Origin of the sequence: Labilibaculum antarcticum (genome assembly GCF_002356295.1) — a bacterium.
Lineage (GTDB): Bacteria > Bacteroidota > Bacteroidia > Bacteroidales > Marinifilaceae > Labilibaculum > Labilibaculum antarcticum.
Genome location: NZ_AP018042.1, coordinates 2,595,217 through 2,652,887, shown reverse-complemented (window position 1 = coordinate 2,652,887; position 57,671 = coordinate 2,595,217). Strand labels below are relative to the sequence as shown.

Genomic DNA, 57,671 nt, shown 5'->3' with positions numbered 1-57,671 from the left:
TTCCATGGCTTGACGGGCGGTGTGTACAAGGCCCGGGAACGTATTCACCGTAGCGTTGCTGATCTACGATTACTAGCGAATCCAACTTCACGGAGTCGAGTTGCAGACTCCGATCCGAACTGAGACCAGCTTTAGAGATTAGCATCCAGTCACCTGGTAGCAGCCCTTTGTACTGGCCATTGTAACACGTGTGTAGCCCTGGACGTAAGGGCCGTGCTGATTTGACGTCATCCCCACCTTCCTCTCACCTTACGGTGGCAGTCTCGCTAGAGTCCTCAGCTTAACCTGTTAGCAACTAACGATAGGGGTTGCGCTCGTTATGGGACTTAACCCGACACCTCACGGCACGAGCTGACGACAACCATGCAGCACCTTGTAAATTGCTCCGAAGAGAAGACCTATTTCTAAGCCGGTCAATCTACATTTAAGTCCAGGTAAGGTTCCTCGCGTATCATCGAATTAAACCACATGTTCCTCCGCTTGTGCGGGCCCCCGTCAATTCCTTTGAGTTTCATTCTTGCGAACGTACTCCCCAGGTGGATTACTTAATGCTTTCGCTCAGTCACGCACGGTGTATTGTGCACAACGAGTAATCATCGTTTACGGCGTGGACTACCAGGGTATCTAATCCTGTTCGCTCCCCACGCTTTCGTCCATCAGCGTCAATGTTAGTTTAGTGAGCTGCCTTCGCAATCGGTGTTCTACGTTATATCTATGCATTTCACCGCTACATAACGTATTCCGCCCACCTCAACTAAATTCAAGACTTTCAGTATCAATGGCAGTTCCAGAGTTGAGCTCTGGGATTTCACCACTGACTTAAAAGCCCGCCTACGGACCCTTTAAACCCAATAAATCCGGATAACGCTTGGATCCTCCGTATTACCGCGGCTGCTGGCACGGAGTTAGCCGATCCTTATTCTTACAGTACCTTCAGTTCACTACACGTAGCAAAGTTTATTCCTGTAAAAAAGCAGTTTACAACCCATAGGGCCGTCATCCTGCACGCGACATGGCTGGTTCAGGCTTGCGCCCATTGACCAATATTCCTCACTGCTGCCTCCCGTAGGAGTCTGGTCCGTGTCTCAGTACCAGTGTGGGGGACTATCCTCTCAGACCCCCTAAGCATCATAGTCTTGGTGAGCCGTTACCTCACCAACAAACTAATGCTACGCATGCCCATCTTTTACCTCCGAAGATTTAATATTTAAACCATGCGATTCAAATATATTATGCGGTATTAATCCAAATTTCTTTGGGCTATTCCCCAGTAAAAGGTAGGTTGCATACGCGTTACTCACCCGTGCGCCGGTCTCTAAGTAGCAAGCTACTTATACCCCTCGACTTGCATGTGTTAGGCCTGTCGCTAGCGTTCATCCTGAGCCAGGATCAAACTCTTCGTTGTAAAAAAACTTTTATTATAATTCTGCTCATGGATGTATTGAAGTTATCGTAATTTTTATTGACAAGGTTTTATTCTTGTATTTACCTAACTTGTTGTTTTCAATATTTTCAAAGAACTTGTGTCGAAAGTTTCAGCCGAAGCTGTCCGTCTCTGTTCTAAAATTTCATTTCTAAAAAGACAGTCGTTACTGTCTCTAAAAGCGAGTGCAAATATAAGGAATTAAATCCTACAACTGCAAATCTTTTTTCACTTTTATTTTCAAGCTAATTTCACTCTCAAACCCTTTGTTTCCTAGTGGCTCAGTGAGTTCGTTAACTCTTAAAGCGGGTGCAAAGATAATCGATTTAAATCAACATATCCTAATCCCAAAGCAAAAAAATTTCAAAAAAAATAAACTCCGGTTTTTGTGAACTAAAAATCACTCTTCAAAACACCTAAACCGTTGCACACCTTCCGTTGAAAGCGGTGCAAAGATAAACGATTATTTTCCCCACTTCCAAATGCTTTTTGAAACTATTTTCACAAAAAGGAATAGCTGCCTGATAATCAGACGCTATTTTATTCTGAAAGGGAGAAACAAATTACAAAATCTAAACGAGAATGTCCAGACTAAAGGTGCAGATTTTTTAATAAAAGTGACTTTTCTTTATCGAAGACAATATTGGGATATTGATTCTCCAATTTCTCGATATCACTTAAAGTGCTAGTAATAAACTGCTGATGACTTACTGTGTCAGGATTAAAAGGTCTGTGACTAGCTGCAGAAACAATTTTAGCAACCCGTTTCATAACTACAAGCGTATCTTTCTCTATATATGTTTCTACAAAACGACTCCAAATGTAATTTATCGAAGTTGAATTCATATGTAGCATGTCTTCGCCATAAAATCGGTAATCCCTTAACTCATCCATTACTATTTCATAGGAAGGAAAGTAAGATACCTGATCGAAAAGATCTACTAACTGCTCAACAGCCAAGAGTAAAGTTGCCTTACTAAGCTGATTTCCATGAGCACCATCCTTCCAATGTCGAATTGGGCTTACTGTAAATACGATTTTCAAGTTTGGATTAAAAATTGATAATGAAACAATCAATTCTTTATAAAACTTTACAATTTCATCAACATCTAATCGGTATCGATTAAATTCTTGAGCTGGTAATTTGTGGCAATTGGAAACAATAACGCCGGAATCGATCAATTCAAAAACCCAGGAAGTTCCGAATGTAATGTATAGAACGTCAGAATTTGCCAGATCTAATGATGATTTTTTAATTTCGGTATTGATAGCATCTAAACATTCGTTCACATCGACATTTGAAAATCGTCCGTGATGAGAAAAGCTAAACCACATATCATTTGCGAAATTTAGATCTTCTTCGGAGAATTTCTTATTATCGATTAGTATTTTTAAACTATTACCAACACTTATAGGATTATATATTACGCCAAACGGATTAATATTAACATCAAATTTATATTTGGCTAATTGCTCACCAATATTTTCAGTAAAACAAGAACCCAGCACGATTGCTTTTGAATTGTAGGTAAACTTATCTTTCGATTCGGGAATCTTTACCTCAGTTCTGAAATTTTCCATATCCTAAAAAATTATTTATTCTCAGCTAATTGAGTTTCTATCCAATTAATAATATCAACAAAAACATCCAGACGACAGAATTCATTGTGCAATTCATGATAAGCTTTATTGTATTGAATATAGGTACACCTATTTACAACACCCTCAGAAAAAGTCTTACTTGCATTGGGATCTGTAATCTGATCATCCGTCCCATGAAGCAATAATAATGGTTTTTTTACTTTATCCGGATTCTTCAAAACTCTGTAACCGGCATCATATGCATCAATAAATAATCGAAAAGAAACCATATGATGAATTAATTCATCTTCATTATATTTGATACAAACCTGCTCGATATGTGATAGCCGTTTAGCATCGAAACTAGTTTTAATACTAATGTACGGAAATAAATTTGACAGCGTTCGAAGAAAAGGAATTACAATTTTAGGTGGTGCCTCTTGCGTAACAATCCATGGTGAAGTGGAAATAACGCCCAAATAATTTGACTTTCGGGTAATTAAATGATTTAAAACCTCTCCTCCGCCCATGCTATGACCGTATAGAAAGCATGGGGTATCTTCAAAATGCTTTTTCACTTCCTTAAGAGCGAAATCAATATCATCCATTAGTATTTCGTAAGATGGAATGACTCCTCTTTTTCCATCGGACAAACCATGACCTCGCTGATCGTAACTTACAACTGCAATGTTCTTTTCAACAAATAATTCAGCCCACTCGTGATACCTGGAAGAATGCTCGCCAATACCATGCACCAAACAAATTACGGCTTTGGGTTTAGCAGATGGTTGCCAGAGCTGAAAAAACAACTTGCTTTCCTTATCGGGATTTACATGATAAATATAATGCTCCATTGAGAGATTTGTTTTCGTTATTTTATCAAAGTAATAAATGTAACAAAATTATAAGGCTAATTCAACGTTCTCTTGCTGCTTGATTGTTCCCATGGATTCCTTAAGCGTCCTCACCCATTCCTTTCATGTTCCCCTCTATTCCTTAAGCGTTCTCATCCGTTCCTTTCACGTTCCCTTCCGTGTATTAAGGGTTCTCTTCTCTTCCTTACAGGTGATCGTGCATTCCTTGGCATTGCTTACCAGTTTCGTAACAGTTCTCTTGCTCGGATTAAAGGGTATCAGTGATTCCTTAGGTATTTTCATCATTATTTTCGGTGATAAAATCGAGATTGCGTTTTAAGCCTTTGAACTTTGTGCGCTTGACAGCCGAATTTTTGAAGATCTCACCAAATTTATGAGCCTCCATTTGTTCCCATTCTGCTTTTGACAAGGAAAGCAGATCTGGATTCGGTTCAAATTCTGGAACGGAATGAGCTTTTGCCATACGGTTCCAGGGACAAACATCCTGACAAATATCACAACCAAATGCACGATTTTCGAATTTACCCTTCATTTCTTCGGGGATTTCACCTTTGAGCTCGATGGTGAAATAGGAAATGCATTTGCTGCCATTTACGACATAAGGTTCGGTAATTGCTCCAGTTGGACAGGCCCGAATGCATTTACTGCATCCTCCGCAAAAATCCTGATATTTTTCTTCCTCATATTCCAATTCCATATCGATGAGCAATTCGCCCAGGAAAAGAAATGATCCTATTTTACGATTGAGAAGTAGTGAATTTTTCCCGATCCAGCCTAAACCGGCTTTTTTTGCCCAGGCATGTTCCAGGATTGGAGCCGAATCGACAAATGCGCGGCCAGAAACTTCACCAATTTCAGTATTGATGTATTCTAAAAGTTGATTCAATCGATCCTTTAGTACGAAGTGATAATCTTTTCCGTAGGCATATTTCGCAATTACGGGTGCTTCGGGATCTTCTTGCTGCTGCTTTGGAAAATAGTTTAGACCCACAACAACAATGGACTTTGTATTTTCAACCAATAAACGAGGATCTAATCGTTTTTCGATATTATTGGCCATATACGCCATTTCTCCATGATACTCCTTATCTAACCAGGATTGAAAATTCTCCTTTTCATCTTCCAAAAAATCAGCCTTTGCGATTCCACAAAGATCCAGACCAAGTTCGAGAGCCTTGGATTTTATGAGATTTGATTTTGCTGTGAGGGTGAGATTCATAGTGCTAAATTAAGATTGTTACCGAAATTCACGATAAACGTATGATAATCATTTTGCATTTTCTAATAATACCAAATTAATCCCGATACTCCTCTTATAAAGTTGTTGTTTGAGATTAAGAATCATATCATGATATTCTTAAAATTGTCTATTTCTCTAAAATTTGAACATTGTAACCTTTCAATTTCTTTGTCCTTAAGCCGGACGGCTCTTACTTTGATTCATAAACAATTTCAAATTAAGGCATTCATGATTTTCAATACTCCTTAAATGAGAAAAGTAAGCAAAAGAATCAAGCCTCTCGGATGCTGTTTGGCTTTTCATGGCTACTATGTCACCCGAATCGCACCCGATCGGCAACACTCGCATGAAAATTTCAACTAATTCTAGTACAAAAAAAAACTCATCTCATAAAACATCTCTTTTAGAGTTTGAATCAAATATGAGTCTGGCATGGAAGAATTGATTATTGCCGAAGCATAACATTCTTAAAATTATATGTTTCTCTATAATTTGAACATTGTATCTTTTCAATTTCTTTGTCCTTAAGCCGGACGGCTCTTACTTTTCTCCTTAGATGAGAAAAGTAAGCAAAAGAATCAAGCCTCTCGAATGCTGTATGGCTTTTCATGGCAACTAAATTTTCCCGAATCGCGCCGATCGGCAATGCCCGCATTAAAGTTCCAGACCATTGTCAGGCTAAAATGTAAAAAAACTCTTCACACAAAACATACTATAAATCCGCAAAGACTTTCACCAAATAACAGACAATGCGAAAACACGAATTATTTTGCATTAGGGATTGAAGTGATTACCCCACAGCGAAGAATGAGCGAGGAGTAAAAACGGAAAGCCCGACCTGAGGAACGAGGGAAATGCCCTAAACAAAATTTGAATAACTAATGGATTACTCCTTACTATTATATCAATTGCATAAAGAGGTGCCTTGCCAAAAGTTAATTTAATTTAAACCCAAGTTAGAGTATAAGCGCAGGGGCACAAAAAAAAGGACTGCAAAAACAGTCCTTATATTCTTTAAAGAAAACCCAATTCGAGTTTTGCTTCTTCGGTCATCATTTCTTTATCCCAAGGTGGATCGAAGGTTAACACAACGGTTACATCTTCGATTTGCGGTAAGGATTTTGTTCTTTCATTCACTTCTTCCAAAATTTGGTCGGCCATTGGACAGTTTGGAGCTGTAAGAGTCATCGTGATTTTCACCTCATCTTCCTCATACATATCCACTTCATATATCAATCCCAGATCGTAAATATTCACTGGAATTTCGGGATCGTAAATGGTTTTTAAAACCTCGATGATTATTGCTTCTGTTTCCTTTTTTCCCATTTTATTTTGTTTGTTTGCTTACATGATCGAAAGCAATTCCATACATTTTTATTTGTTTAACCATGGAAACTAATCCATTTGAGCGAGTAGGAGATAAATGTTGCTTTAAACCGATTTCGTCAATAAATTTTAAATCGGCATTCATTATATCCTCAGGGGTTTGATTGTTGAAAACACGAATCAATAGTGCTGCAATTCCTTTTACGATAATGGCATCGCTATCGGCTTGTAATTTCACAATTCCGTTCTCGAGTGAAGCATTGAACCACACTTTTGACTGACAACCTTTTATGAGATTTGAATCTGTTTGATGTTCTGCATCTAAACCGGAAAGATCTGTTCCTAATTCAATTAGATAGGCGTATTTATCCATCCAATCTTCAAATCCTGCAAATTCTTCAATTATATCTTCCTGAATTTCGTTTATTGTCATATTACTTAGAAATGAAATATGAGTTATTAGCTGTAAGACTAAAAACTCTCTAAATCTTATTATTAAAATTTTTCAGCCGAAAGTTACAATAATTTTCTATCTGTGAAAATCTACTAAGCGGCCTATTTTACTGCAAACATTTTGCAAACTTTCAGAATGCCGTTATAGAGTACATCAATTTCTTCTTTGGTATTGTAAAAGGAAAATGATGCCCGTACAGTTCCGTCGATGCCAAAATGCTGCATTACTGGCTCGGTGCAATGTGTACCTGTTCTTACGGCGATTCCCATTTGATCGAGAAGCATTCCCATATCGTAGAAATGAATTCCTTTGACCAAAAATGAAATTACTGATGTTTTCAGCTCAGCAGTTCCGTATATTTTCAAACCTTCGATTGACAAAAGTTTTTCGGTTGCGTATTCGAGCAATTCGTGTTCGTAGGCATCAATTTTTTCGATTCCTATGTTTTGAACATACTCAATTGCCGCTCCTAAACCAATGGCATCGATATAATTTGGGGTTCCTGCTTCAAATTTATAGGGCAGTTCGTTATAGGTTGTTTTCTTGAAAGTAACTTCCTGTATCATTTCACCTCCGCCTTTCCAGGGTGGCATTTCATTAAGCAATTCTTCTTTGCCATACAAAACACCAATTCCTGTTGGTCCGTAAATTTTGTGTCCGGAAAACACGAGAAAATCCACATCCAATTCCTGAACGTCGATTGTTTTGTGCTGAACAGATTGAGCGGCATCGACTAAAACGCGAACGTTTTTAGCATGCGCAATCTCAATTATTTTACGAATAGGATTTACAGTACCTAATGAATTGGAGATGTGATTAACGGCAATGATTTTTGTTCGATCGGTAATTAAATCATCCAGTTGATCAATCATCAATTCTCCTTGATCGTTAAAAGGCAATACTTTTAAGACTGCCTTTTTTCTTTCGCAGATTAATTGCCAGGGAACGATATTGGAGTGATGCTCCAATTCGGATACAATCACCTCATCGCCTTCGGCAATGTATCGATCGCCAAACGAATTGGCAACCAGATTTACAGATTCGGTTGCTCCACTGGTGAAAATTATTTCATGCGAATGCTTTGCATTGATGAAATTCTGTACAATTATTCTTGCATTCTCGTTTCCATCGGTGGATTTGTTGCTCAGATAATGAACTCCACGGTGAATATTTGAATTGTACTTGTAATAATACTCTATCAACTTATCAATTACCTGACGAGGTTTTTGCGTAGTTGCAGCATTATCGAAGTAAACAAGAGGTTTACCGTGAATCAATTCCTTCAGAATGGGAAAATCATTACGTATTTTATTAATATCCAAGGTCATTATTCTTTTTGTCTCAGGTCGCTGTTAATGCCATTTCAATTTTCGGATCAAAATCCGACGCATTTAATTTTTGCAGGCAATGGCGCAAGTATTGCATTTTGATATTTCACCTCTTAATCTTGTATCAACCAAAGCATCAATTCGATCTTTAAGTGGCTCCACTCTAATTTTTTCAATTATTTCGTGAGCAAAAGCAAACATCAACATCTGACGAGCTTCTTTTTCATCAATTCCTCTTGCACGCAGGTAAAACAATGCATCTTCATCCATCTGCCCCACTGTGGCTCCGTGACTGCACTTCACATCGTCGGCATCGATAATCAACTGAGGCTTTGTGTAGATTTGAGCGTCATCGCTCAATAACAAATTATTATTTGATTGGTAAGCCAAAGTTTTTTGCGCATCACGGCGAACATTAATTCGTCCTGCAAATGCTCCGGTTGCTTCACCATCCATTACTCCTTTGAAATGCTCGTTGCTTAAACAATTCGGTTTTGCATGATCAATTGATGTGAAATTATCAACATGCTGTTTGTTGTCCAGCAAATACATTCCATATGTATTGTTTTCGCAATGCTCGCCATCCAACAATACGTGATGATTGTTGCGAATGGTTCCTCCGTAAAGAGAAATGGTATTGGTCAATACATTTGAATTTGTATCCTGACGGATAAATATAGAATTCAGGATTACCGAATTTAAATGCTGATTTTGTAAAGTATACAGATCGAACACTGCATTTGGTGCTACATTTACTTCGGTAACTGAATTACTCAAGTATTTATGATGTGTTAAGGTATGATCACAAACAATAATTTTAGCCTGTGCATTTTCCTCAATTATAAATAAATTTCGTTGTGTTGCCATTAAATCACGATCGGAACGCAAAAGGTTCACCACCTGAATTGGCCTTTCGATCACCACACCTTTTGGCACATAAATGAATAAACCATCTTTTGCCAAAGCGGTATTTAATGCAACGATGCCATCCTCATCGGGCTTGGCATATTTACCGTAATGTGCATTAAATATATCGGGGTATTTTACCGCAGCTTCCTGAACACCACAAACGATAACTCCTTTGGGCAATTCGGTAAGTTCTTTATTTTCTCCGTAATACCAACCATTCGTTAGCAATACCATATTGGTATCCAACTCAGGTACATCGCACTGAAAAATATCATTCAGATCAACATCCACTTCCATATAACGAAGATTCACATTGTATGGATGATCGAAAGCGGGTATCAGGTTGGTATATTTGTAATTCTCGTTGACACGAGTAGGCACGCCTAATTCCTGAAACTGAACGAAGGCTTTTTCACGAGTCTCATTCATATGATCAGAAGAACCATTCACAAGCAATTCTTTGCCTTGCTCGAACAGATCAGCGAAATCCTTATTAATTGTATTTATATCGGCCATGTTTTTTTAGATATTAGTCCCGATAATTATCGGGATGAGATTTAAATTAGAGATCATCTCTCTTTTATCTCGACACTATCGACTATTTTCCGTTTTCTTCCTTAATCCAGTCGTATCCTTTTGCTTCCAGTTCAAGAGCAAGCTCTTTACCAGCAGTTTTTACGATTCGACCGTCAAACAAAACATGAACAACATCAGGAATGATGTAATCTAATAAACGTTGGTAGTGAGTAATCACGATTGTTGAGTTGTCGGCAGTTTTCAATTTATTCACCCCATTCGCTACAACACGAAGAGCATCAATATCCAAGCCTGAATCGGTTTCGTCTAAAACAGCCAATTTAGGTTCCAACATAGCCATTTGAAAAATCTCATTCTTCTTCTTTTCTCCACCTGAAAATCCTTCGTTTACGGAACGATTTGTCAATTTTGAATCGATTTCAACTAAGTTTTTTTTATCGCGCATCAGCTTTAAAAAATCCGAAGCCGTTAATGGATCCAAACCTTTGTGCTTACGATGTTCGTTAACAGCAGTCTTCATGAAATTAACGGTTGAAACTCCAGGAATTTCTATCGGATACTGAAAACCTAAGAAGATGCCTTCTTTAGCACGATCTTCCGGTGTCATTTCCAAAATGTTTTTTCCTTGAAAGGTAATTTCACCTTCGGTTACTTCATACAAATCTCTTCCTGCTAATACTGCCGCTAAAGTACTTTTACCAGCACCATTAGGTCCCATGATAGCATGAACTTCTCCTGGTTTAACCTCCAGATTAATTCCTTTTAAGATTTCCTTTCCATCAATGGAAACGTGTAAATTTTTAATGCTTAACATCTATATCTAGCTTTTTGCCATTAACCAATTGATTAAGGCTATTTACATTTAATTTAATTCCGTCAGTTTTTAAACCTGACTGGTCTTTCTAATTTTTATTACCCTACAGATCCTTCTAAACTAATTGCCAAGAGCTTTTGAGCTTCAACAGCAAATTCCATAGGCATTTTATTGATTACCTCTTTGGCATAACCGTTTACAATTAAACCAATGGCATCCTCGGTAGAAATACCTCGCTGATTGCAATAGAAAATTTGATCTTCACCAATTTTAGAGGTGGTAGCTTCGTGCTCAACTTTAGCCGATTTATTGCCAATTTCGAGATAAGGGAATGTGTGTGCTCCACATTTGTCTCCTAAGAGTAACGAATCGCATTGAGAAAAGTTACGAGCTCCTTCACAGTTCTTGGTTACCTTAACCATTCCCCGGTAAGAGTTGCTGCTTTTTCCTGCTGATATTCCTTTTGATATGATCGTACTTTTGGTATTGTTACCAATGTGAATCATTTTTGATCCGGTATCCGCTTGCTGATGATGATTAGTTACAGCTACCGAATAAAATTCGCTTGACGAGCCATCCCCTTTTAATATTGTAGATGGGTATTTCCAGGTTACTGCCGATCCGGTCTCCACCTGAGCCCACATCAACTTTGCATTTTTACCTTCGCAAATACCACGTTTGGTTACAAAATTGTAAATACCGCCTACTCCATCTTTATTGCCCGGATACCAGTTTTGAACCGTAGAGTATTTCACCTCTGCATTATCCTTCACAATAATTTCGACAATAGCTGCATGCAACTGATTTTCATCACGCATTGGTGCGGTACATCCTTCCAGATAACTCACGTAACTATCATCTTCACATACAATTAATGTACGCTCGAACTGACCGGTATTTTCGGCATTGATACGGAAATAGGTTGACAGCTCCATTGGACAACGTACTCCTTTAGGAATGTATACAAATGATCCATCAGAAAACACTGCAGAGTTAAGAGCGGCAAAAAAGTTATCCTGAATAGGAACTACCGTTCCCATGTATTCCTGAATTAAATCGGGATGTTCCTGAACTGCATCGCTAAATGAGCAGAAAATAACTCCTTTTTCGGCCAAAGCTTGCTTAAATGTAGTTTTTACTGATGATGAGTCCATCACCACATCTACTGCAACATTCGACAAAAGTTTTTGTTCATCCAAAGGAATCCCCAACTTATCGAAAGTGGCGCGAATTTCCGGATCCACATCATCCATACTTTCCAATTTCGCCTTTTGTACTGGCGCAGAATAGTAGATAATATCCTGATAATCAATTGGTGGAATCTTTAAATAGGCCCATTCGGGCATCTTCATAGTTAACCAATGACGATATGCTTTCAATCTATACTCAAGCATAAATTCAGGCTCATTCTTTTTCGACGAAATCAAACGAATTACATCTTCGCTAAGACCTTTGCCTATATCATCATTTTCAATATCGGTAACAAAGCCATATTTGTAATCGCTTTGCGTTACCTCATCTAATATCTTATCTTGTTCTTCTTTTGCCATGTTATTTAAGTATCAGGTAGAAAGCCTTACTAATCGTTTCAGATCAGGAAAACCCTCCTAAAAGAATTCAATATTATAAATTAATGGGAAGAGTACAGACCTTAAATCTCGCAAGAAATTTTAAATCATTCAGCTTACTCACAATTGCATGCCCCAATGAAATTAAATGCAAATATAATAAAGTATTTAGATATCTTTTTACTTGAAACGAATAAAATACCTCGAAGTCCTTTTATTTATTAACCTAATCTTAAAGGAAAGGATACGTTTGCTTCTACTTGTTTTTTAAAGAATTCTTAAAAACCTCAAATGATCTTTGTTTTAGCTACCAAATTTACAAAAATGCTTTTCGTTACAAGAAAAAAAAAGGATTAAAATATTGAGGAATGCTTTACCAATTTAAATTTTATTGCTCTTTACCTGAATCCAATAGATTCTATAATAAATCAACAAAGTACATAACATCACAAAAAAATAGCCATCAACTTGACGGCTATTCCTTTTCACTTTGCAATATCTTAGATTCCTCCAATAGGATCAGCATTTCCATCAGGATCTGCGTTTACAAAACCGTCGGTTACCGGATTTCCATTGGTCATCAACAGGATGCCGCACATGTGTGGAGCAGCCATTGAAGTTCCACTTATCGTATTGTATGCATCGCCTTTCCAAGTTGAGTAAATACTAACACCTGGTTCACAAAAATCAACAGGCGGATTTCCATAATTTGAGAAGTAGGCAAAATTATCATTTATATCCATTGCCGAAATAGTCCAAATATAGGTTCCGTTAACTCTTGCCGGAGAATGATTATTAGCATCATCGCTTTCGTTTCCGGCAGCTAATGCAAAGTAAATACCATTTTGAGATGCTGCATATACAGCATCGTCTAAAGCGATAGAAATGCCTCCGCCCAAACTCATATTGGCAGCATCGCCGGGAGATGCAGCACTTGCCACGTAATCAACCCCTGCAATAACTCCAGAAGTGGAACCACTACCTCTGCGATCTAAAACCCTTACTGCCACAAGGTTTGCTCCGGCAGCAACACCAACTACACCAATTTCATTATCGATAGCACCAACCGTACCTGCGCAATGGGTTCCATGTCCGTTTTGATCTTCGGCACCCACACGAGAACCTGTAAAATCTCTACTTCTGGCCACATCAACATTTAAATCGGGGTGATTTAAATCGATACCACTATCAATAATCCAAGCGGTTTTACCAACGCCACTTCCATAACCAACCCGTGTAATTCCCCAGGGAATAACCTCGCTAACAGGTTCTGATGTTGGAACACTTCCAGGTTTTTTTAAAGCAATAATTTTATCTTGCTCAAGATATTTCACTCTACTATCCGATTTCAGTGCTTCCACAAAATCCGGTGTCGTCTTAACACTAAAGCCTTTAATTACACTCGCAAAAGCGAAACCCACTTCAAATTCGGAGCCCGATTTTGTTTGAAACATAGAATTGGCAAAAGCCTTTACTTCGGCAATTTTTTCATCGTAACTGCCCTGATTAGCAGATTTAACCGAACTCTCATTCAGGACAACAATATACTGTCCTTCAATAGGCTCGCCATTCTGAGCTTCGGTTAGTTCTAGATTATCCACATCATTTAAGATAAGATCGGCGGTATTGTCATTCTGACAATTGGTAATGGCAAATAAAGCAGCCATAGCCATCAATAGCATAAGTTTATTTCTCATTATAATTTAAATTAAGATTTAATAATAAATACTTAAGTTATGAATGTGACACCACAAATACAAATATTTTTTACATCTCAAAACATCAATCACATCAATAAAACAACTGTTCATCACCAATGTATAGTCATTCACACGATCACGATCCGTACACTTAAAGCTTTCCACAGTTGGAAAATAAAGTCGGAATTTTTAGATTAATGACCTCCTTAGAATTAAAACTCCGACCCAATAGCACCACCGTCTCAGTTTCCTTTTTTTATCTACCTTTGCAGGCAAATATCAATAATTAAGAAGACTATGCAGGAAAACAATGCTAAAGGTACCGACATTGCCACATTGGGTGAATTCGGATTGATTAAACACCTTACTAAAAATATCAAGCTAAAACACGCCAGCACAAATGTTGGTATCGGCGACGATGCTGCTGTTTTAGATTATCAGAATAAAAAGACAGTTGTTACCACCGATTTATTGCTGGAAGGTATTCATTTCGATTTAATGTACACTCCTCTTAAGCATTTAGGCTACAAAGCAATTGCTGTGAATGTTTCGGATATTTATGCCATGAATGCCTTGCCAAAACAGGTAACTGTTTCTATCGCCATCTCGAAACGATTTACCATAGAAGCAATGGATGAGTTTTACGAAGGAATTAATTTGGCTTGCGAAACTTACAATGTCGATTTAGTGGGTGGCGACACCACATCATCTTTAACCGGATTGTGTATTTCTGTAACCGCAATTGGAGAAGCTGAGGCTGATCAATTGGCTTACCGAAATGGTGCCAAAGAAAACGATTTAATCTGCGTAAGCGGAAATTTGGGTGCAGCATTTGCCGGACTACAACTATTGGAGCGCGAAAAACGTATTTTCGATAACAATCCAGCCATGCAACCCGACCTTACCGGCCATGATTACATTTTGGAACGTCAGTTGAAACCTGAGGCCCGCAAAGACATTTACGAGCGTTTGCAGGAAGCAAAGATTGTTCCTACTTCGATGATTGATATTTCTGATGGTTTGTCATCGGATATCATGCACATCTGCGAGGAATCGAAAGTTGGTTGTCAAATTTACGAGGAAAAAATTCCGGTTGACTACGAAACGCACAAAATGGCCGAAGAGCTGAATATGAACTACAGCACTTTCTCGTTAAACGGTGGCGAAGATTACGAACTGCTGTTTACTGTTCCTTTGGATCGATTTGATGCGATTGAAAAAATAGAAGATGTGAAAGTAATTGGCCACATCACCGAGATCTCGAAAGGAAAATATTTGGTGACGCGAGATGGTGTGGAAATTGAATTGCAGGCACAGGGTTGGAATCCAATCGAGGAAGAAGAGAATTAAAACCTCACCCTATCCCTCTCCTAAAGGAGAAGGAAAGACAGCCTTTATAGAAAAACAAAAAGTGAGACTCTCAATTGAAAGTCTCACTTTTTTTATATCAAATATCTACCAGGATTATTCAGGAAAAAAATGATATAATGCCGCTAGATAAATCTATCGGGATTATTCAGAATAAAAATGATATAATGCCGCTAGATAAATCTATCGGGATTATTCAGGAAAATATCCTCTCATAATTCCACGCTTCGAATTTTTCACAAACAGAATGATATCATCACGCTCGGGAGAAGCAGGCATTTCAGCCTCAATAGCCTCTAAAGCATTAAAGTTATTCATTCCTTTTTGGTATAGGTAACGGTAAACATCCTGAATTTCACGGATTTTTTCATTTCCGAATTCACGGCGACGCAAACCAATTGAATTGACCCCAATGTAAGAAACCGGTTCGCGACCTGCTTTTACAAACGGAGGAACATCCTTACGAACCAAAGTTCCACCTGAAATCATAACATGTGCACCAACATGAACGAACTGATGAATAGCAACCAATCCACTTAAGATAGCATAATCATCGATAATCACCTCTCCGGCAATTTGTGTCGCATTACCAATAATACAATTATCGCCAATAACACAATCGTGTGCTACGTGCACATAAGCCATCAACAAACAATTACTACCAATAATTGTTTTTCCTTTAGCTACAGTTCCTCTGTTTATGGTTACACACTCACGAATGGTAGTGTTATCGCCAATTTCAACAGTTGTTTTTTCACCACGGAATTTTAAATCCTGGGGAACAGCACCAATAACTGCTCCTGGAAATACCACGCAATTTTTACCAATACGCGTTCCCTCCATGATAGTAGCGTTCGACCCAATACGAGTTCCTTCCTCAATTACAACATTTTTGTCTATAGTAACAAAGGGCTCAATCACTACATTATCAGCGATCTTAGCCTCAGGATGTACATATGCTAACGGTTGCTTCATTTTTTTTTATATTTCGTTTTATGCAAAACGCCCATTAAAAAGGAGTATTGCGTAGCAGTAGTTACAAATTAATTATTTTTTCTTTGCGATTTGAGCCATAAACTCACCTTCGGCAACAATAGTATCACCAACAAAAGCTAAACCGCGCATGTTAGCAATTCCCCTACGAATAGGAGACAAAAATGACAATTTAAAAATTAAAGTATCACCAGGAACAACCTTTTTCCTAAATTTAATATTGTTTTGAGTTAGGAAGTAAGTCGAATAATTCTCAGGATCTTCAACCTGATTAAGTACTAAAATACCACCACATTGCGCCATCGCTTCCACCATAAGAACACCTGGCATTACAGGTTCTCCCGGGAAATGACCTACAAAATAAGGTTCGTTCATAGATACGTTCTTAACACCCACGATGCTATCATCCTGAATATCAATAATTTTGTCAACCAACAAGAATGGAGGACGGTGAGGCAACAAGCCCATTACGCCAACAATGTCTAATACAGGCTCTTTGTTTGGATCGTAAGCCGGAACTGAATCTTTTCCCATTTCTTTCTTAATTCGTTTGATTAATAATTTTGCCATTTCGGTGTTTGGTCCATGACCAGGACAGGTTGCAATAACCCTTCCTTTGATAAATTTACCACAAAGAGCTAAGTCGCCAATCACATCCAATAATTTGTGACGTGCACACTCGTTATCAAAATAAAGTTCTAAATTACTTAAAATTCCTTCCTTTACCTCAACATACTGATGATCGAATAAATCAGCAATACGATCTAACTCTTTCTGCTCCATCATTTGGTCCATTATAACAATGGCATTATCCAAATCTCCGCCTTTAACTAAATTGTGATTTAACAGAAACTCTAATTCCCGTACAAAAACAAATGTACGACACATCGATATTTCCTCTTTATAATCTTTTAGAGAACCTAAACGAGCATATTGATTTCTCAACACCTTCGAGTCGAATGAAATCATGGCATCCACACTATATTCATCGTCGGGAAGAATAGTAATTTCCGAACCACGAGCTTCATCCCTGTAAGTTATCTTTTCCTTAGGCACATAATACTCACGAATTGCATTTTGTTCTACAATACCAACTTCCTCAATTCCTTCCACATAAAATTTGGCGCTTCCATCCAAAATTGGCGGCTCAGTAGAATTCATCTCAATTAGGCAATTGTCAATGCCTAATCCATACAAAGCTGATAATGCGTGCTCAATAGTTTGAACTTTACATTCTCCCTTTTCCAACACAGTTCCTCTGGAAGTATCTCCAACAAATTCGGCACTAGCCACAATAACTGGCTGACCTTCAAGATCTACTCGTTTAAACTGATATCCGTGATTTTCGGATGCAGGCACAAACTTTATAGACACTTCCAATCCTGTGTGAAGTCCTTTTCCTGTTAGAGTAAATTCTTTTGCTAATGTTCTTTGCTTATCTGCCATAACTCGACATCAATATTTTTTAATTACAGGTCTAATAATTGAAAAAAAATCTTTATTTCTGTTCCTTTAATGCTTTTATTTCCTTTTCCATTTCGATAATTTGCTCTCTCATTTTGGGCAAATTTTTAAATAGAACATAGGATTTTTGATAAGGTCCAAAATCGAAGGCCGGAGAACCTTGAACAACCATTCCTACTTTTTTAATACTTTTTCCAAGACCAGATTGTGCTGCTATTTTTACTTCATCAGCAATGCTCATATGTCCTGCAAAACCAACCTGCCCACCAATCATACAGTTCTTACCAATTTTAGTACTTCCTGCAACACCAGTTTGAGCAGCAATCACAGTATTCTCATCTATTTCTACATTGTGAGCTACTTGAATCAAGTTATCCAACTTAACTCCTTTACGGATAATTGTAGAACCCATAGTAGCACGATCAACACAAGTATTCGCACCAATCTCAACATAGTCTTCAATTACTACATTACCTATCTGAGGCACTTTTTTGTAGTTGTTAGCCGATGAAGGCGCAAAACCAAATCCATCACCTCCAATTACAACACCGGAGTGAAAAATACATTCGGCACCAATCTTACATCCTTCGTAAATCTTAACTCCTGAATTCAAAATGGTATTATCACCAATAATCACATTATCACCCACATATGCATGAGGATAAATCTTCACATTATTTCCAATCTGAACATTACTTCCGATATATGCGAAAGCACCAATGTAAATCTTTTCGCCCAGTTTAGAGGACTTACTCACAAAAGAAGGCTCTTCAATTCCTGTTTTCTGTGGTTTACTTTGCTCATACATTTCTAATAACTGAGCTAATGCCTGATAGGCATCATCAACACGGATAAGTGTTGTCTCAATCTCTTTTTCAGCCTTAAACGTTTTGTTTACCAAAACAATTGATGACTGAGTAGAATATATATAGTGTTCGTATTTTGGGTTTGCTAAAAACGAAAGGGTTCCGGGCTTGCCTTCTTCAATTCTGGAAACATTTGTCACTTTAACTTTTCCATTCCCATCAACCTCTCCGCTAAGAAACTCGGCAATATCTTCTGCTGTAAATTCCATTCGTTCTATTTTGTTATCAGACTAATCAAATGACTTAAACTGTATGACATCTACGAAATAAATATCAGGTGAAAATCATAGAAAATCGCTGATTTATAAGAAAAAAATTTCTGCAAATCTAATAATTATTTCATGCACATGAAATTTTTTCGCCTATTGCCTGCTTAATTAATAGAAAAACGGTTGGCAAAAATGAGGCTAAAATCAAGAATATCACATGAAGGACTCTTGAATTTTAGGGTAGCACAAATAATATTTCTTTACTGTTTTTGATAGAACAGAAGCATCCAGCATATCTGAAGCCTCACTTATATCACACTGTGTTCCGTCCTTATATAGTATAATTATCCGATCATCATTTGCACTGTATGCATTATTACTAATCGAATTTGAAATCACCAAAGAATCGAGAGCATGATTTGAGCACCCAAAATAATTTTTCACATTCTTTTTCACTTGATCAATATATTCTTCAGTGAAAGCAGTTTTTTGAATCTCAATTTTAAACAACTGACGATCTCTAATGCATTTACATAAATAAGAAAGAACTTTATCACTATGATTTGACCAAACCTTAATACTCACCATGATATCATCGTCATCAAGATCGGCAAATATCTCCAAAGCACTTCGTCCATTGAGAACAGCATTCGGATTTTCAAATTCCAGCTTACCTACTTTGTTATATAAAAAATAAGACAAAGACGGTGTTGCAAACAATTCAGCCCCTCTTTCAGCAAGATATTTCGCCCTCTTCAAAATATGAACCATCATTTCTTCTGCAGCAATAACAGTTTTGTGCAAGTATACCTGCCAATACATCAGTCGTCGTGCTATCAGAAATTTTTCGATGGAATAAATGCCTTTTGCCTCAACAACCAATTGATCATTCCGAACATCCAACATTTTAATAATCCGAGTGGATCCCACAACACCTTCTGTAACCCCAGAAAAAAAACTATCTCTTCGTAAATAATCCAACCGATCCATATCCAACTGACTTGACACCAATTGATTTAAGAAATGTTTCGGATATTCATTTTTGAAAATTTTAATGGCCACACTTAGCTCACCTTCAAATTGATGATTTAAGCGTTTCATAAACAATTCCGAAATCCGTTCGTGAGTTATGCCATCAACAATGCTATACTCTAATGCATGAGAAAAAGGTCCGTGACCGATATCATGAAGTAAAATAGCGGCATATACCCCTTCTTCTTCAGCTTGAGTAATCACATGTCCTTTTGATCTGATGGTTTCTATAGCAAGGCTCATTAAATGAGTTGCACCCAATGCATGCTGAAATCTGTTATGAAAGGCCCCAGGAAACACCAGGAAAGTGAGCCCAAGTTGTTTTATTCTTCTTAATCTCTGAAAAAAAGAATGTTCAACCAATTCGTAAGATATTCCCGACGGGATATGGATAAACCCATGAACCGGATCATTTACTATTTTATTCTTACCAATATTATCTAAAGCCATACACATATGTATCATTGCATTTTAACAAATGATTAAAATTAGTGAAAAAAGCTTATCTTAGAGGTAGAGAAACCCCAATAAAAATTGACTTACTGAAAACAATATCTTTCTTGAAATGAAGTAGATTTATACAAATGGGTTAAAATCATTCAATTAAACATTACAACAGCCCAGATTCCAACTAAAAAGGACTCATTTCGGGAAAATAAATTCTCATTAGCAATTAGAATACAATAATTTAGAGAGGTGTCATTTGTTTATTAGAACATTTATCTCTAATTTTGCATCGAAAAGTAAGCAGATCGTGAACTTTAGGGGACAAAAAGTCCCCTATTTTATTGATATTAACCGATATATGATTGATAAGAAGACTATAACTGAAATAATTGAAAATGAAATTGCTGATTCCAACCTGTTCTTGGTTGAAGTAAGTGTTTCATCGGGAAATGCTATTTCAGTTGTAATTGATAGCTATGAGGGTGTGCCGATCATAAATTGTATCGAGCTTAGCAAAGCTATTGAAGGACATTTTGATCGTGAAGTTGAAGACTTTGAATTACAAGTTGCTTCAGCAGGAATCGGTCAACCCTTTCAGGTTTTTAAGCAATACCACAAATACCTAGATAAAGATGTTGAGGTATTGACAACTGAGGGGATGAAATTTTCAGGGAAACTGATCACCGTAGGTGAAAATGAAATTGAAATTGAAGTTGAGGAAATGGAAAAGGTTGAAGGGAAAAAGAAGAAGCAACTTGTTGTGAAAAATTATTCTTTCACTTTAGATCAAATTAAATCAACAAAAGACATAATTACTTTTTAACAAGTAAACAGCTGAATACATGAACCTTATTGAAACTTTTTCAGAATTTAAGGAGTTGAAAAGCATCGACCGCGCTACTATGATGAGCGTGCTGGAAGATGTTTTCAGAAATCTCCTATTGAAAAATTATGGCACCGATGAAAACTATGATATCATTATTAATCCAGACAAAGGTGACTTAGAGATCTGGAGAAATAGAGAAATTGTAGCGGATGGTAAAGTAGAAGATGAAAACCTGCAGATTTCACTTTCTGAAGCAAAAAAAATAGATGCCGATTACGAAATTGGTGAAGAAGTAACCGATGAAGTGAAATTTCTAGATTTTGGCAGACGTTCGATTCTAACTTTACGCCAAAATCTTTCAGCAAGAATCTTAGAATTAGAGAAAGACAATATTTTCAACCTTTACAAGGACAGAGTTGGAGAAATTGTTACTGGTGAGGTTTATCAAATCTGGAAAAAAGAGATTCTTATTCTTGATGATGAAGAAAATGAATTAATACTACCAAAGACAGAACAAATTCCTTCTGATTATTTCCGTAAAGGAGAAACGGTTAGAGCGGTTGTAGTTCGTGTTGAGGTTAAAAATAACAGCCCACTGATTGTTGTTTCACGAACTTCTCCTGTTTTCCTTGAGAGACTATTTGAACTGGAAGTGCCGGAAATATTTGATGGCTTAATTACCATTAAGAAAATTGTTCGGATTCCTGGTGAAAGAGCTAAGGTAGCAGTTGAATCATACGATGAAAGAATTGATCCTGTTGGAGCATGCGTTGGTATGAAAGGATCGAGAATACATGGTATTGTTCGAGAATTACGTAACGAGAATATTGATGTAATAAACTATACGACTAACACTCAATTGTTTATTACAAGAGCTCTTAATCCAGCAAAAGTTTCTTCTGTTAAGCTTAACGAAGAAACCAAACGTGCCGATGTCTATTTGAATCCTGAAGAGGTTTCATTAGCAATTGGTAAGGGTGGATTAAATATTAGACTTGCGAGTCAATTATCAGGATATGAAATTGATGTATATCGTGAGAAATCTGAGGCTGAGGCCGAGGAAGATGTCAACTTATCAGAATTTACCGATGAAATTGAAGCATGGATAATTGATGAGTTGAAAAAAATTGGTTGTGATACAGCAAGAAGTGTTCTTGATTTATCAGCTGAAGAGTTGGAAAAAAGAACTGATCTTGAAATAGAGACCATTAATGAGATTTTGAATATTTTTAAATCCGAATTCGATAATTAAATTCTTCAGAATCATGATGTAAATTTTTGAAACGGGACATTTTAACAGTTAACTTTTAAATATGGTGAAAGTCGATAAAAACATAAGACTTAGTAAATTAGCAAGAGAATTAAATGTTGGTACTTCAACTATCGTTGAATTTCTGAACAAAAAAGGCATTCCGATTGATTCCAATCCAAATACCAAAGTTTCAGAAGAGGCCTATAATATCCTTGCCAAAGAGTATAGCTCTGACTTGAATCTGAAAAAGGAATCTGAAAAGGTAAATCTGAAAAATACCCGAGAAAGAAAGGAAACTGTTTCCATTCAAAATATTTCTGAAGATTCGGAACCTGAAGATAGCAGCAAAGAAGAAGCTGTTGAAAAAATAGAAAAAGTAGAAGAAATCGCTGTTGTAAAAGAGCCTGTTAAAATTGTAGGTAAAATTGATTTAGATGCATTAAAATCTAAAGCAAAAAAGCCACAAGAAGTGAAACAGAAAGTCGTTGCAGAAGTGAAAAAAGAAAAGGTAGAAAAAACTATTGAGCCAGTTCAGTCTGAGGCACCTAAGAAGGAAGCACCTAAAAAGGAAGCACCTAAAAAGGAAACACCTAAAAAGGAAAAGCCTAAGGCAGAGGCAACGACAGAAACACCTGTGGTTGATATAGTTCCGCCTCAGAAAGTAGAACAAACTGAACAATCATCTAAAGCAGCTGAAAAGCCGGTTCAAGATGACCAAACTGTTAAAATGGAAACCCCAAAACAAGAGGAAAAAGCTCAAGCTCCAAAAGAGGAGAAAAAAGACGAGCTTAAAGTGATTGGGAAAATTGATTTATCTGCATTAAATCAAAAAACCCGCCCAACCAAAAAAACCAAAGCCGAAAAAGAGGTTGAAAGAAGAGAAAAGCAAAAAACTCAAACTTCAAAACCTCAGGCTCAAGAAGGCTCAGCAACTGGAAAAGACGAAATTTTTAAATCGTCTACCCAAAAACTAGCCGGTCCTACGGTAGTTGGAAAAATTGAACTTCCTGTCGAGAAAAAACCAAATGCAGGAAATAAAGATAAAATATCTGCAAACCAGCGCAAAAAGCGTAAAAGAATTAGAAAAGATACAGAGAAAGTAAATGTATCTAATGCAGCAAAACCAGGCGCTCCTGCTGCACCTAGAGTAAAAGGTACAGGTGCAATGGCTGCCAAGTTTAATAAACTGAAGAAGAAAAGAGTTGTTAAAAAAGAGGTTAGCGAGGAAGACGTACAAAAGCAAATTAAAGACACTCTTGCCAGATTAACTTCTAAAGGGGGTAAATCGAAAGGATCGAGACACCGTCGTGAGAAACGAGATAGTGAAAGTGTAAAGAGAGAGAGAATTGCAGAACAACTTGAAGCAGAAAAGCATATTCTAAAGCTTACTGAATTTGTTACAGTTAATGAACTGGCAACAATGATGGAAGTTCCTGTTACCAATATTATTGCAACATGTATGGGATTAGGTTTGTTTGTATCAATCAATCAACGATTAGATGCAGAAACCATTGCCATTGTTGCTGACGAATTTAACTTTATTGCTGAATTTGTAAGTGTCGAGCTTCAAGAGTCGATTGAAGAAGAAGTTGATGAAGAAGGAGATTTACAAAGTCGTCCTCCTATTGTTACCGTAATGGGTCACGTTGATCATGGTAAAACATCTTTACTTGATTACGTTCGTCATGCGAATGTAATTGCAGGTGAAGCTGGGGGAATTACTCAGCATATTGGAGCTTACAACGTTAAACTTGATGATGGAAGAAGAGTTTCTTTCCTTGATACTCCCGGTCACGAGGCGTTTACCGCTATGCGTGCACGTGGTGCACAAGTAACCGATATCGCAATCATTATTATTGCTGCTGATGATAACGTGATGCCACAAACAATTGAGGCGATCAATCACGCAAGTGCAGCTGGCGTTCCTATTGTTTTCGCAATTAACAAGATTGATAAGGTCGGTGCTGATCCGGAAAGAATTAAAAGCGAATTAGCAAACATGAATTATTTAGTTGAGGACTGGGGTGGTAAATACCAGTGTCAGGAAATTTCAGCTAAAAACGGTGTTAACATTGAGGAGTTGCTTGAAAAAGTTCTTTTAGAAGCAGAAATGCTTGAATTAAAAGCAAATCCAAATAAACGTGCAATCGGTTCAGTAATCGAATCATCCTTAGATAAAGGTAGAGGTTATGTTACCACTTTATTGGTACAAGCCGGAACATTAAAAGTTGGTGATGTTTTGCTTGCTGGTAGTTATACTGGTCACGTAAAAGCGATGTATAACGAACGTGGAAACAAAATTGACAAAGTAGGTCCTTCTGAACCAGCTTTGATTCTTGGTTTGAACGGTGCACCTCAAGCGGGTGATAACTTCCACGTTCTGGAAAGTGAAAAAGATGCACGTGGAATTGCTAACAAACGTGAACAACTGCAACGTGAGCAAGGTCTTCGTACTCAGAAGCACATCACTCTTGCTGAGATTGGACGTCGAATTGCAATTGGAAACTTCCAGGAACTTAATGTTATTGTGAAAGGTGATGTTGATGGTTCTATTGAAGCACTTTCAGACTCATTAATTAAACTTTCTACTGAAGAAATTCAGGTAAATGTTATTCATAAGGCTGTTGGTCAGATTTCCGAATCGGATGTACTGCTTGCAACTGCATCTAACGCAATTATTATTGGATTCCAGGTTAGACCTTCTATTGGAGCAAGAAAGCTTGCAGAGAAGGAAGAAATCGACATCCGCTTGTACTCAATTATCTACGATGCAATTGCAGAATTGAAATCGGCTATGGAAGGAATGCTTTCTCCTGAAATTAAGGAAGAAATTATTGCTACTGTTGAAGTTGTTGAAGTATTCAATATTACCAAAGTAGGTAATATTGCTGGTTGTCTTGTTCGTGATGGAAAAATCAATCGTAATTCGAGAATCCGTTTAATCCGCGATGGTATTGTGGTTTACACTGGAGTACTTGGTTCACTGAAACGTTTCAAAGATGATGTGAAAGAAGTTGCCAAAGGATACGAGTGTGGTTTGAATATCGAGAAATACAACGACATCAAAATTGGCGATATGGTAGAAGCATTCGAAGAAATCGAAATAAAGAAAAAATTGTAATACACAATTATATAAATAGTAAAAAGCAGGTTTTAGAGCCTGCTTTTTTTATGACCTAAACTAGGTAGTAAAACACATAAAAAAAACCCTCACACGTAATGTATGAGGGTTTCATTGTATATAGAATTCTTACAATAATTCCTTGTACTGATCTGCAGATAATAATTCTTCCAATTCAGCAGCATTTTCTATTTTAATCTTTACGATCCAACCTTCACCATAAGGATCAGAGTTAATCGATTCTGGAGCTTCCTCTAATTTATCATTGAACTCCAATACTTCACCACCAATTGGCATGAACAAATCAGAAACAGTTTTTACTGCCTCAATAGTTCCAAATATTTCTTCTTTATCAAGTTCCTCGCCTTCAGTTTCGACTTCAACGAAAACGATATCTCCAAGCTCGCCTTGAGCAAAATCAGTAACACCAATAAAAGCTTCATCGCCTTCAACACGAATCCATTCGTGATCTTTGGTATACTTTAAATTATCAGGTACATTCATGATAGTATGTTGTTTATTAAGAGTGTTAAACTACTGTTCAAATTTACATTTTTTTTTTAATTATAAGATATCAGCCGAAACAGATTTCAATGTTTTATAACTTATTCTTATCCACTCCCAATAATCAACTAAACAGACCAAAAAGCCCTAGATATATAGAACTATCACCAAGCTTCTAATTCGAAAGAGTAAATCGAATACTCGCCCCAAATTCGGTAGTAGTAGTTGGGTACGAAAGCGACACATAAGGAGTATTCACAATACGATCATAATACAATCTTAAATTGAATCGATTACTCAAGACATAATCTGCACTTACCTTCACGGTTACAACCTTCTGTCCAGATGTCAACTGATTTACTTCATCAACAATCTTTCTAATGATCGTATTATTCTTACGAATAGATAAATCTCCACGTAGACTTAAGTCACTCTTGTATTTTTTCTGTTTTGATCCAGAGCCAATGATCATTCCAAAATCATCGAATCGATAACCCAAACCGAAAATCATTTCATTTGAAGCAACTTCAGTCAATTGCGTGTTAGACAAACCTAGAATTAAATTTCGGGTCCGCTTAATTTCAAAACTAGTTGAGATGTTGTTTTTCCAGATCATATCAATATTAATCAGCGGGTTAAACTGCTCGTTTATCGAAATGGAATTGGCTTCGTAAAGAGGTAAAAAGTTATCAGCCATATCTTGGATAATACTGAAACCATCATCACCTTCTTCGTAGGTTAAATTGGTATTGTAGGAACCTACATTATATGTAGCATTATACGAATGACTCAAATTTATTGATTTAAAATACCTCTTAATTAATGGTAATTTAGATAAGCCTTCGAATGTAACTCTCCAATTTGGTTGCATTCGAGAAATAGTCGGGAATAATTTATTGTAACCTTTGCCTCCATTTCCATATGCCTTTAGGAAAGCCGGAATTAATACTTCCTGAGAGGTAGATCCATATCCTTCATAAAAACCGGTATTCTCACCTTTATCATCCAATAATGAATAACTCTCAAAACTATCTCCGTAACGTTTTTCGGCTAGTCTTGATGACTCCAATTTTCTATTCTCTAAAAATTCGTCGAAATATACCGATGAGTAATCTCCTGTATTTCCGATGGTAAAGAATGCAGATTTCAAACTTAAGAAACTCATGCTGAAGTTACCAGATTTAACAAGGTTTTCGGCACTAAAACTATCATTTCCCGAATCGTAAAGATAATATTCACTTCTATTTTTTGAATAATTCCGATTTGCCGTTAAATCGATTTTCAAACCTTTTACGGGTTCAACGGTACTTCTTATCGTCAAATTCTGAGTGTGACTCATTACATAGGGTTCATTTAATGCTTCATCATTTGTAATCCAGCCTTTCTCAGCCGCACTTCTGGCAAAATTAGTATCTTGATTACCAATTAAGAAATTAAAGCCCGGAGCCTTCGTTCCATTATAAGCTTCCCCTCCAAAGTAATTAGTTTGTGGCAAATATCCTGGCAAAGTGGTTGAGTTAATCTCTGAATAATTAATGGAGATATTACGCACACTCATTACTACTCTAAGGATATTTTCACCTATTGCTTCAAAAACATTACTGCTTTCCGAAAGCTTTCCATTTACTCTCACACGAACGTTTTTCACGTTTTCGCTTGCTGTAATTTTGGCTCTGTTACCAGTTACTGATTTCACCTTAACTGCCACTTCTTTTCCTTGTGTATCGTACACTTTAATAGAAATATCCTCGGTTGACAATTTGTGATATATTGAAGTCGGTATCCCAGCTTTTAATTCATCAACTGTACTTTCAAAATTTACCTTCTTGAAGTTTTCGGTTTTCTTCTTGTATTTCCGATTGGAACTATATTTCCGGTTTATTTTTTTCAGTATACCAATTTTATTATACAGATTAACCAAATTCAACTGTCCATTTACCTGAATATTATTTGAATTTCGAATGGTATTTCCCAATTCGATAGTATCAGCAGTAATTGCACCAGCATTCCAGTCATAAGCCCCAGCATAACGGGCTGTTACAGATGTCCAATTAAACCAAGGTATTTTATTAATTGGTACCGTATAGGTTAGATTAAAATTATGATGATATTGAATATTTCTACCACCATCCATAACATTATTCCAGATTGAATCTTTCCAAATATTGTAGGTGTCACGGTCTCTATCCTTATCAACAATACCATCAGGTTCATCAATTCGAGATGTATTCGTCGCTGAGAAATCAAATTTCAATCCTTTTGTGAGGTTATACTTTAAATCGTAATAGCGATACCAAATAAAATCCTTATCAAAAGTTGGTTTAATCTTTAATCCTGGTTCTTCTATATTTCTTTTCTCAATTTCACGATAATAGCGTTGTATGTCCGATCGGAAAGAAAGTTGCGTTGGCAAGTAGTAGAAATTAAAATCTTTTAATAAGCGAAATGCTGGTTTTTGAAAAGCCTTTACTCTCTTAAATGGTTGAACATTCTTAGGTCGGTTATTGTAGTTATAACTTATAACTCCCCTGTAATTCTTTTCCAAATCACGAACTGTATTCACATCTCGAGAATAGGTTTCGTTATAGGAATATGTAAGAGATAAATTAGAAACGTCAAACAATTTCGGTTTTCCTTCCGCCTTTTCAATACGGACATTAGTCAGATTAAAACTCTTCCTTTTGGTGTACTCCTGAGACATTTTTTCAATTGAATCCCGCTCTGTTTTAGATGCGGCATTCTCCAATGCTACATCCAAAGGAATATCTGGATCTAACGGATTGTATTCAGGACTTATTGTTTCTTCTGAAATGGCATAATACAATGGGATACGAACACCCGATTTTTCAGGGAAAAATTTACCCAGCTCAAAACTAGCAGATAAATCATACTGAAAGATATCATCTTTGTATCGATCGTTAACACCATCTTCGATGCCACCAAAACCAGATGTAATTTTACTTCCTGCCCAAGTAACAGTACCAAAATCGGCCAGTTTTGTTGTTACACGAAGGTTAGCTGCCCAACCTCCATCTTCATCAAAATCTGTTAATCGTAACTCATTTAGCCATACCTCTGCCGATTTGGGCAGATTATCATCGCTTCCTGTAACATCATTGGTAGGATTCTTAATACCAACCATTACAGTTTTAACATTCGCTAGGTTTGGATTACCTTTTATTCTCACGATATGTCCATCGTGCAAAGGATCAGCATCACTTGACAACTCTCCCACAGATAAATTGTACCCCGTAGAGTATTCAATAGTTGAACCAACTTCTCTCATAGCATCATTACGAAGTTGCTTTATAGTTTGGAACAACCGAAGGTTAAAATCAAAACGATTTTCGTCAGGCCAAACTGCCAATCGATCATCTTCATTATCTCCATTGTAAAGACCTGGAGAAGTTAACTTTAATGGAATTTCATATTCATAGTAGTTATCCTGATAATCAGATCCTAAACGAATAAATACGCTCACTTCTTCATCTCTAACAGCAAAACCTTCAATCTCTTCAGCATGAACATCCATTTTAAGTTTACCATATTTCCTGATGTCCATATTAAGGGTCTTGTAAGCCCCTTTTCCTTTCCCATTCTCAAGATCAGTAACTTTCAACAATATCGCCTGCTCATTCAATTGAATTAATTGCGGATTACTAGGATCCACAACTCTATCAATTCCCGGAGGCAAAATATAGTTTACTGGTTGCTTGCTGGCATTTTCTTCAATATTCACTGCAGTAATATCAAATCCTGCATCCGAAGTAGAAAAATCCAATTCATCTTCATTGATAGATTGTTCATATCTCCGCCAATCATCACGAACTAAATCAAGAGTTGCAAATCGAAGAACCACATCCTCTTCAAAATCTTTCATGAACATTCTCATGAATCGAATTGATGTAAAGTCGCTAATATTGCCATAGATATCTTCAAACTCATCTACCGGGATCTTAAACTGATACCAGTCGACAATACCATCAGTACCATTTGCTAAATCAACATTACTGGTTACTTTATCAACAATAAAGTTTTGGCCTACCTGCATTTCGGTTGGAGCCAAATGCACTTTATATTGATAATATGCTTCAGTCTCACTCAACGTATTATCGTGATTGATATCCTCCACATCGGGCAATGTGGTTGCAGATGTAGGATAAGAACTTCCAGAAAGTTCAGAGGTTGGTGAGTTACCTTCAGGGCCATTATATTTCTTATACCGCTCCAAAATGCTCAGTTCTTCACTATCGTAATCAGCACCTCTAAAATAATGATAATCATCACTGGAAGGGTCATTTTGAGCCAAAACATATGCTGGCGAACCAGTTCCCAGATTTGTTGAAATACTAATTGCCTGAATGTATTCTTGATAATAGCTCAGCTCATCATTCGAACTTAAACCATCCAATCCAACATCCTGATATCTTCTAGAGTTGGTATTGTTATCAAAAGCATTAACCAAAGACTGAACCAATGGAACTCGTCCCCATTTTGTACTATCTACCAAAGTCACCACCTCGTCAGTTGGTAATCCATTCTCAAATGATTTACGCGAATCTCTCAATATATCTTCCGAAACATTACCAAGGTTAAAATACAAATCTCCCCCTTTATGATCTGGATCATATACAAATGGATCCATCATCCAAAACTCCACATAAGCAATATTTGCAGCTTCAAAATCGTTGGTTTCAATTTTTCTCATCACACCACCCCATCTCGATTCAGGAACTTTCAAACTACCATCTGAATTCATACCTTGAGAAATACCAGCTTGTCCATCGACATCAAAATTATAAGGCCCTTTTTCTTCAGGGTAATATGCCATATTCAATACCGAAATATTAGTAGGAACTCCAGAGGCTCTCTCCTTATTCGGCCAAATTTCTTCTTCAAATATCTCTCTAACAAAATGATTCGATTGCTGTTCTTTATCAGACTTAATGTGTCCGGGTGTAGCAGAACTATTTCTTAAGAATAGTGGGTCAATTACGTACCAAGCTAATTTCGCACGGTTGAAACCATATGCCAAATCATTATTCAAATTTCCTTCTGGAAACAAAAGATCATTATTTTGTGGGGTACTGGCCAAAACCCAAGAGCTCAAACTCTTCATATCAATAGAAGTTTCTGTTCCCTCAAAATCGTCGATATAAGCTGTTCCTGAACTTCCAATTGCTTTGTTGTGTCCTGGCACCAATTGCGCAAATTCACCTTCAACCGCAATTGACGAAGGCTCTTTGGTCTCGATAAATGGAATTTTATCCACCATCCGAGTCAAAAATTGGGACTCGGTTCTATAACTACCATTCAAACCCCAAATAGTATTTGAAATTGGTTCATCTCCAATATTCACTTTCTGAGTAAGTGGCTGTTCTGAAAGGTGCATCATTGTAGCACCCAAATTAAAATCATCATTAAACTGATAATCCATTTGAACACCCATTAAGGTTTTAGTTTGAATATTAAATAAAGAATTATTTTCTGATGAAATAGAAATTGGAGTACTGGATTCCAATAGACTTTGATTAATGATTTTGACCCTTCCTAATGTATAATCAACAGTATAATCAATATTCTCAACTAATTCCCGACCACCTGCTTTAACACTTACCGAACCCGGTTCCACATTTAAAGCATTCAAAGAAATCTCTGAGCTCGTGGATGATTTATAACTACCCTTTAAACTATATTTGTTTTTTTCTGCAATTTGCTGTGCATCATTTTGTGTTAAGCTATAAAGTTCCTCAAACACATATTTATCAGCAATTGCATCATTACCAATCTTAGCTCTTAAATAGCTACCAAAAGGTTCAATTTCAGGAAATATAATTCTTCCGTTCGTTGAATAAATTGTAATTCCATCGATAAAATCAAACATACCATCTGCACCTGGATCCAATTGTGAATTCAGATTATCAACATTTAATACTTCAAGTAGAATTTTATTTTTAATATCACCTTCCTGTAAATAATTTACAGCAGTTCCTGCATTATCATTTTGATACAATACATTCAAAATAAAATCCTCGGGATTAACTTGATATGCGCCAATGTTGTAAATATTCTTCATCATCAACTTCCAAGTTGGCATTTGCGGACTCAGATTGGTTCCTTTCAGTAATTTCATGATGAGAGTTTGCGGAGCACTAACTCCATCGCTGGTAAATTCACCGACTCTAAACACTTGACCTCTGTATATATATTCAAACGAAACAGCTAAAACTTCATCAGCATTTAATGCCTGATTTAAGGAAATATACCCCAATTTTTCGTTCACGGAATATTCTGATTCAGATAGTTTGCGGGCATTTTCAACTTTCTCGTAATCAGTTCCACTCACAAAACCAGGAGCTAATGGTGATAAGGTACTCGTAACCTGATTAATGTCTCTAATACCTGAATAAGCAGTATTCATTTGTTGATACAGATCATTCAATTCATTATTTGGCAAAGTTCCCGTTCCTGTTTGAGAAAATAGAGACGAGTTAGATATATTCGACGCATCTTCACCCAAATCAAAATAAGCAACAAGGTTACGAGAATCCTGAAAATTAGAGGATTTATTAGTCACCCAAACTTCAACTTTATTGATTGAAACTGCTGAGTTAACTACCGGAAGGTTTTGAAGAGATTGATCGTAATGATCGTAAAAATATTTTGAAAGAAAGAAATGTCGATTGGCCTCATATTTATCTACCGAAATCTCAAATTCATTTTCTTGAGCTCCATTCTCCATCTCGACAACACTGGTTTCTCCTTTTTGTTGTGAGAAAACAGAGGTAACAGATAGCTTACCAAATTGCAATTGGGCCTTTACTCCAAACAAGTTTTGTCCACCAGTGATCAGTGTATTCGAGATTGGCATTGAAACATTACCTGCTTCAATTTTCTTAATAATTTCATCTTCATCTCCAGAATACTCCAATCTCATTTGATTTTCAAAATCAAAAGTTGCTTCAGTATTGTAATTCACATCCATCTTCAACTTCTCTCCAACAGTACCAGTTACATTCATTTGAATTTTTTCATCAAAATCGAAACTGGTTGTTTTTCGAAGATTTACAGGAAGGGTTGGATTTTCGACTTTGGTTGTATTGATACCAAAAGTTAGTTCTGCTGAACCTTGAGGTTTTATAGAGATAGTATTGCTTCCAAAGATTTTATCGACAAATTGCCCCCCTAATTTTAAATCAGGCACTAATTCGTCTCCTCCTAAAGATCCATCATCTCGGCTTCGTTCCATCCAATAATCACGAAGAGATTTCTCGGCTTCATATTCTTTATACTCTTGGGCAGTCATACTAATAGGACGACGATAATCAACATCACCAATCCTAGTCACCAATATGTAATTCCCACTAACAGGATCGTATTTAATTGAGGTTATAATATTTTGTGGATCCTTTAGATATAAAGGGGATTGTTTTTGAGAACCAAACTCTTGATTATCGTTTACATCATCAAATGGATAACGTAGCGAATTGTCTTTTGCATCTGGATTATCTTTGTGAAACGGTGATTTCAAATTAACTACGTCCCCCGACTTTCTGTTCGTCTGTTTGGTAGTATCCTGTTGTTGAATTATTTGAAGTTCTAATTCCGAATTTAAGTTGCGGGTATTCATACTGTAATTACTTCCAAAAGCACTACAGATCAACATTATTATTAGGGTCAGAGTATATTTAATCAGTTTCTTCAATGGTTGATGATTACCTTAGGTTAGTAAAGCAATTACGTTCTTCTATTATAATTGTTTCAAGGCCAGCTTAATTAAATCTTCTACACTTGCATCAAGATTTGCTGTAAATATTTTATCAATAACTTTAGTTACTGAATTCTTTGCAAAACCCAACATCACTAAAGCAGATAACGCTTCAGCCTTAGTAGTATTGTTCTGAGGTAAAGAAAAGTCAGAGATATCCGTATCTTTTCCCAGTTTATCTTTTAACTCGATAATAATTCTTTGAGCAGACTTAGCTCCAATTCCTTTAACTCCCTGCAAGGTTTTTACATCGCTTGAAATTATAGCAGTTTGTATTTCGGAAGGTGTTAAAGATGAAAGCATCATTCGCGCTGTATTTGCACCTACTCCTGATACCGAAATTAAATGGCGAAAAACACCTCTTTCATTAGCATCGAAAAATCCGAAAAACAAATGAGCATCCTCTCGAACAACCTGATGCAAATACAACTGTGCCTCCTTCTGTCCAGACAGTTTCGAATATGTATTCAATGAAATATTTAAAAAATAACCGATTCCGCTAGTTTCAACAACTACCGAAGTCGGTGTAAGATCATCAATAACTCCCTTTATATACTCAAACATAAAATATGAATTGAATTTTTCTGTTTAGACCCTTAAAATATGTAAAAATATGCAAATTTTACAATCAATACTTCGCTTTTAACAAAAAAAGAAAGAGCGATTCAAATTTAACCGCTCTTTTATTTTTTTTGTTAAAAATAAATTACGAATTTCTTGAAGATTCTGATAATTTCATCGGATTCTTACTGATTTCTGCAAAATTCTCCCGACTTCTAAAAACATCAATTGCCAGATACAAAGCTTGCTGAAAAGATTTTTCAGATGCTACATTTGTTCCTGCAATAGAATAAGCCGTTCCGTGAGCAGGTGATGTACGAACCTTGGATAATCCTGCTGTAAAATTCACTCCAGAATCAAAAGACAATGCTTTAAATGGAGCCAGACCCTGATCATGATACATTGCTAAAATAGCATCAAATTTTGTATAATCTGAAGAGCCGAAAAAGCCATCGGCCGGATAAGGTCCTAAGGCAATAATTCCTTTCTCTCGAACTTCCTCCAAAGCAGGAATTATTATATCAATCTCCTCTGTTCCAATTAAACCTTCATCGCCAGCATGTGGATTAAGACTTAACACAGCAATTCGTGGTTTTCTAATTCCAAAATCCTTTTGTAAAGAGCTATTTAAAATATTCAGTTTACTAATGATATTTTCTTTTGAGACAACCTCCGGCACCTTCGAGATAGGAACATGACCGGCAACAACGCCAACTCTAAGTTTATCACTAATCAAAAGCATTAATGATTTACCTGAATTCAATCTATTTTCCAAATATTCAGTATGTCCAGGGAAATGAAAATCTTTAGACTGAATATTCTTCTTATTTATTGGTGCTGTAACCAATACATCAATTAATCCCTTTTCTAGATCAGCAACAGCAGCTTCTAAAGCTTTAAAAGAAGATTCACCAGCACTAGGAGTTGATTTACCTAACTCAACTTTAATATTTTCGTCAATGCAGTTAATAATATTTGTTCGATTCGGATGCGCATCCGAAGCATCCATAATATTATTTAAACTAAAAGTTTCTATATTTAGAGCCTTCCTGTGATAAGCGGCTACTTTAGGAGAACCATAAATAATTGGAGTGCAAAGCTCATACATCCTATCATCTAGTAAGGCTTTAATAATAACCTCGTAGCCTATTCCGTTAATATCGCCATGAGTGATTCCAACTCTTATCTTAGTGTTTTTCATCTGTTATCTATTTATATCAGTGGACTGATATCATTTTCCAAAGTCTTTTTCAGCAATATTTGCCGAATAGAAAAAAATGATCAGTTATATAATTACTTCTTAAAATCACCTCCTGAAATAATGCAATTCAAAGAGTGACTAAGAAATATATTTGCAAGACATTGTGCCTCAATTATAAAAATTCATTACAAAAATAGAAAGATTCAATAAAAGAGCATCATCTTTTCGATTATTCCTAGGAGCGATATTGTTTAATAAATTCAAATAGCAAACGAACACCTACACCAGTGCCACCTTTCCCTCGATAATTATCCATTGGACTAACAAATGCGGGTCCGGCAATATCGAGATGAACCCAAGGATAATTCGTGAAATGTTCCAAAAATTTCCCGGCAGTAATTGCTCCGCCATCTCGTCCTCCAATATTCTTTAAATCCGCAATGTCCGATTTAATCAACTCGTCAAACTCTTCCCAAAAAGGAAATTCAACAAGTCTTTCGTACACTTTTTCACCCGATTCCTTTAATTGAATCATCTTCTTATTACTCTCTTTGTTCCCCATTGCAACAACGCCATACTTTCCTATAGCTGCTGCTGCTGCCCCTGTTAAAGTTGCCAAATCGACAACAAATTCAGGCTTATACTTATCGGCATAACTTAGAGCGTCCGCCAGCAACATTCTTCCTTCAGCATCGGTATTTAAAACTTCAACTGTTTTTCCATTATACATTTCGACAACATCGCCAGGAACATAAGCATTTCCACCTGGGCGATTGTCTGTTGCAGGAATCAATCCAATAACATGAATTGGTAATTTAGCTTTTGCGATTGCATAAATAGCTCCGGCCACCGATGCTGCTCCACCCATGTCTGACTTCATTAAATCCATACTATCTTTAGTAGGCTTAAGACTCAATCCTCCTGTGTCGTACACAACACCTTTCCCAACAAAAATAATTGGTTGCACATTAACAGCATCTTCCGATTTCCATTCTAAAATTGAGAAGGTTGGCTCATCGATACTACCTTTGTTTACTGCTAAAAGGCCTCCCATTTTTAAGCTCTCAATCTTTCTTTTCCCAAAAACGTCTACTGAAAAGCCTGCCTGAACGCCCATTTTTTGAATCTCTTCACTTAATTTTTGTGCGGTAAGGTAGCTTAAAGGTTCATTTACAAGTTCACGTGCAAACTTCACACCTTCCACAACTGCTTCCAGTTCATTTAGCTGTTTTTCACTTACCACATCACTATGAATAGTCAGATTATCAAGCGTATGTTTGGTTTTTTTTGTATCCGTGAAGTATTTTAAGAATTGGTAATTGGTTAAGGAAACTCCTTCTACAAAAGCTAATATTGCCTCTGAATGATTCAAGTAATCCTGTAGAATAATTTTAGAGATTTTACTTTCCTGAATCTTTGTGTGCAAAGAGAAGCCCAACTGCCTCATTTTTTCCAAATCAGAATTTGAATACACTTTATTGCTTGAAACGTGTAAATAAATTTTGTGCGTATAACGATTCAACTCAATTAATGTAACTTCAGCATCAATTTGATCTTCGGCAAACTTCATTTCCAAATCGGAAAGAGGAAGATTTTTATAATTATCAGTAGTTGCCAAATAAAGAATATTTTCATTCTGATCCGGCTTTTGAAAGCATTTTATTTCTATTTTCATCACACCTCATATTAGTTAAAACACTATAAATACCAACAGGTTAAATCGCATTCATCAAACAGAATAGCCGATCATGTGAATCAACAATCTCAAAATGCTAATGAATAAATATTTCCCGTTAATTTTTATAGTCAAGTAAAAATAGTAAAAAACTTAGCGTAAAGCATTACGCTTTGAATGGGAAAAATAAAACCGCAGCTGATAGCTGCAGTTCTTTTATAATTTATCTGGGTTTTCCTTAAAATAGTTCCTAATTAATACTTTTTTAAGTTCTCTTAGAATGATTAGTTCTGTTAGTAATTCTGATTTAGGAACATCGGGAAAATTTAATTCTGTTCTTATTATCTGTTTCTCACTTACATCTATCTGATACAACAGCAAAACCAAACGATGGTAATCACGATCCAATAGATGACTCAAGTGTTTATTGAGCTGAGTAAATAATTCTTCGTAGGCATTATGAATTTCTCCTGAAAAATGCACTTCCAACCCAAACTGATCAAAATCTTTTTCAATTTGTGCAGCAACCTGCCGAATCACCTCTTCGCGATTGCGATAAGGTTCAATACTTAAGTTTTTTAAATCAGGTAAATTCACGTTCTATTTCTTTTTAATACTCGTGTAAGAATACATGATAGCTTCCAGTTCTCTCAATAGTTCACGCTTGTCGTGGTTTGGATAATAAACATAAGAATCCATGCAAATAACTTTGTTATTCTTTTGATCAAGAAAAGTGATATTAACGAAAGGTCCGCCCATAAAATCGCCTTCAACTTTCCATAAACCTCTTGTTTCTGCGGCATAGTTATCGTGAAATTCGAATTGTCGGTTAGAAATAGGGAAATTCATTTCGGTAGCCATATAACTTCCTTCTTTAGGACCTGGAACAAATTTCCGAAGTAATAAATTTCTCTTACCAATTACCTGATCTTTCGTAAATGAATCTTCCGAAAGGTAATCGTAGCTATAAATAAACATCCCCTGACTTGTTGTTGGTGTTTCTTTACTAAGCCAAAGGAAATTATCCTCTTCTTTATTTATTGTATATCCGGCAGGAAAAGATAAGGTGAAATTATAATTCTTCTTTAATTTCTCAAATATTTCCTGAACCACATTCTTTTTAAAAACCTTAATTTTTCTTTCTCGTTCCCCAATATGGAAATAAGCGACAATCTTATTCTTATTTTCACTCAAAAGATTAATCATCTCCTCATTGCTTTTAGCCTCTATCTTCATAAACGATTGTGTTTTCGCATACGCTTCATTTTTTACAGAGAGCTTATTTTCAGCAACTTTTGAAGAAACCCGTAAATCTAAGATACTTCTGTGTGTCTTAAACATACTGGAAAACTCGTTATGGGAAATTTGTAGTATGTCGAACAATGGCTCATCTTGAGGCAAACCAATTTGAGTATCATTCAAAACCGATTTTAATGCATCTCCAACACTTCCTTCATATAAAGCATCATTGACTATCACAACCACCTCTCCGGATTTACCAGTTACTACAGGTCTTAAACCTTTTGTTGTTTTTTTGCAAGAAGAAATACTCACCACTACAAATAAACAAAGTACAGTTATTTTAAATATTCTCTTCATAATTTTAAATTTACAGAGACAAATGTTTCTATTCGTAACGAACTATTTTTAATACCATTCCTGGTTCTATTACTTTGGAACGATTGATACTATTTAATTCAACCAAATCGGTAATCGATTCTAGTTGAAAGCGATCTGCGATAGAGTTCAAACTATCTCCGGTCTGAACTTCGTAGAGTAAAAACTTACTTTTTTTCAACAAAGGATCTCTTTGTGGTTTTTGTGCCAATGTGTCAGAAGGATACACCCAAACTTTTAATTTTTGCCCAATACAAAGATTAGGACTATCCATTTCATTCCATTCTTTAATATTACTAATAGTACAGCCGTACTTCATTGCGATTTTATGAAAATACTCTCCCGCTTCTACCTTATGAATGATACAATACTTCCCTTTTTTCGTTGAAAGATCCTTCTGTAAATCGAGATATTTCTTAGGCTCATCTTTCATTCCGTAGATCTGCTCTTCCAGATCGATAAACTTACCAACCATTCCTATTGGAAGTATTAATTTGGCGGGAAGTTCACACAAGGGTATTAAATCACGTTTGTAAATTGGATTCAATTCCCGTACTGCTTCCAAAGGTAATTCCAACACATCAGCAACATGCTGGAAGGATATTGGCTTATTTACATTTACAGGAGATATTCTAAAATATGGATATTCATTTTTTGAAGGAACAATATTATGCTCCGAGCTAAAGTTCATTAAATAGTTTACAGCAATAAATGCGGGTACATAATTTCTAGTTTGCTCGGGCAAATAAGGTGATATTGCCCAAAAGTCAGTTTTCCCGCCTGAACGTTGAATGGCCTCGCGTACAATACCAGGTCCACCATTATAAGCAGCCAATGCAAGTTGCCAATCACCAAAAATTCGATATAAATACTGAAGGTATTTACAAGCTGCTTCTGTGGATTTTTCCGGATCCATTCTTTCGTCGATGTAAGAAGTAATCCTTAAATCGAACATTTTACTGGCGTTAAACATGAATTGCCATAAACCAGTTGCACCTGATCTTGACCTTGCTTTTGGATCCAGAGCTGATTCAATAACCGATAAATATTTTAATTCAAGTGGAAGTTGATACTTATCCAAATACTCTTCAAACAATGGGAAATACAATTCGGAGCGCTCTATAATTTTAGCTGTCTTTTCGCGATGTTTAATTGCGTATGCATCAATATATCTTCGAACAATTGGCTTAAAGTCCAATTGGATTGGGCTTTGACTGTTTAGCTCATCCATTCTCTTCTGATAGACTTCATCAGTAAAAACCGGAATGTAATTAGCATCAAGAACCTCATTTTCAGGAAGATCTTCTTTCAATATTTCCGACGTAAAATGAATCAGTCTCTGGTTGATCTCTTCAATATTCTCAGGCTTTTCTTTGCTTAGAATACTAAAAGGTGACTGAGCATCTGCTTGATTAGCAAACGCCAAGAAAATTAAAACAAGAAGTAAATATTTCCTCATAAATCTTAGCAATTAAATGCTCTTAAATTTCGCAAATAATTACGAAATGAAAATGTTTCAGCAACAAAATAACATAAAAAAAACACTTATTTCTAAATGTTTCACGCAAAATGAATCTAAATAACTAAAAAGTTAGTTTTCAACTTATTGTTTCTTCAATAGAAACAGAAAAAAACAGATAAAGAAAGGCAGGAATTATTCCTGCCTTTCTTTATTATTTATTACTAGATTCTTTATCCTTACTTTTATCCTGGTCGTCATCCTGGTCGGTAGCCTTTTTAAACTCTTTCATTCCTTGCCCCAATCCTTTCATTAGTTCTGGAATCTTTTTTCCACCAAAAAGAAGTACAATTACGAATACTATAATGATTATTTGCCATGGGCCAATCATTCCGGCTAAAACAAAAAGGTTCATATCTATTTATTTAATGATTTAGAATACTAAGTTACTATTTTTAATGAAATTCTTATTTCATATTGGAAATCCATTTTACCACATCATTTCCATTGGCAAATATCAAGAGGCCAAACAACAGCACCATTCCGGTTATCTGTGCATATTCCATGAATTTATCACCAGGTTTTCTTCCGGTAATTATCTCATACATTAAAAACATTACATGTCCGCCATCTAAAGCCGGAATTGGCAATATATTCATGATAGCTAATATGATCGACAAGAAAGCTGTTAAATTCCAAAAAGCTTGCCAGTTCCAAACACCCGGAAAAATACTACCGATTGTCATAAAACCACCTATCGATTTATAAGCTTGGGTTTCAGAAGAGAAAATCAGTTTAAACTGCTTTAAATAATCCGTCAATTTATCAATCCCCTTATTAAAACCAGCAGGAATTGATTCTACAAAGCTGTATTTTAAAGTAGCATACTCAAACAAACCGGACTCCATCTGAGTATAGAATCCTATTTTTCCATCTTGTCCGATTGTAAGTTTAACTTCCAATTGCTTTCCTTCACGATTCAACTGAACCAATACATCCTGACCTTTCTTAGAGTGTGTAAAAGTCTCAAATTGATCGTAGTATTCAAAACCAACGGAGTCAATCGAAACAATTTTATCTCCTTTTAAAATACCAGCCTCGTTTGCAGGAGATTCCTTCATCACTTTTCCGATAGACATCGCACTGTAAGGGAAGCGAATACCAAAAATCGGATCTAATGAAAATCCTTTACTACTTTTCGCCAGTAAATCAGGCACAAAAGAAGAAGGAATGTCAACACTTAGCAGCTCATTATTTCTTGTGAACTGAATTGACTTAGGACCATTCAAGAGAATATCAGGTACGATATCATTAAACTTTTCTATTTTCTCATTATCCAATGAAACGATCTTGTCGCCATCCTGTAAACCGATACTCTCGGCCAAAGAATCACAAACCACTCCGTATTTTACATTTTCGACTGGAAGATATTGCTCACCCCAAGTATAAAGAACTGCTATATATATAACGAATGCTAAAATGAAATTCACCAGAACACCACCAACCATGATCAATAATCTTTGCCATGCTGGCTTCGATCTAAATTCGTATGGCTCAGGGGGCAATTTCATTTGCTCCTTATCCATCGATTCATCAATCATTCCGGAAATTTTCACGTAACCACCAAGTGGTAACCATCCAATACCGTATTCAGTTTCGCCTTTTGTAAATTTAAACAAAGAAAATCCAGGATTGAAAAACATATAAAATTTTTCAACTCTGGTTTTGAACAATTTTGCAAAGGTAAAATGCCCTAATTCATGTAACACAACCAATATGGACAAACTCAACAAAAACTGTCCTATTTTAACAATTACTTCCATTCAATTTTCAATTAATAATTTAAACACTTTGCCAGTAAACAAACCGGCAAAATTAACGGATGTCTAAGATAGACATTTTTTACAACATAGATAATGCCATTTTTCTGGCTTCCATATCTGTTAATACATAATCTTCGTAAGTCGGATTTTTAATAAATCCGGTTTTGTGCATACAGTTTTCTATGATATCACTCATCCGTAAAAAACCAACTTCATCTTTTAAAAATGCCTCAACCACAATCTCATTGGCGGCATTAACAATACATGGCAAATTCCCGCCTTTTTCCATTGCCTGAAAAGCCAAATCTAAATTTTTAAAATTCTTTGAATCGGCACTTTCGAAACTTAGATTGGGATAATCTAAAAAATTAAATCGAGGGAAATCTGTTTTTAATCTATTTGGATAAGTAAGAGCAAATTGAATAGGCAGCTTCATGTCCGGCAATCCCATTTGTGCTTTCATCGATCCATCTTCAAACTGTACAATAGAATGAACAATTGATTGCGGATGCACAATCACATCAATCTGTGAAGATTTTAAATCAAACAGCCATTTAGCCTCAATCGCTTCGAATCCTTTATTCATCATACTAGCCGAATCGATTGTAATTTTCGCTCCCATATCCCAGTTAGGATGATTTAGGGCTTGCTTAGAAGTTACATTTTCAAGAAATTTCTTATCCTTTCCTCTAAATGGGCCTCCTGATGCCGTCAAATAAATCTTTTCGATAGAATTATCAAATTCACCCGACAGGCATTGAAAGATTGCAGAATGTTCTGAATCTACGGGATAAATATTAACCCCATTCTCCAAGGCCAATTTTTGAATTATTTCACCAGCAACTACAAGAGTTTCCTTATTTGCCAGAGCAATATTCTTTTTTGCCTCAATTGCTTTTATGGTAGGAAGAAGTCCCGAATATCCAACCATGGCAGTAACCACAACATCAATTGATGACATTTGCACCACTTGCGCAATTGCATCCATTCCCGCATAAACCTTAATTGGTTCATCTTTCAAGGCCTCTGACAATTCAGCATACTTATCTTCACAAGCGATTACAACAACATCTGGATGGAACTTTTTAGCCTGCTGAATCAACAACTCAATATTTTTATTAGCAGTTAGTACATCCACAACAAATTCATCGGGATTTGCTTCCACCACTTCTAAGGTCTGCGTTCCAATGGAACCTGTAGATCCCAAAATCGCAATATGTTTACTCATCAATAATTCGAGTTTTGTTTGTATTTAGAATTTGATATAATCTTCAGGATTTAATGCACGACCATTGTGCCACAGCTCAAAATGCAAATGTGGCCCAGATGTAAGTTCTCCTGAATTTCCCAGCAAAGCAATTGCCTCACCAGCTTTCACATGCTCTCCTGTCTTTTTCAACAACTCGGAGTTATGCTTATAAATGGATAATAAATTATTTGAGTGTTGTATTTGAATAACGTATCCTGTATTTAATGTCCATTCTGAAAATATAACTGTCCCATCTAAAATCGATGAAATTCGGGCATTCATACCTCCAACAATATCGGTTCCAAAATGTTCAATTTTACTGTCATAATGATTTGATATCAAACCACTCATTGGCGGAAAAAAGAGAGTATTTAATAAGCCCCTAGGTTTTGCTGCACTTCCAAGAGATAAATTATACTTCTCATCCTCCTCGTGTTCTTTCCGGAAAACCGAATCGTTAGAAGAGGTACTAAAACTTAAATCTTTATATCGAGGGTCGACAATAGAATCGGCGGGATTTTCCAGAACATTATCGAAATCATTTCCAGAAATCACATTCCGAATTCCTTGAAAGAAGCGATCTTTCTGATCAAGTTCCAGAATCAGAGAATCAACTAAAACAGCATTGTTCTCAATGTTTTTTCGCATTTCACCATCAGGATAGCCTGGAATATATTCACGCAAGGGAGTAAATGCAATAAGCAGGGTTACCAAAGCTATCAGGATAATTGAAAATAATCCGGTAACGGTAAATACATTTAAACGGGATAATCGAATCGACAATACTTCATCAAAAGTACCTTCGTTAGAAATAGTTAACCTGTATTTGTTTTTTAACTTTTCAAGCAAGGGCTTTTTCTCTTTTAAACGACTCATAATGAACTGATCTAAAATATTTACGCAAAGGTAAGAGAATTAGCGTAAAATGGTTGATTATAGGAGGGTTAAAATTGGCAATAAAAAAAGGGCTTTGGATTTCTCCAAAGCCCTTTCGCTAGTAGCGGGAGCCAGACTCGAACTGACGACCTTTGGGTTATGAGCCCAACGAGCTACCACTGCTCCATCCCGCAATATATTTTTGAAAGATTCTCTCTTATTATGTCTTTGTAGGCTTATTTAATCCTAACTCTTTGTAGCGGGAGCCAGACTCGAACTGACGACCTTTGGGTTATGAGCCCAACGAGCTACCACTGCTCCATCCCGCAATATATTTTTGAAAGATACTCTCTTACTATGTCTTTGTAGGCTTATTTAATCCTAACTCTTTGTAGCGGGAGCCAGACTCGAACTGACGACCTTTGGGTTATGAGCCCAACGAGCTACCACTGCTCCATCCCGCAATATATTTTAAGACATATCTTTCGTTTTGCGACTGCAAAGATAGGAGGCTTTTGTTCGAAAACAAAGTTATTGCAATAAAATTCCAACAAACCCTTACCAGCACTGCTTTCAATAAGGATTTACATCCTGTTTATCACACAGATACAGGTCCAAAAAAAAATACGCTACACTCCTTGCAATACAACATCTTTAACATCTAAATATGCTTCTTCCAAAATTGACATTTTCGAGAACATGAATTCAAAGTAACTTTCCCATTCTTCTTTTTTATATATCGATGCTCCGTCCAAATGATAGTAAATCATGCCAACATCCTTAAATCCCTTAATAAAATAGTCTTTCTCCCACTTTAAATCGGCACCACAAGCATCAGCTATCACTGGCTTATACATCTCAAACCTTTCAAATACAGAATGCCTTTTTGACTCGAGTTTACTATCAACTTGCAAAATAACAAAAGCACCATCTTCATTCAAATCAAACTTTAACTGTACTTCCTTAATTTGTGTTCCACGTAAAACCCAAGAAGTCATCTTTCTTCCCTTTTCTTTTGAATATCTTTTAAATCCATCCCAAAACTGGATCTTAATTTCTTTCGATTCTTCTTTTGTATACATACTGATTCTTTTTTTACAAAAATAAGGATATCTTATTAGATATACATGATTAACAAGAATATGAATTTGATTTAATTAAAATAGAAATTAATCTTATCTTTAAAGACTCTAAATAACACAATAAGATATTAATGCAAATAAAACCGATCTACTCATTCCTGCTCCTTCTATTCACACTTGCCTCTTTTGATTCGCAAGCAGCTACAGAACAGGATACTATCAGCAAGGACTCCTTGCTTGTAGGAAGCTATGTAGAAGGCCCGCACGTCAGATACATTTCATCATCGAAAGTGGAGGCTTTTTATGTGGTACACGACAGCATTAAGAACAAAACCAGAAAAATAAGTAAGACTTTTCGATTTAAACATGACACATTAACCTTTATGGGATTTGCGGGAAATGACACGTTAACTTATACTATTCCTCATAAAATCAAACCTGAATCTGGAGAAAATCCTTCCAATAACAGAATTGTAGTTTTGGGAGATATCCATGGTGAATTTGAATCATTGTTAGCTATTCTTCGGTACAACAAAATTATTGATAAGAACAATAGATGGGACTATGGTGATGGACAAGTAGTATTTACCGGTGACGTGTTCGACAGGGGAAATAAGGTTACAGAATGTTTGTGGTTCATTTTCCAACTAGAAATTCAGGCCAAAAAACAAGGAGGTATGGTTCATTATCTTCTGGGAAATCATGAAACGATGGCTCTGTTGTTTGATGATCGATATGTGATAGATAAGTATCAGCATGCCGCTCATCATGTAAACTTTCACTACTCTCATTTCTTTGACAAACACTCCATTTTAGGAAAATGGCTGCGATCCAAAAACACACTTGTCCGCATTGGTGAACAGTTATTTGTACATGGCGGTATTTCACCTGAACTTATAGCGAAAAAAATGAGTATTAATGAGGTGAATGATGGAATGAGATATCATCTAAATAATTATACCGAGCTGGCAGATACAACATTAGTTGACATATTTTTATTTTCAAATAGTCCGTTATGGTATCGTGGATATTTATCAAGAACTCCAAAATACGATCGAATATCTTTACAAGAAGTACTTAAAACACTGGAATTTTACAATTCTACTGTTATTATTTTTGGACACACTCCTGTTGCCAGAGTATATCCATTTTATTCGTTTAAGCTAATTGCGATGGATGTTCCCATAGGTGATCCAAACTATATTGATCAGGGCTTACTTATAGAGAATCAGAAATATTATCGGATATTTGCACATAAGGAAAAGGAACGATTACAATAAAACTGAAACAACATGGAATTTTTTACTGATATAATAACAAACCCGAATATTCCGACATCAATTATTTATTCGAATAATCTTCTTGAATTGTCACTTCGGTTTATACTCAATTTATTGGTAACTGTTTTTGTTATCAATTACGTTTATTTCAGAGCTACAGGAAAACGATCCTATGTTTTTACCTACATCATGATTAGTACAACTGTATTTTTCCTTTGTTTTTTACTTGGAAGTATTGAGTTACAGCTAGGTTTTGCTCTTGGACTATTTGCAATATTTGGAATTATCAGGTACCGTACCGATACCATACCAATTAGGGAAATGACCTACCTGTTTCTTGTTATTACCATATCAGTAATTAATGCTTTAACCAGAGGTGAAGTTAGTTTTGGTGAAATAGCCTTCACAAATGCAGCTTTTATGGCAACCACCTGGGTAATGGAAAGAGTATGGATGAAACGTCATTTGGCCAGAAGAACAATCGTTTATGACCGGATTGATTTAATTCACCCAAGCAGACATCAGGAATTGATAGACGACATCGAAACCCGAACAGGAATGGAGGTCGCAAAATTTAGTATTGGACAAATAGATCTAGCAAAAGGGAGCATAAAACTAATTGTATTCTACAGAGAAGAAGCAACTCCAAACATATTAACCGACGCCGAAATAAGTGAAAGAATTACTTGACTAACGAAACATTTCATTGATGATAAAAACATTTCGACACCACACTTTTCTAACAGTCTTCCTTTTTTTACTAGGATGCTCAAGATTGCTTGCAAGTAGTCAGGAAGTGATTGATTCTGTTTATCATGCGCCAGATTTATTTGCATCCGATTCCCTTTTAGAATTATCAATCAACACCGATCTGAAAGCACTCATTAAGGATGTTGGTAATAAAAACAAATACCACAAAGGAAGATTATCCTACCTATTAGGGGATTCAATTGTATCTATGATTGTAGAACTTAAAACCAGAGGCAATTTTAGAAAAAACCGGAGTATATGTGCATTTCCTCCTCTAAACATAAAATTTAATAAAGCAGGATCAAATTATTCTCTCTTCCACGATAACAACAAACTAAAATTAGTTACACATTGTCAGAATCGCAATGAAAGGTTTGAGCAAATGCTTATGCAGGAATATCTGATCTACAAAGCATACAATATTTTTACCCCAGAAAGTTTTAGAGTTCGTTTGGCTAAGATAAGCTATAAAGACAGCGAAGATAAAATGAAGCCGATTACAAAATTTGCTTTCTTTATAGAAGATTTTAAACAGATGGCTAAGCGGAATGGTAAAATAACTCGTTATGACACCAAAGTGCACCAGGATCGCACCAATATTGGCAAAGTAACAAAACTTGCCATTTTCCAATACATGGTTGGAAACACAGACTGGGGAGTACCAACCCTTCATAATATTAAACTTATTTCGAAGACGCCAACCTCACGCCTTATAACTGTACCTTATGATTTCGACTGGGCTAGTTTAGTGAATGCTCCTTATGCCATTCCTAATGCTAAATTGGATATTCAATCCATTCATGATCGACTTTACAGAGGTTATCAAAGAACTGCAGAGGAACTTGAATACATCTTCAGGGAGTTTAGAATAAAAAAAGAACTTTTATACGACTTATACACTAGTTGTCCTTATTTGGATGATAAAGAAAAAGAACGTGCCTTAAATTATTTTGATGAGTTTTACGAAATCATAGACAATCCTAAAAGTATAAAGTCTGAATTCATTGATGGAGCCAGAATTATAAGGCATAAAAACTAAATAGATCGAAAATTCGATCTATTTTTGCCAACAAATATTGCATCTATGAATGGTTTAGCCTCCTATTTACACAAAAATACAATTGAAGCTGGTTGCGACGAAGCAGGACGAGGATGTCTTGCAGGACCAGTATTCGCATCGGCAGTAATCTTACCCGAAAATTTCACTCATAAATTATTAAATGATTCAAAAAAACTTTCTGAAAAGAACAGGTATTTGCTTCGTGATGTAATTGAGAAAGAAGCCATTGCCTGGGCCGTTGGAATTGTCAGCCACACAGAAATTGATCAGATTAATATTTTGAACGCTTCATTTTTAGCCATGCACCGAGCTATTGAACAGCTAAAAATTAAACCGGAGCATTTACTCATTGATGGAAACCGCTTTACGCCCTATCCGGAAATCAAACATACTTGTATCGTTAGAGGAGATGGTAAATACTTATCTATTGCCGCAGCCTCAGTTCTGGCAAAAACTTATCGTGATGACTATATGTTATCTGAACATGAGAAATTTCCTGGGTACGATTGGAAAAATAACAAAGGTTATCCGACAAAAAAACATCGATTGGCAATTCGGGAGTATGGAATCAACTCCATCCACAGAAAGACATTTAGACTTTTATCAGATCAACTTGAGTTCAAGTTTTAGGGAAATACGGCTCATTAACAGATTATTATAAATTCTCTTCAACGAGAAAAATGCAGGGTTCATCGAATTTCCCAATTCCAGCACGAAGAATAAACAACTAACTATCAGAACTTTAGTTTTCAGTGCACTTTTTATCATTCGTAACAGAAAAGCGTAATTGCATATTAATAGTAACTTTGCTAATCAACTAAATACTTACAACAACAATTAACCAAATTAGTTTACAAAACTACTTTGGTTAGATTAAAAATTTAAAGCAACTAAAATGAGAAAATTTGCATCATTAATTTTGGGACTAAGTTTACTACTTAGCTATTCCAATGCAAAAGCAGATGAAGGCATGTGGCTTTTATCTCTATTAAATAAGAATGCTGCCGAAATGCAGGCAAAAGGTTTAAAATTATCTACCGATGATATTTATAGTATCAACAAGAGTAGTTTAAAGGATGCGATTGTTGGTCTGGGAACCGAAGGAAGACCATTCCGTCATTTCTGCACTGGTGAAATTATCTCTGATCAGGGATTGTTTCTTACAAATCACCACTGTGGTTTTGGTGCTTTACAATCGCACTCTACAACCGAACATGATTACCTTTCTGATGGGTTTTGGGCTTACGACAAAAAAGAAGAGCTTACTAATCCTGATATTACAGCATCTATTTTAGTTCGTATGGCAGATGTATCGAAAGAAGTTCTTTCGGTAGTGAATGACGAAATGACTGAGGAAGATCGCTACAAAGCAATTGAAAAAATTGCCGTAGAATTGGAGAAAAAAGCTGAAGAAGGAACTGAGTATAAAGCAAATGTTAGAAGCATGTTTGAAGGAAACCAATATTTCCTTTTTGTATATGTAATTTATAAAGATGTTCGTTTAGTGGGGGCTCCGCCACAATCGATGGGTAAATTTGGTGGCGATACAGATAACTGGATGTGGCCACGTCATACTGCAGATTTCTCTATGTTCAGAATTTATACCGGACCTGATGGCAAACCTGCTTCTTACTCGGCAGAAAATATTCCATTAAAACCAAATCATCATCTTCCTGTATCTGCTAAAGGAGTAGAGGAACAAGATTTTGCAATGATTATGGGATTCCCTGGAACGACCAATCGTTACCTTACCTCTTTTGGTTTGGAGGAAACCATGAAAATAACCAACCAAAACCGTTATGATATCCGTACTTTAAAGTTGGATATTATGAAGAAGGATATGCTTAAGGATGCTAAAGTTCGTATTCAATATGCATCTAAACATGCTGGTAGTGCCAATTATTGGAAATATTCATATGAGCAAAACAAAGCTCTTGCGAAATTGAATACCATGGGACACAAGCAAGAAATTGAAACGGAATACTTGGAATGGGCGAATAAGAAATCAAAAAGAGCTAGTAAATATGGAAAAGCTCTTGATATGATTGCTCAGGTTTATGCTGAACGTAAAGAAGTAATGAATGCTAGCTCTTACCTAAGAGAAGCCTTACTAAGCGGTGCCGAAATGCCTGTTTTTACAATTAAATTAGGCGGATTAAAATCATTACTTGCGGCCGACACTCTAAATAACGTAGCTATTGATAAAGAAATTACTGATTTACGTCAATCTGCTGAAGGATTCTATAAAGATTATAATGCTCCAACCGATCAAAAACTGATGGCTGGCATGTACAAAATGTACGCAGAGAATATACCAACAGAACAACAGCCAGAAATATTCAAAACGTTTACTGAAAAATATAGCAACGACTTTGATAAATTAGCTTCTGATGTTTACACAAACTCTGTTTTTGCAACATCTGAAAGCTTTAGTAAGTTTCTTGACGCACCAGAACTAGAAACTCTTGAAAATGATATTGCCTTTAAAATTGGTAATTCAATAATTGCAAAATATAAAGAAATTAGAGGTGAGCTATCAAAAGGAGCTGAAGAATTACAAAAAGGGAAACGTCTTTTTGTTGATGGTATCATGCAAATCAACAAAAAGAAAAACCTATCTCCTGATGCAAATTCATCTCTCCGATTAACCTATGGTAATGTTGGCGGATACACTCCGAAGGATGGCGTTTACTATAAGCATTTCACAACTCTAAAAGGAGTAATGGAAAAAGAAGATCCAACAAATGATGAGTTTGTTGTTCCTGCTAAACTGAAAGAGTTATATAATAAGAAAGACTTTGGTCAGTATGCTGATAAAAATGGCAATTTACCTGTTTGTTTCTTAACCAACAGTGATATTACCGGTGGTAACTCTGGTTCTCCTGTAATTAACGGAAACGGTGAGCTAATTGGTACTGCTTTTGATGGTAATTCTGAGGCTATGTCTGGAGATATTGATTTTGAAGAGAATCTTCAAAGATGCATTAATCTTGATATTCGCTACACACTTTTCATTATTGACAAGTTTGCTGGTGCTCAAAATCTAATTGACGAAATGACTATTGTGAAGTAATTAATCTCTCACAAAATATTTTAAAGGATGTTCGAATTTTCGGACATCCTTTTTTATGCACACAATAAAACACTGAGAGAAATGTAAATTTTGTTACTTTTGATTTGAAAACCTCAAAACAAAAATATGTCATCAAAAGTAATCATGTATACTGATGGAGCAGCAAGTGGAAACCCCGGGCCGGGCGGTTACGGGACTGTTCTAATTTCAGGAAAGCATCGTAAAGATTTAAATCAGGGATTCAAGCTGACCACAAACAACAGAATGGAGCTAATGGCTGTAATTGTTGGATTGGAAGCTCTAAAAACTCCTGGATGTGATGTTACAGTTTACTCCGATTCGAAATACGTGGTTGATTCGGTTGAAAAAAAGTGGGTTTTCGGTTGGGTTCAGAAGCGTTTTAAAGGGAAAAAGAATGCCGATTTGTGGATACGATTTCTGGAAATTTACAAAAAGCACAATGTGAAATTTGTTTGGATAAAAGGTCACGCTAACATTCCTGGAAACGAACGTGCCGATCAGCTAGCAGTTATGGCTTCTCAAGCTCCTAATCTTCCTGATGATGTTGGATATAATCCTGAATAGAATTCGATTACTCACCTTCCTTCACGCCAAAGAAATTCTCGAGGTTCTTTTTAGTTTCTCCGCTAGAGATTACAATCAAGTAATCGCCCGTTTCAATCATTGTCCCTTTTGGTGGATTCTTCATTAACATGCCATCCTTCACCATCCCAATCAAAATTGCGTTATGATCCAACTTCAGTTTCATGAAAGCATCCATATATTCCTCATCTGAAAAATCGCAATCTTCTATAATTATATACTGCTGAATGTCCGAATCGTCATCGTCAATACTTGTAGAAATTAAATCTTCGGTATAAGTAGCTACATAAGGCTCAAACAAATAAGATGCTACCAATTTTGAGGCGACTTCACTCTGTGCAATTACGTGAACAATACCAGCATTCACAAAAGTTTCTCTCAAACTTGGATTTAAACAAGTAACCACTACATTCGCCTCGGGGTATCTTTTCTTTAAGTTGATCACAAAAACCAAGGTTTCCGAATCGTCATCAAAATTCACAAATATTCGTTTTGAACCCTCAACATTCACTTTATTTAAAGCTTCTACATTTGAGTAATCAGCAAAAAGACTAAATGTATTTTTAGAAGAGTACAAATCAGCAATTAAATCCAAATCAGCTTTATTGTTGGTTACAAAAGCAACTTTTTGTCCTGCCTGAATAATCTGACTAGCAACTTTTTGTCCGAATTCATTCCAGCCAATAATGATGTAATGATTATCAAAATCACTTCCCCAGAAACCACTTTTTTTCTTTTCCATATACTGATTAAATCTAACAGTTACTTCACCAATTACAAATCCCAATATTCCCAAACTTCCGATAATCACGATTAAGCCGATAATTTTACCCGCAAATGTTACCGGATAAAAATCACCATATCCTACCGTAGTAAGAGTTACAATGGCATACCAAAACGCATCTCCAATTGTCTTGATATTTGAATCAGGTGATTGCCCCTCAAAATACTTAATTGCCAATATTGCAATCACGTATATTAAAAATGCAATAAAGATACTTAGCCTTTTCCTCATGTGCTTCTAATTATTCCGGTACACAAATTTCTACTCCATCTCCGTTCCATTTCACGTTCAGCTTGCTTGCATTTACCAGGCTTTGGAAATCTTCTGCTTTTTTTTGGTTGCAACTGCTTAACTCAACATACGACCATCCTTTATCAGGAAAAGTATGAATAGCCAAATGCGATTCAGCAAGCAACCAAAATGCCGTATATCCCTGAACCGGGAAATGATGATCGGTAAAATTCAAAATCACAAAGCCAACCTGCTCCAAATAATATTGAAACTGCGCTTGCAATACTTTTGAATCATGTTCCGAAACCCAGAATCGAAGATTATGAATTTTTGCTGATAATATTTTTGTTTTCGTCTCCATTCGACGTTAATTTTTATGATTATGAATCGATTAAAAGTAGCGTTGCAGCATGCTAGAACACTACTTTTAATAAAGATCCCAATTGCCTTTCAAATAATACTTATACAGTACAGGTTCATGAATTCGGTTAATATACACACTATCCTTTTCCCAAGGATAAAAATCCTTACCAAAAGATGTGATCAGCATCATTGCTTCCCTATTGATCCAACGAGTTGGTACATCAAATTCCAGATTCTGTAATTGTTTCTTTACATTTTCACCAGTTGTATTCTTCACTCCTAAATTCCATCCCCATTCGCCCAAGGTTAATACCTGATTGTGCAGTGGAACCGTTTCAAAACCAGCACTTCTCATTGTCTCTAAAATACACAAGAATGCCTGAGTTGCAAAATACGGACTGCCAGACTGAGTCACAATCACTCCGCCGGGACGCATGTGTTTGTAACACAGTTTATAGAATTCATGTGAATACAATCGCCCCAATTCTATGTTACGAGGATCCGGTAAATCAATAATAATCACATCGTAATAATCATTATTCGATATCAAATACTTGTAACCATCATCATTCAAAACCTCCACTTTTTCGTTAGTTAAGGAATTCTGATTAAGATTGGTTAGAATAGGATGTGTTTTTCCCAATTTTGTCATAGCCGGATCTAAATCTACCAAAGTTATGTGTTCTACTTTTGGATATTTTAGAATTTCCCGAACTGCGCATCCATCACCACCACCTAGTACCAAAACGTTAACCGGATTTGGATGCAAAGTCATAGCAGGATGCACCAAAGGCTCATGATACATGAGTTCATCACGTGTACACAATTGCTCATTACCATTCAAATACAACCAGTAATCATTCTTCCATTCAGTGATTACAATGCGCTGATATTTTGTCTGCTCTGTGTAAATAATCTTATCAGAGTACTTTTGTTGCTCCCCGTATTTAATGATTGGATCGGTAACAAAAATACCAGTAGTCAGCGAAATCATAATGAATACAGCAAAGCCAATCAATAATTTTCTATCTGAAGATTTTAACAGATCCCAAAGAAAAATCAACACAACAATAGAGACCGAAAAATTTACAAAACCAAGAATAAAAGGCGTATAAATTAATCCAAATACCGGTAATCCGATAAAGGCAAAAAATATCCCTCCCAGTAAACTTCCATAATAATCGTTCTCTAAAATATTGGAGATATTAAATCTTAATTTCTCGTAATCTTCGTTAATACGAATCACCAAAGGAATTTCCATTCCTATTAACAATCCAATGCATATTGCCAGACTATATATAAGGATTCCAATAGATTGCGTGTAAGCCGAAGCGGTATAGACCAGCAAAGCGGCAAACGAAACGATAAACGATAATGCGAATTCCAATATCAGAAAACGCTTTAATAATTTGGTCTCAAAATTTTTAGTGAATCGACTACCCAAGCCCATAGAGAATAACATGAGTGAGATAATCATCACCCAATGAAATACCGAATTACCTAAAAAGTACTGAGCCAAAGTGGACAAAATATACTCTGATACTACACCGGAAAACCCAGTGGCAAAAATTGCCGCTTTTAATAATGTTGATTTATTCTTGAACACTTCTTCTTAATTCAGCATTTATAATTCGTGATTTTACAGGCACCAGCCCCTTTCCAGATAACTCCAGAAAGAGAAAAGTTCCAAAAACCTGTTGAGCCATGCTATTTCTAGCTAATCCTTTTTAAAAGGATGAAATATAAATCATGAGCACAAAGGATATTTTTTGAATTTATCCTGAAATTAAAAACTCATAATTCGTAATTCATAACTCCTATAAGCACCATGTGATTAGAACTGATCCACCGATGTAAGCAAATGCCTCAACCAGAGCTGCTCCAATATTTGGGTTTTCCTGATTAATGATTTCGTCGGTTAATCGTTCGCCTGGAAGTAATATTTTATCCGTAATCAAACGCATAACCGGCAATAGAATCAGACCAACGATAAGCTCAAAACCCGCTTCGGTAAAGGTTGGTAACCAACCTTCAAAATCGCCTGCTATTCCAAAACGGATTAAATTGGCAATCGCAATTATAGCTCCGGCAAATCCAATTCCAACCGCTACATTGTCTTTTTCAATGTGCTCGTGCAAGTTGTATGGGGTAATCCAATTGTAAATACGTGTAGTTACAATCAACGCTAACTGACCAAATGCCCAGAAGACAACTGCAGTAAGAATTCCAAACAGCATATTATCACTTTCACCCGATACTGCACCAAATATGATTAAACCTGATGCTACCGAAACAGCTCCTTCGACAACGCCGGTTCCTGCATTCTGATCCTCGATAATCTCCTTACGAACTGAAAAATTTCGAAGAATTAAATAATCTGACAAAAATATGGAAATGTTCAAAAGTACAATAGCCAACATACCGTAAACGGCTATGTCAATCACATCATTTACTAAACCATTCGATGGACCTACAATTGCACTTCCTATTGAGAACAATAGTCCGATATAGTAACCAACATGAGAAATGGCAAAGGCAAAATTATCCTTCTTCACTAACTCTTCTTTTACTTTAAAAGATGGATGAAGCAATTGATAAATAAATTTTCCAATCAGGAAAATAACAAATGCTGCCATGATATAAACCACAGCATCATAAACAATAAACGAAATTTCTGATAATGATATCATAAGTTTTAAATCTATGAGTTATACAATGGTTTATTTTCCAAATCCACCGCTGCGTGAGCGAGTTGAACTTGTTCTGTATCTTGATGAACTTCTTGTTGTTTTAGCCGAAGATCTTGCCCTGCTGGCACTCGCTGAACGACTTACCCTGCTTCGAACGTTATCTTTAAATGTAGAAGGTTTGCTTCCCCACTTGCTACTACTTCCCGAACCGGAAGAAGTATATGACTTGGTTCCGTAAACGGGACTACCTCCTCTAGGACCATAATATCCGCGAGAACTTCCATAATATCCACCGCCACGGTAATCATTGTAATAAGAACGTCGGTAGGATCCCATGTTGAACATGTGCGACATAAATGCATATTGGCCGTAAAATGCCCAGAAAGAAGATCCTCCACGATTTTCCCATCGCCCGTATTTCTCATTTCCAACATAGTGATTGTATCCTGCAGGTACAGCCTGCTTGGTCACAACCCCATCCTTTTTGGAAGCAATTTCCATTCCCATATTATTCATATTCTGAGAGAAGAAAGTCGCGCTTACCTTTTTCCAATCTAATTTTTGTTCCAGTACAGTGTCCGGACGCTGAATGAGTACCTGATATTGATGACGATAATCATCAGAACTTTCATTGGCATCCATATCCAATAAAATAATGGAGAAGTTCTGTTCATTATTCATGCCTTTGATCAACTCATCAACAGGAGATTTCTGAAATGTTTTTGCACCTGACGAAGATTCTGATCGACTACAGGTTTTTGCAATAAAAAACACGACAATAATCCCAATGATTACTTTAGTTAAAGTGTTCATAAATTGTAATTTATAATTATGAATTAAGAGTTATAAACGATGAGTCTTTGACTTTCATTTATAACTCTCACTGCTAATTTATTTCGGTAGTATATTAGATATTTCGAATTCCTTAATTGCCTTACCGGCCGAAGCTTCGAATTCTTTTTCCTCCCATTGCTCAATGGTAACAATAAATTCTCCGGATTCATCAACAAAATCCCATGAAATAAATTCGACCCAATCTTCACCCCGTGTTTTATCATTAAAGTAACCTGGTGATTCCTGATCCAATAAATATTTTTTATCCTTATAGATTAGAGTCTTTGGAGGTTTCTGAAGATTCATTAAATCAGTTAAAACATTATCGCCCAACTCACGAACCTTAATCTTATCGCAAACCGACAGGCTTATTTCATCATCTTCCTCTATTGAAAGAAAAAGTGTTTTACTGCCATTGTTAATCTTATATTCTTTAGAGAAATAATTATCGCCCCAATCGTACTCATAACTCGCTTGCACTTCCCAGCTCGACAGATCATATTCAAAAACAAAACCAACATCCAGGTCGGTAACCCGGATATTGGTGCTGTCGTATTTCGGCTGTTTCCGTTTAAAAAAATCGGTAAATCCCATTTTTAATTTCGTTCAAATTTGTAAAAAACAGCTATTCTTTATTCTTCATTTTCGCTTTTAACTCTTCCAGTGAATTTGATGCTTTCACATTAGTTTCGTTTAAAGTTGAGTCAATTTCATCATCTAAGCTACGGTTTTCAAAAGCAATATCACCGTATGCTTCAGCCATTGCCTCTTGCTGCGCTACTTTATCTTTCATTTTCTCTAACATCCCAACTGTACCAGAACTATCAATACCGGAAAGTTGTTTGTTAATTTTTT

44 protein-coding genes, 3 tRNA genes and 1 rRNA gene (2 of these 48 only partly in view) are annotated in these 57,671 nt (G+C 36.2%); 10 read left to right on the top strand and 38 right to left on the bottom strand.

Features of this window, described 5'->3' with window-relative positions:
- The 11 genes from ALGA_RS10450 to ALGA_RS10400 all read right to left on the bottom strand — a co-directional run.
- Positions 1–1,405, bottom strand: a 16S ribosomal RNA gene (locus ALGA_RS10450) (it extends 115 nt beyond the left edge of the window).
- A 609-nt stretch (positions 1,406–2,014) separates the two neighbouring features.
- The gene (locus ALGA_RS10445; protein ID WP_096429261.1) at positions 2,015–3,004 is read right to left on the bottom strand and encodes a GSCFA domain-containing protein; all 990 of its coding nucleotides are present in this window, start codon (positions 3,002–3,004) and stop codon (positions 2,015–2,017) included.
- Positions 3,005–3,015: 11 nt separating this feature from the next.
- A complete protein-coding gene (locus ALGA_RS10440; protein ID WP_096429260.1) occupies positions 3,016–3,858 on the bottom strand; it encodes an alpha/beta hydrolase in 843 nt (280 codons plus the stop codon).
- A 289-nt stretch (positions 3,859–4,147) separates the two neighbouring features.
- A complete protein-coding gene (queG, locus tag ALGA_RS10435; RefSeq protein ID WP_096429259.1) occupies positions 4,148–5,098 on the bottom strand; it encodes a tRNA epoxyqueuosine(34) reductase QueG in 951 nt (316 codons plus the stop codon).
- Positions 5,099–6,133: 1,035 nt separating this feature from the next.
- The gene (locus ALGA_RS10430; protein ID WP_096429258.1) at positions 6,134–6,445 is read right to left on the bottom strand and encodes a metal-sulfur cluster assembly factor; all 312 of its coding nucleotides are present in this window, start codon (positions 6,443–6,445) and stop codon (positions 6,134–6,136) included.
- Position 6,446: 1 nt separating this feature from the next.
- Complete coding sequence (locus ALGA_RS10425; protein ID WP_096429257.1) at positions 6,447–6,878, bottom strand: SufE family protein; 432 nt, start codon at positions 6,876–6,878, stop codon at positions 6,447–6,449.
- 122 nt (positions 6,879–7,000) lie between these two features.
- The gene (locus tag ALGA_RS10420) at positions 7,001–8,227 is read right to left on the bottom strand and encodes a cysteine desulfurase (protein WP_231706114.1); all 1,227 of its coding nucleotides are present in this window, start codon (positions 8,225–8,227) and stop codon (positions 7,001–7,003) included.
- A 63-nt stretch (positions 8,228–8,290) separates the two neighbouring features.
- The gene (gene sufD, locus ALGA_RS10415; protein WP_096429256.1) at positions 8,291–9,652 is read right to left on the bottom strand and encodes a Fe-S cluster assembly protein SufD; all 1,362 of its coding nucleotides are present in this window, start codon (positions 9,650–9,652) and stop codon (positions 8,291–8,293) included.
- A gap of 82 nt (positions 9,653–9,734) precedes the next feature.
- Positions 9,735–10,487 (bottom strand): Fe-S cluster assembly ATPase SufC, encoded by a 753-nt coding sequence (sufC, locus tag ALGA_RS10410; protein WP_096429255.1) that lies wholly within the window; start codon positions 10,485–10,487, stop codon positions 9,735–9,737.
- Between the two features lie 98 nt (positions 10,488–10,585).
- The gene (sufB, locus tag ALGA_RS10405) at positions 10,586–12,037 is read right to left on the bottom strand and encodes a Fe-S cluster assembly protein SufB (protein ID WP_096429254.1); all 1,452 of its coding nucleotides are present in this window, start codon (positions 12,035–12,037) and stop codon (positions 10,586–10,588) included.
- 518 nt (positions 12,038–12,555) lie between these two features.
- Positions 12,556–13,752, bottom strand: coding sequence for a S8 family peptidase (locus ALGA_RS10400; RefSeq protein ID WP_197705737.1), 1,197 nt, complete (start codon positions 13,750–13,752; stop codon positions 12,556–12,558).
- A gap of 300 nt (positions 13,753–14,052) precedes the next feature.
- Between ALGA_RS10400 and thiL the strand changes: the two genes are divergently transcribed.
- Positions 14,053–15,105, top strand: a complete 1,053-nt coding sequence (thiL, locus tag ALGA_RS10395) for a thiamine-phosphate kinase (RefSeq protein WP_096429253.1) — start codon at positions 14,053–14,055, stop codon at positions 15,103–15,105.
- 210 nt (positions 15,106–15,315) lie between these two features.
- Here thiL and lpxA read toward each other — a convergent pair whose 3' ends face one another.
- The 4 genes from lpxA to ALGA_RS10375 form a co-directional block, all read right to left on the bottom strand.
- Entirely contained in the window at positions 15,316–16,098 is a 783-nt protein-coding gene (gene lpxA / locus ALGA_RS10390; protein ID WP_096429252.1) for an acyl-ACP--UDP-N-acetylglucosamine O-acyltransferase, read from the bottom strand.
- 72 nt (positions 16,099–16,170) lie between these two features.
- Complete coding sequence (locus ALGA_RS10385) at positions 16,171–17,562, bottom strand: bifunctional UDP-3-O-[3-hydroxymyristoyl] N-acetylglucosamine deacetylase/3-hydroxyacyl-ACP dehydratase (RefSeq protein WP_096429251.1); 1,392 nt, start codon at positions 17,560–17,562, stop codon at positions 16,171–16,173.
- A 52-nt stretch (positions 17,563–17,614) separates the two neighbouring features.
- Entirely contained in the window at positions 17,615–18,655 is a 1,041-nt protein-coding gene (gene lpxD / locus ALGA_RS10380) for a UDP-3-O-(3-hydroxymyristoyl)glucosamine N-acyltransferase (protein ID WP_096429250.1), read from the bottom strand.
- Positions 18,656–18,868: 213 nt separating this feature from the next.
- Entirely contained in the window at positions 18,869–20,137 is a 1,269-nt protein-coding gene (locus ALGA_RS10375) for an HD domain-containing protein (RefSeq protein WP_096429249.1), read from the bottom strand.
- A gap of 355 nt (positions 20,138–20,492) precedes the next feature.
- Between ALGA_RS10375 and rimP the strand changes: the two genes are divergently transcribed.
- The 3 genes from rimP (at position 20,493) to infB (ending at position 25,333) form a co-directional block, all read left to right on the top strand.
- Positions 20,493–20,957 (top strand): ribosome assembly cofactor RimP, encoded by a 465-nt coding sequence (gene rimP, locus ALGA_RS10370; protein WP_096429248.1) that lies wholly within the window; start codon positions 20,493–20,495, stop codon positions 20,955–20,957.
- 19 nt (positions 20,958–20,976) lie between these two features.
- Complete coding sequence (gene nusA / locus ALGA_RS10365; RefSeq protein WP_096429247.1) at positions 20,977–22,212, top strand: transcription termination factor NusA; 1,236 nt, start codon at positions 20,977–20,979, stop codon at positions 22,210–22,212.
- Between the two features lie 61 nt (positions 22,213–22,273).
- Entirely contained in the window at positions 22,274–25,333 is a 3,060-nt protein-coding gene (infB, locus tag ALGA_RS10360) for a translation initiation factor IF-2 (RefSeq protein ID WP_096429246.1), read from the top strand.
- A 129-nt stretch (positions 25,334–25,462) separates the two neighbouring features.
- On the opposite strand, the gene gcvH is transcribed toward infB, so the two are convergent.
- The 16 genes from gcvH to ALGA_RS10280 form a co-directional block, all read right to left on the bottom strand.
- Entirely contained in the window at positions 25,463–25,837 is a 375-nt protein-coding gene (gene gcvH, locus ALGA_RS10355; RefSeq protein ID WP_096429245.1) for a glycine cleavage system protein GcvH, read from the bottom strand.
- Between the two features lie 175 nt (positions 25,838–26,012).
- On the bottom strand, positions 26,013–33,503 hold the full coding sequence (gene sov / locus ALGA_RS10350; RefSeq protein ID WP_096429244.1) for a T9SS outer membrane translocon Sov/SprA: 7,491 nt from the start codon (positions 33,501–33,503) through the stop codon (positions 26,013–26,015).
- An 84-nt stretch (positions 33,504–33,587) separates the two neighbouring features.
- The gene (gene ruvA, locus ALGA_RS10345; protein ID WP_096429243.1) at positions 33,588–34,169 is read right to left on the bottom strand and encodes a Holliday junction branch migration protein RuvA; all 582 of its coding nucleotides are present in this window, start codon (positions 34,167–34,169) and stop codon (positions 33,588–33,590) included.
- A gap of 142 nt (positions 34,170–34,311) precedes the next feature.
- Positions 34,312–35,367, bottom strand: coding sequence for a 4-hydroxythreonine-4-phosphate dehydrogenase PdxA (pdxA, locus tag ALGA_RS10340; RefSeq protein WP_096429242.1), 1,056 nt, complete (start codon positions 35,365–35,367; stop codon positions 34,312–34,314).
- Positions 35,368–35,602: 235 nt separating this feature from the next.
- Complete coding sequence (locus ALGA_RS10335; RefSeq protein WP_096429241.1) at positions 35,603–37,042, bottom strand: leucyl aminopeptidase family protein; 1,440 nt, start codon at positions 37,040–37,042, stop codon at positions 35,603–35,605.
- A gap of 216 nt (positions 37,043–37,258) precedes the next feature.
- Positions 37,259–37,639, bottom strand: a complete 381-nt coding sequence (locus ALGA_RS10330; RefSeq protein ID WP_096429240.1) for a hypothetical protein — start codon at positions 37,637–37,639, stop codon at positions 37,259–37,261.
- A gap of 3 nt (positions 37,640–37,642) precedes the next feature.
- Complete coding sequence (locus ALGA_RS10325) at positions 37,643–38,641, bottom strand: DUF4837 family protein (protein WP_096429239.1); 999 nt, start codon at positions 38,639–38,641, stop codon at positions 37,643–37,645.
- 28 nt (positions 38,642–38,669) lie between these two features.
- The gene (locus ALGA_RS10320) at positions 38,670–40,118 is read right to left on the bottom strand and encodes a lytic transglycosylase domain-containing protein (RefSeq protein ID WP_096429238.1); all 1,449 of its coding nucleotides are present in this window, start codon (positions 40,116–40,118) and stop codon (positions 38,670–38,672) included.
- 214 nt (positions 40,119–40,332) lie between these two features.
- Positions 40,333–40,533, bottom strand: coding sequence for a twin-arginine translocase TatA/TatE family subunit (gene tatA, locus ALGA_RS10315; RefSeq protein WP_096429237.1), 201 nt, complete (start codon positions 40,531–40,533; stop codon positions 40,333–40,335).
- Between the two features lie 52 nt (positions 40,534–40,585).
- Entirely contained in the window at positions 40,586–41,941 is a 1,356-nt protein-coding gene (gene rseP / locus ALGA_RS10310) for an RIP metalloprotease RseP (protein ID WP_096429236.1), read from the bottom strand.
- 79 nt (positions 41,942–42,020) lie between these two features.
- Positions 42,021–43,169 carry a 1-deoxy-D-xylulose-5-phosphate reductoisomerase gene (locus ALGA_RS10305; protein WP_096429235.1) on the bottom strand — a complete coding sequence of 383 codons (1,149 nt, stop codon included), beginning with the start codon at positions 43,167–43,169 and terminating at the stop codon, positions 42,021–42,023.
- A 24-nt stretch (positions 43,170–43,193) separates the two neighbouring features.
- Positions 43,194–44,066, bottom strand: coding sequence for a M23 family metallopeptidase (locus tag ALGA_RS10300; RefSeq protein WP_096429234.1), 873 nt, complete (start codon positions 44,064–44,066; stop codon positions 43,194–43,196).
- Positions 44,067–44,188: 122 nt separating this feature from the next.
- Positions 44,189–44,260 (bottom strand) — tRNA-Met (locus ALGA_RS10295).
- 63 nt (positions 44,261–44,323) lie between these two features.
- Positions 44,324–44,395 (bottom strand) — tRNA-Met (locus ALGA_RS10290).
- Positions 44,396–44,458: 63 nt separating this feature from the next.
- Positions 44,459–44,530, bottom strand: a tRNA-Met gene (locus tag ALGA_RS10285).
- Between the two features lie 165 nt (positions 44,531–44,695).
- Positions 44,696–45,148 (bottom strand): DUF4268 domain-containing protein, encoded by a 453-nt coding sequence (locus tag ALGA_RS10280; RefSeq protein ID WP_096429233.1) that lies wholly within the window; start codon positions 45,146–45,148, stop codon positions 44,696–44,698.
- A 131-nt stretch (positions 45,149–45,279) separates the two neighbouring features.
- Between ALGA_RS10280 and ALGA_RS10275 the strand changes: the two genes are divergently transcribed.
- From ALGA_RS10275 to rnhA, 6 genes are all read left to right on the top strand, one after another.
- Positions 45,280–46,428, top strand: coding sequence for a metallophosphoesterase (locus ALGA_RS10275; RefSeq protein ID WP_096429232.1), 1,149 nt, complete (start codon positions 45,280–45,282; stop codon positions 46,426–46,428).
- Positions 46,429–46,440: 12 nt separating this feature from the next.
- Positions 46,441–47,118, top strand: coding sequence for a DUF4956 domain-containing protein (locus ALGA_RS10270; protein ID WP_096429231.1), 678 nt, complete (start codon positions 46,441–46,443; stop codon positions 47,116–47,118).
- Positions 47,119–47,137: 19 nt separating this feature from the next.
- Positions 47,138–48,217: a hypothetical protein gene (locus tag ALGA_RS10265; RefSeq protein ID WP_096429230.1), complete on the top strand. Its 1,080-nt coding sequence runs from the start codon at positions 47,138–47,140 to the stop codon at positions 48,215–48,217.
- 45 nt (positions 48,218–48,262) lie between these two features.
- Positions 48,263–48,868, top strand: a complete 606-nt coding sequence (locus ALGA_RS10260) for a ribonuclease HII (protein WP_096429229.1) — start codon at positions 48,263–48,265, stop codon at positions 48,866–48,868.
- Positions 48,869–49,133: 265 nt separating this feature from the next.
- The gene (locus ALGA_RS10255; protein ID WP_096429228.1) at positions 49,134–51,311 is read left to right on the top strand and encodes a S46 family peptidase; all 2,178 of its coding nucleotides are present in this window, start codon (positions 49,134–49,136) and stop codon (positions 51,309–51,311) included.
- 126 nt (positions 51,312–51,437) lie between these two features.
- Positions 51,438–51,896 (top strand): ribonuclease HI, encoded by a 459-nt coding sequence (rnhA, locus tag ALGA_RS10250; RefSeq protein WP_096429227.1) that lies wholly within the window; start codon positions 51,438–51,440, stop codon positions 51,894–51,896.
- Positions 51,897–51,903: 7 nt separating this feature from the next.
- Here rnhA and ALGA_RS10245 read toward each other — a convergent pair whose 3' ends face one another.
- The 7 genes from ALGA_RS10245 to ALGA_RS10215 form a co-directional block, all read right to left on the bottom strand.
- Positions 51,904–52,929, bottom strand: coding sequence for a potassium channel family protein (locus ALGA_RS10245; protein WP_096429226.1), 1,026 nt, complete (start codon positions 52,927–52,929; stop codon positions 51,904–51,906).
- A gap of 10 nt (positions 52,930–52,939) precedes the next feature.
- Positions 52,940–53,290: an S-adenosylmethionine decarboxylase family protein gene (locus tag ALGA_RS10240; protein ID WP_096429225.1), complete on the bottom strand. Its 351-nt coding sequence runs from the start codon at positions 53,288–53,290 to the stop codon at positions 52,940–52,942.
- A 66-nt stretch (positions 53,291–53,356) separates the two neighbouring features.
- The gene (locus ALGA_RS10235) at positions 53,357–54,898 is read right to left on the bottom strand and encodes a polyamine aminopropyltransferase (RefSeq protein WP_096429224.1); all 1,542 of its coding nucleotides are present in this window, start codon (positions 54,896–54,898) and stop codon (positions 53,357–53,359) included.
- 211 nt (positions 54,899–55,109) lie between these two features.
- Positions 55,110–55,982, bottom strand: a complete 873-nt coding sequence (locus tag ALGA_RS10230) for a DUF350 domain-containing protein (RefSeq protein ID WP_096429223.1) — start codon at positions 55,980–55,982, stop codon at positions 55,110–55,112.
- A 30-nt stretch (positions 55,983–56,012) separates the two neighbouring features.
- Positions 56,013–56,795 carry a hypothetical protein gene (locus tag ALGA_RS10225; protein ID WP_096429222.1) on the bottom strand — a complete coding sequence of 261 codons (783 nt, stop codon included), beginning with the start codon at positions 56,793–56,795 and terminating at the stop codon, positions 56,013–56,015.
- A 78-nt stretch (positions 56,796–56,873) separates the two neighbouring features.
- A complete protein-coding gene (locus ALGA_RS10220) occupies positions 56,874–57,410 on the bottom strand; it encodes a DUF4178 domain-containing protein (RefSeq protein ID WP_096429221.1) in 537 nt (178 codons plus the stop codon).
- 31 nt (positions 57,411–57,441) lie between these two features.
- A protein-coding gene (locus ALGA_RS10215) for a PspA/IM30 family protein (RefSeq protein ID WP_096429220.1) crosses the window boundary here: on the bottom strand, positions 57,442–57,671 show its 3' end. The gene runs 475 nt beyond the window's last position; 230 of the gene's 705 nt are visible here — the last part of the coding sequence; its start codon lies beyond the right edge, outside the window; it ends in the stop codon at positions 57,442–57,444.

What these genes read in the sequence shown, in the direction of transcription:
- queG (WP_096429259.1), bottom strand. Translation starts at nt 5,098, where the DNA reads ATGAATCTCACCCTCACAGCAAAATCAAATCTCATAAAATCCAAGGCT.
- ALGA_RS10420 (WP_231706114.1), bottom strand. Translation starts at nt 8,227, where the DNA reads ATGACCTTGGATATTAATAAAATACGTAATGATTTTCCCATTCTGAAG.
- sufB (WP_096429254.1), bottom strand. Translation starts at nt 12,037, where the DNA reads ATGGCAAAAGAAGAACAAGATAAGATATTAGATGAGGTAACGCAAAGC.
- sufD (WP_096429256.1), bottom strand. Translation starts at nt 9,652, where the DNA reads ATGGCCGATATAAATACAATTAATAAGGATTTCGCTGATCTGTTCGAG.
- lpxD (WP_096429250.1), bottom strand. Translation starts at nt 18,655, where the DNA reads ATGGAATTTACAGCAGAAGATATTGCCGAGTTTCTTAGCGGAGAGGTT.
- ALGA_RS10335 (WP_096429241.1), bottom strand. Translation starts at nt 37,042, where the DNA reads ATGAAAATAGAAATAAAATGCTTTCAAAAGCCGGATCAGAATGAAAAT.
- nusA (WP_096429247.1), top strand. Translation starts at nt 20,977, where the DNA reads ATGAACCTTATTGAAACTTTTTCAGAATTTAAGGAGTTGAAAAGCATC.
- sufC (WP_096429255.1), bottom strand. Translation starts at nt 10,487, where the DNA reads ATGTTAAGCATTAAAAATTTACACGTTTCCATTGATGGAAAGGAAATC.
- gcvH (WP_096429245.1), bottom strand. Translation starts at nt 25,837, where the DNA reads ATGAATGTACCTGATAATTTAAAGTATACCAAAGATCACGAATGGATT.
- ALGA_RS10225 (WP_096429222.1), bottom strand. Translation starts at nt 56,795, where the DNA reads ATGAACACTTTAACTAAAGTAATCATTGGGATTATTGTCGTGTTTTTT.
- ALGA_RS10305 (WP_096429235.1), bottom strand. Translation starts at nt 43,169, where the DNA reads ATGAGTAAACATATTGCGATTTTGGGATCTACAGGTTCCATTGGAACG.
- ALGA_RS10245 (WP_096429226.1), bottom strand. Translation starts at nt 52,929, where the DNA reads ATGAGGAAAAGGCTAAGTATCTTTATTGCATTTTTAATATACGTGATT.
- ALGA_RS10265 (WP_096429230.1), top strand. Translation starts at nt 47,138, where the DNA reads ATGATAAAAACATTTCGACACCACACTTTTCTAACAGTCTTCCTTTTT.
- sov (WP_096429244.1), bottom strand. Translation starts at nt 33,503, where the DNA reads ATGTTGATCTGTAGTGCTTTTGGAAGTAATTACAGTATGAATACCCGC.
- ALGA_RS10325 (WP_096429239.1), bottom strand. Translation starts at nt 38,641, where the DNA reads ATGAAGAGAATATTTAAAATAACTGTACTTTGTTTATTTGTAGTGGTG.
- rimP (WP_096429248.1), top strand. Translation starts at nt 20,493, where the DNA reads ATGATTGATAAGAAGACTATAACTGAAATAATTGAAAATGAAATTGCT.
- ALGA_RS10425 (WP_096429257.1), bottom strand. Translation starts at nt 6,878, where the DNA reads ATGACAATAAACGAAATTCAGGAAGATATAATTGAAGAATTTGCAGGA.
- ALGA_RS10300 (WP_096429234.1), bottom strand. Translation starts at nt 44,066, where the DNA reads ATGAGTCGTTTAAAAGAGAAAAAGCCCTTGCTTGAAAAGTTAAAAAAC.
- ALGA_RS10270 (WP_096429231.1), top strand. Translation starts at nt 46,441, where the DNA reads ATGGAATTTTTTACTGATATAATAACAAACCCGAATATTCCGACATCA.
- ALGA_RS10280 (WP_096429233.1), bottom strand. Translation starts at nt 45,148, where the DNA reads ATGTATACAAAAGAAGAATCGAAAGAAATTAAGATCCAGTTTTGGGAT.
- ALGA_RS10400 (WP_197705737.1), bottom strand. Translation starts at nt 13,752, where the DNA reads ATGAGAAATAAACTTATGCTATTGATGGCTATGGCTGCTTTATTTGCC.
- lpxA (WP_096429252.1), bottom strand. Translation starts at nt 16,098, where the DNA reads ATGAAGCAACCGTTAGCATATGTACATCCTGAGGCTAAGATCGCTGAT.
- ALGA_RS10320 (WP_096429238.1), bottom strand. Translation starts at nt 40,118, where the DNA reads ATGAGGAAATATTTACTTCTTGTTTTAATTTTCTTGGCGTTTGCTAAT.
- ALGA_RS10260 (WP_096429229.1), top strand. Translation starts at nt 48,263, where the DNA reads ATGAATGGTTTAGCCTCCTATTTACACAAAAATACAATTGAAGCTGGT.
- ALGA_RS10385 (WP_096429251.1), bottom strand. Translation starts at nt 17,562, where the DNA reads ATGGCAGATAAGCAAAGAACATTAGCAAAAGAATTTACTCTAACAGGA.
- ALGA_RS10240 (WP_096429225.1), bottom strand. Translation starts at nt 53,290, where the DNA reads ATGGAGACGAAAACAAAAATATTATCAGCAAAAATTCATAATCTTCGA.
- ALGA_RS10430 (WP_096429258.1), bottom strand. Translation starts at nt 6,445, where the DNA reads ATGGGAAAAAAGGAAACAGAAGCAATAATCATCGAGGTTTTAAAAACC.
- ALGA_RS10275 (WP_096429232.1), top strand. Translation starts at nt 45,280, where the DNA reads ATGCAAATAAAACCGATCTACTCATTCCTGCTCCTTCTATTCACACTT.
- ALGA_RS10220 (WP_096429221.1), bottom strand. Translation starts at nt 57,410, where the DNA reads ATGGGATTTACCGATTTTTTTAAACGGAAACAGCCGAAATACGACAGC.
- ruvA (WP_096429243.1), bottom strand. Translation starts at nt 34,169, where the DNA reads ATGTTTGAGTATATAAAGGGAGTTATTGATGATCTTACACCGACTTCG.
- ALGA_RS10255 (WP_096429228.1), top strand. Translation starts at nt 49,134, where the DNA reads ATGAGAAAATTTGCATCATTAATTTTGGGACTAAGTTTACTACTTAGC.
- pdxA (WP_096429242.1), bottom strand. Translation starts at nt 35,367, where the DNA reads ATGAAAAACACTAAGATAAGAGTTGGAATCACTCATGGCGATATTAAC.
- ALGA_RS10440 (WP_096429260.1), bottom strand. Translation starts at nt 3,858, where the DNA reads ATGGAGCATTATATTTATCATGTAAATCCCGATAAGGAAAGCAAGTTG.
- thiL (WP_096429253.1), top strand. Translation starts at nt 14,053, where the DNA reads ATGCAGGAAAACAATGCTAAAGGTACCGACATTGCCACATTGGGTGAA.
- ALGA_RS10445 (WP_096429261.1), bottom strand. Translation starts at nt 3,004, where the DNA reads ATGGAAAATTTCAGAACTGAGGTAAAGATTCCCGAATCGAAAGATAAG.
- ALGA_RS10375 (WP_096429249.1), bottom strand. Translation starts at nt 20,137, where the DNA reads ATGGCTTTAGATAATATTGGTAAGAATAAAATAGTAAATGATCCGGTT.
- rnhA (WP_096429227.1), top strand. Translation starts at nt 51,438, where the DNA reads ATGTCATCAAAAGTAATCATGTATACTGATGGAGCAGCAAGTGGAAAC.
- rseP (WP_096429236.1), bottom strand. Translation starts at nt 41,941, where the DNA reads ATGGAAGTAATTGTTAAAATAGGACAGTTTTTGTTGAGTTTGTCCATA.
- ALGA_RS10230 (WP_096429223.1), bottom strand. Translation starts at nt 55,982, where the DNA reads ATGATATCATTATCAGAAATTTCGTTTATTGTTTATGATGCTGTGGTT.
- infB (WP_096429246.1), top strand. Translation starts at nt 22,274, where the DNA reads ATGGTGAAAGTCGATAAAAACATAAGACTTAGTAAATTAGCAAGAGAA.
- tatA (WP_096429237.1), bottom strand. Translation starts at nt 40,533, where the DNA reads ATGAACCTTTTTGTTTTAGCCGGAATGATTGGCCCATGGCAAATAATC.